Origin of the sequence: Rhizobium sp. NLR16a (genome assembly GCF_017948245.1) — a bacterium.
Taxonomy (GTDB): Bacteria; Pseudomonadota; Alphaproteobacteria; order Rhizobiales; family Rhizobiaceae; genus Rhizobium.
Window position 1 is genome coordinate 1,024,590 of the sequence record NZ_CP072865.1, and the last position, 57,671, is coordinate 1,082,260.

Genomic DNA, 57,671 nt, shown 5'->3' on the forward strand with positions numbered 1-57,671 from the left:
TCTCTTCCACCATGGCCGCGTTCTTCTGCGTGACCTGATCCATCTGGCTGATCGAAGTATTGATTTCGTTCAATCCAACCGATTGTTCGCGCGCAGAGGTTACGATTGATTTAACATGCTCATCGATGCGCAGAACATCCTCGCCGATCTGGCGAAGCGCTTCACCTGCGGCCGTCACCAGTTCGCCGCCGATCTTCACTTCCTCGCCGGATTTTCCGATCAAGGCCTTGATATCCTTGGCAGCACCCGCAGCACGGCCAGCGAGTTCGCGCACTTCCTGGGCGACAACGGCAAAACCCTTGCCGGCCTCGCCGGCACGCGCTGCCTCGACACCGGCGTTGAGCGCGAGGAGGTTCGTCTGGAACGCGATCTCGTCGATGACGTTGATGATCTTGCCGATCTCGCGGGAGGCGCCCTCGATTCGCTCCATCGCGGCCATCGCATCACCAACGACGATGTCCGACTTCGCTGTATTTTCGCGGGTGTGAGAGACCATGTGGCCCACTTCCTCGGCGCGGTTGGTGGCGTTACGGACGGTGGCGGTGATCTGGTCGAGGGCGGCGGAGGTCTCTTCCAGCGAGGCGGCCTGCTGCTCGGTGCGTTTGGCGAGGTCGTCGGCGGCGGCGCGCATCTGGCGGCTGTTCGCTTCGATCGAGCTGCTGTTGATGGCGATGTCGCTCATCGCTTTGCGCAGCGTCACGGTCGTCTGGTTGAAATCCAGGCGCAAGCGCTCCAGCTCGTCGCGGAACGGCTGGTCGATCGTTACGGTCACATCGCCGCCCGACAGACGGGTGAGGCCGGCGCCGAGAGCGCTGACGGCGGCGTTCAGAGCTTCAGCATCGGCAAGCTTGGCGGCTTCGCGGGCACGGTGCTCGGCATCGCTGCGTTGCCTTTCGGTCTGAGTCTGGGCTTCAAGGTCGCGTTTTTCGATGGCGGCGAGGCGGAAGCTGTCGGCGGCGCGGGCCATTTCGCCGATCTCGTCGCCGCGGTTCTTTTCCTGAACGTCGCTGGCTAGGTCGCCGCTCATGATGCGCTGCATGCTCTGGCGCACGGCGCCGATGCCGCGCCGGATCGAGCCGCCATGGACATATTGCAGGACGCCCATTGTGAGGATGGCCAGGACACCGAGGCCGATCTGCAGGATGAGGGCCTCCCGCGATACGGCATTGGCGAGCTCGACATGTTGTTGGGCGAAAATGGTGCCGTCAGCGGCCAGCTTGTCGAGGGTCGCGGTCAGCTCGTCGCCGGCGCTATCGATCGCGTCGTCGATCTTGTCGAAGTCCGCATCGGGCGCGCCCTGCTGAACCAGCGCGACTAGATCGGTCTGGATGGCCTTACCCATTGCGGCGACGTCGGCGTCGTAACTCTTTAGCAGATTGCCGTCATTCATCTCGTCGGCGAGCAGACGCATTTCCTTCGAGCCGCTGGTAAGGGCGGCGAGGGAGTCGCCGATCAGCTTAAGGCGTGCCGGCTCCACCACCTTGTCATCCTTGTCGACGATGATGTCCATGGCGGCCAGGACCATCGTCAAGTTCGCAACCCGCATGTCATCGATATGATTGACGCTCGTCTGTATTTCGCCGGCGCGACGCAAGCTGGCCTCGACCCGCACATTTTCGTACCAGCCGATGCCGAGCATCGTGCCGAAACCAATGAAGGCCGCGCCGCCGAGCGTCCAGAGCCGCTGGCTGACCGACAGGCTCTTGCGCACTGCTGATTTCGTCATGAAAAGACCTCCCATAAACCGCGCGGGGTTTATCTTTTTCCTACCCTCATGCGGACGTCCGGAGGTTTCGCCACTCGGCAGACTTCATGTCAGAACGGCTCGATCACGCCGCACGCACCGCTAAATATAGACATGACGGTTTAAGCCTTTCCTAATGGTGTTGATCGTGAGATCGTCGGTTCGGGCAGAAGGGAAGTCGTTCAAGCGCAATGCTTTTTTGATGAACGCCAAGTCTGGCAGGCTGACTTTCGGGTGATCGACGGCTGCGGTTCGTGAGACAATTAATCACGGGTCAAAAAACATATTCTTGAATTGCGCGCCTTCGGCCGAGACGATAATCACGCCGACAGGGGCGGGTGGCAAATCCGCCCGATCGAGGATCACGCCATGAAGACATTCCGCATCGCCGTCTGGATCGGTGTTCTGATACTTGCCGGAGTTCTCGGCGCGGTGAGTTATTCCATGAAGTCGCGGGATGTCGTGGCGGAAGCTCCCTTCGGCGTGCCTTTCACGCTGGTTTCTCAAAGCGGCCAGCCGATCACCGAACAGGCGTTGCGCGGCAAGCCGACGGCATTGTTCTTCGGCTTTACCCATTGCCCGGAAGTCTGCCCGACGACGCTTTTCGAGCTGAACGGTTGGATGGAGAAGGTCGATCCCCATGGTGACAAACTGCAGGCCTATTTCGTGACCGTCGATCCGGAACGCGATACGCCCGAGATCATGAACGAGTACGTCTCCAACGTTTCCAAACGCATTACCGGCATTTCAGGCCCGCCCGACAAGATCGCCGAAGTCATCAAGGGGTTCCGCGTCTATGCCAAAAAGGTGCCGGTCGACGAGAAGGATCCAAACGGCGACTATACGATGGATCATACTGCCTCGGTATTCCTGCTCGATTCAGCCGGGCGGTTTGCCGGAACGATCGCCTATGGCGAAAATCCGGACACGGCGGTAAAGAAACTGGAGAATCTCGTCAGTAAGGGATGACGGCTTCAGCGTGATAGGGCGTTGGCTCGACCGGTGGCGGGCAACGGAAACGGGAAAGACCGCCTATCGTGAGTGAAATCCGCCTTTACGTGTCGACCACCGAAAGCGAGGCAGAAGCGATCCTCGACCTCCTGACCCAAGTCCTCGGCGAAGAAGACTTTGCCATCGGCACCACCGAAATCGATGAAAGGAAGGATGTCTGGGAAGCCTCGGTCTATATGATGACCGAGGACGAGTCAGATGTGCGCTCCCGCATCGAGGCGGCGCTGAAGGTTGCTTTTCCCGATGCTCAGCTGTTGCGAGAAGTCATCCCGGATGTCGATTGGGTGGCGAAATCGCTCGAAGGGCTGAAGCCGGTCAGGGCAGGGCGCTTCCTGGTGCATGGCTCGCATGACCGCGACAAGGTCCTCTCCGGCGACATCGCCATCGAGATCGATGCCGGCCAAGCCTTCGGCACCGGCCATCACGGCACAACGGCCGGTTGCTTGGAGATGATCGATGCCGTGGTGCGTTCGCGCCGGGTTCGCAACGCGCTCGATCTCGGCACCGGCAGTGGCGTTCTGGCGATCGCGGTGCGCAAGCTCAAAAATATACCGGTGCTTGCGACCGATATCGATCCGATCGCGACGCGGGTCGCGGCTGAGAACGTACAACGCAACGGCATCGCGTCGGGCATCGTCACGAAGACCGCGCCGGGCTTTCATTCGACGGCTTTCTTGGAGCATGGCCCATTCGACCTTATCATCGCCAATATTCTCGCCCGGCCGTTGATCCGAATGGCGCCAAAGCTCGCTACGTATCTTGCGCCCGGCGGTTCGGTGATTCTTTCGGGCATTCTCGCGTCACAACGGTGGAAGGTGATCGCCGCCTATAGTGGCGCTCGGCTCCGCCATGTCAGGACGATCTGGCGGAACGGTTGGGTGACAATTCATTTCGATCGGCCTTGAGTTTTCGCTACGAAGCTCAAACTCGCCCTGAAACATTTACCGTTGCCAAGGCGCGGCTGCTCGTCACAGGAATCCAGCCACCGCGCGTCTGCGCGGTGAATAGCTTTATGAGCGATTGAAGAGAGTCTCTTGTGCCCAAGGACTTGGGCACGCTGGATTCCTGTGACGAGCACAGGAATGAGGGAGGTGGAGGTTTGCGCGCGCCATGGGAGACAAACTGCTTTTGGCGCTGTCTAAAAACAATAGCTCCCTTCAGACAAAAGAAAAAGGCGGCGCCAGTGGCACCGCCTTAGACCGGCCTATCCGGCCAACGCCCGCGAGCTCGAAGGAGGAGGAGTGCTCAAGCGGGCTCTACTGCATTCCAATGGGCCTGTCCGGGAGGGAGGAGACGAACAGGCTTTAAGCTTAGAACGCGTAGCTGGGTGCGCCCTGGTGGCGCGTGACGCGCTGACCGGCACCGAGCAGCTTGAGGCTGTCCTCGTTCTGCGGGCGGCGGGCGCCGATCACGTGACGCACGGTCTGGCGTTCGCCAGCCTGTACCGGGCTGCTATATGCGAAGCGCGAGAGAGAGGCGGTCATTTCAAAAACCTTTGTTTGCTGTTCATCCGAACTGTTCGATGGCGCCTATATAGCTATTCTGAAATGCGGAGGCAGAGGGTTTTCCTCATGGGAGCCATGCGGCCAATGCATAAAGCGTGCCAAATAAACTCTTGGCGTCATCGTTCTGTCAAAATGACGAGCGTCGGCAGTGACTTCGACTCGTTTCGTCGCTTTTTCTCCCCATCGATTGAAATTTCGCTAACATGGCGCGCATCCCATTAACCGGATTCGTTTCAACCATTCGGATTTCCCAGCATGTTCCAGTCTTTCGAGGTCACCTCCACGCCGCAGTTCGGCAAGGATCGGGTTTCGGCGTTGCGTGCCGGATTCGATGCGCTCGGCATAGATGCCTTCCTCGTGCCGCGCGCCGACGAATTCAACGGCGAATATGTTCCGGCCTGCTCCGAGCGCCTGGCATGGCTGACGGGCTTCACCGGCTCGGCGGGCATTGCGCTGATCCTGCGGACCCAAGCGATCGTCTTCGTCGACGGGCGCTATGTGACGCAACTGGCCGAACAGGTCGACGGCTCGGTGTTCTCGGGTGGTGATCTCGTCAACGAGCCGCCGCATGTCTGGCTTGCCGCAAACGGAAGCAAGGGGCTGAGGCTCGGCATCGATCCCTGGCTGCACGCGGGCGCGGAGGTACGGCGCCTGGAAAAAGCACTGGCGCAGATCGGCGGGACGTTGGTCTTCCTGCCGTACAATCCGCTCGACAGGCTCTGGCACGACCGGCCCGCCGAGCCGCTCGGCGCCGTCACCATCCAGAATGTTGCCCAGGCCGGCGTGCTGGCGAGCGACAAGATTGCGACGATAGCTGCCGATCTTTCGAAGAAAAACCTTGCTGCGGTGCTGATCGCCGATCCCTCGTCGGTTGCCTGGATCTTCAATATCCGCGGCGCCGACGTGCCGCACACGCCGCATCCGCTGGCGCGCGCTATCATTCATGCCGACGGACGGGCCGAACTCTTCCTCGACAAGCGCAAGACAGGCATCGAGCCCGAAGCCTATCTCGGGCAGATCTGCACGCAGCTGCCGCCTTCGGCGCTCGAAGAGAGGCTCGCTGCCGTTTCCAGGGACGGCGGCCGCGTGCTGATCGACGCTGATATCGCCTCTCATGCGCTGGCGGAGATCATCCGCCGGGCTGGCGGTGAAGTGGTGGAGGGCGCCGATCCCGCCAAGCTGCCGCGTGCTGTGAAAAACGACGTCGAAATCAACGGCTCGGCCGCTGCACATCTGCAGGATGGAGCAGCGATGGTGGAATTCCTTTATTGGCTGTCGCAGGAGAAACCAGGCAGCGTAAGCGAGATCGCCGCCGCCGAACATCTGGAGGCGGTGCGCGCCCGTGTCGGCCAAAGCATGCAGAACCCGCTGAAGGACATTTCCTTCGATACGATCTCGGGCGCCGGCGAACATGCAGCGATCATGCATTATCGCGTCACCACCGAGACCAACCGGATGATCGAGGCAGGCGAACTCTTCCTCATCGATTCCGGTGCGCAATATATCAACGGCACGACCGATATTACCCGCACGGTCGGAATCGGCACGGTTTCAGAGGAGCATCGCCGTTTCTTCACGATGGTGCTCAAGGGAATGATCCAGATCAGCACGGCACGTTTCCCGAAGGGTACACGCGGCTGCGACCTCGATCCGCTGGCGCGCATCGCACTGTGGCGGGCAGGCGCCGATTTTGCCCATGGCACAGGCCACGGAGTCGGCTCCTATCTCTCGGTGCATGAGGGACCGCAGCGCATCTCCAGGCTCTCGACGCAGGAGCTGCTGCCCGGCATGATCCTTTCGAACGAACCCGGTTATTATCGGCCGGGCAGCTTCGGCATCCGCATCGAGAACCTGATCTATGTGCGCGGCGCCGAGGAGATTGACGGCGGCGACATGCCGATGCTCGGCTTCGAGACGCTGACCTTCTGCCCGATCGACCGCAGCCTCGTCATTCCCGAGCTTCTGACCCATGATGAGCTGCATTGGTTCAACGACTATCACCGCCGCACATGCGAGGCGCTGATGCCGCTGATCCACGATCACGACGTCAGGGCTTGGCTCGAAAACGCGACGCTGCCGCTCGAATATTAGGCAAGAGGTGGCGGACACTGCTTTCGGGCTGCAAGGTCGCGCATCTTTCAGGCGCAAGGCAGGGCTAGGCGCCGATCGTGTAGCGCCATGCCATCACGACAACCCAGGCGGCAACCAGCATCCATGTATGAGCAATGCGCAGACCGACGATAAGGGCAACGATCAGCGCCAGTTTCGATTCCCAGCCGCCGATGAAGAAGGCAGGTGCGACAAGAGTCGTCAGCACGGCGGCCGGCACGGCATTCAGCGCCGCTTCCACCCGCGGGGGAATGCTCTTCATTCGGGTGATGAGGATATAGCCGCCGATCCGGGTGGCGAAGGTGGCGACTGCAGCGGCGAGGATGACGAGCGCCATGTGGAGATCGAATTCCATGGCTCAGACCTCGTGCACTTCGGATTGAAGGGCGTCGGCTTCGAGATCCGGCACCTCGCGCGGCAGCGGCAGCAGGGCAGCCAGCACGATGCCGGCGGCCGCACCCAGGCTGACATGCCAGGGCGAGCCGACGTAACGGTAGGCGAGCACTGATGCCACCGCGCTGACGAGCGCCACCGGCAGGAAATTGTCGCGCTTGCGGAAACCAACGACAATGCCGAGAAAATAGGCTGGCAACAGGATATCGAGGCCGATCGCCTTGGGATCGCCGATGAAGCCGCCGAGCATGCCGCCGGCGATGCTGATCAGCACCCAGGGGATGTAGATGATGATGCCGAAGCCGAGATACCAGGCGAAGGTGAGCGGCTTGCCGGCTTCGCCGCGCTTGACCGCCGCCGCAAATTGCGGATCGACGAGCAGGAAGAAGGTGAAGAATTTCTGCACCGAGCTGAAATGGCCGATGTAGCGCGCTAAGGCCGCGGAATAGAGCACGTGGCGGAAATTGACGGCAAGGATCGACAGCACGATCAGCCAGGCATGGACATTGTGGCCGAAGAGTTCGATGCCGACCATCTGGCTGGCGCCTGCATAGACCGTGGCGCTCATGAAGGCGGCCTCGGAAAGCGACATGCCGTTTTCAACCGCCAGCGCTCCGAACAGCGCGCCAAAGGGCGCCGATGCCAGTGCAACGGCCGAGCCGCCCCGCAAACCTTCAACAAAGTCGGCGCGATTCATGTGAGTGTCCTGTTGGAAATTCAGGTTTCCCTTATGAGCTATGGTCTTCCGCGACAATTGAATTTCGTTGATTGACCAATCGATTTCGCTGAAGCATCAACGTGGTGATTGCATTTGTCGGAGAGGCAGACGTGCAGAAGATCGAATTTTCCAGGGAAGAAAAGACTGAGATCGTTGCACGCATCCGCGCTTATTTCGACCGCGAACTTGATCCCATCGGCATGCTGCCGGCCGAATTCCTGCTCGATTTTTTTACCGAGGAGATTGGCCCGTACTTCTACAATCGAGGGCTGAGAGATGCCCAGGCTGCCCTACTGAAGAGAATGGAAGACGTGGCCGAAGATATTCATCTTCTTGAGAGAGAGCAGAAATCCAGCGCCTGAAAATCGGGCGGCGGGCCCGCTTAACGCCAAATTATGGCTGCGGCGATACGGTCGGCGCTTTCCTTCACCAGGTTGGTGTCATTTGGCCCTGATTGTCTCTGTTATTGATGAACCTCGATCCGCCAGGCTCGCCAAGGCGATGCTCTTTCTCGCCTGGCTTGCGCTGGCGTCTGCGCTTTGCTGGTCCGAAACGGTATGGCGTGACGAAGTTCGCGCATTGTCACTGGCCCTTCAGGGAGACAATTTCGCCGCCATGCTTCGCCAACTGCGTGGCGAGGGGCATCCTGCCCTGTGGTATATCCTGCTGCGCGCCGCCCATGTCATGATCGGCTCGCCCGTCGTCTTGAAAATCGTCGCACTGACGATTGCGGCCGCCGCCGCCTACCTTCTTGTTTTCCGGTTGAAACTGCCCCTTCCCATCATGCTGCTGTCGCTGTTCAGCAGCTTTTCGATCTTCGATTACGCGGCGATGTCGCGAAATTACGGCATCAGCATGCTGGTGGTCTTCCTTATCGTCCTGAACTGGGGGAAAGGCCGACGCAACGGAATATTGCTCGGCCTGCTGTTCGCCTTGCTGGCCAATACCAACGTCCATTCGGTGGTCCTCGTCGGCGGTTTCCTCGCCCATTGGTTTTTCGATCTGGTTCTGGCGCGGCCAAGACCCCCTTTGAGCGCATATCGGGCCTTTTTGACAGCCGCTGCCATTGCCGCCGTCGGCATTGTTCTCTGCGTCATGACGGTCTATCCGACCTTCAACGATGCGGGGCAGAACGATCTTGCGGGCAAGAATTTCGCTTTGCTTGTCCTTTCGGCGCTTGTCGCCCCCAGTTCCTATTTCATGGCGTTCTACCCCGACCGGATCCTTGCACTGGTCTTGGCTGATCCATTGTTCGCCCGGATATTCGCGTCGCTCATGGCTGTGCTCATCTATGGCAGTCTGTTGGGGCTGGCGAACCGGCGACCGGCGATGTTCGCAGCAGCACTGGTTCTCCTCGGGCTTTCTCTGCTTTTTACGCTGGTTTACCCAGGTAGCTACAGGCATCAGGCGCTGTGGCTGGTCTTCATGATCGCAATCACCGCTTTGACCCTGCCGCCTCGGGCCGGCCTCGCCGATGTTGCCGGCACCGAAGCTGCCGGCGGCATCGTGAAGATCGGGCGCCTGTGCTTCATGATATTGCTCGCGCTGCAGGTCGCTTCCGGCATCGAGAGGGTCCATCAATTCCTTTTCACCGACATGCCGCTCAGCCGAGCCCAGGATCTCGGCTCGTTCATTCAATCCCGTCCTGATCTCAAGGATGCGATCATCATGGCGGATCCCGACTATCTCGTGGAAGCCTTGCCCTATTATGTTTCCAATCGCACCTATCTCCTAAGAGAGGAGCGGTTCGGTGCCATTGTGCACTATACCCGCAATGCGCGGCTTTCTCTCAGCCTTGCCGACATTCTGCAGACGGCGCGGCAGTTGCAGCAGAGCGAGCATGCTCCTGTCGTCGTTCTTCTCTCACAACGGCTTGATCGAATTGCCGCGCCGGTGTCATTGCGCGAAAGTTACAATTGGCTGCTGTCCCTGACGCCAGAGGACATTTCCGCACTCCGGAGCGAGATGACCCTGGTCAAGCGCTTCGGCCCCGTTGCCGGCAGCGATGAGACATTCGATGCCTATTTGTTGAAATAGCCGGCGATCGCAAGCTCATTGGCGCAAGGCATCTGCGCTTTTTATCACAGTGATGCCGTGCGCCCGCATTTCGTCGATGGCGGCGGCAACACCTTCGGGGGTGATGCCGCGGCTTGCGTCCTCGATGAAGCGGACGCGCACCCCAGGCATCATCTCGAGCGCGTCGAGCGCCGAGAACTTGACACAGTAATCGGTCGCCAGCCCGCAGACGTCGAGATCGGTGACACCCTGTTCCTGGAGAAAATTGGAAAGACCGGTCGAAGCATCGCGGTCATTGTCGCGGAATGCCGAATAGCTGTCGATCCTGGGATCCTCGCCCTTCTGCTGGATCAGGTCGATCTCTTCGGATCTCAGTTCCGGATGTAATTCGGCGTCGAGCGTACCCTGGATACAGTGGTCGGGCCACATCATTTGTGGCTTGCCGGACAATTCGCCCATCTCGAAGGGGGTGGCACCCGGATGGGCAGAGGCGAAGCTGCCGTGGCCGGGCGGATGCCAATCCTGGGAGGCGACGATTAGATCATATCTGCCACTGTCGATCAGCCGGTTTGCGACGGGGACCACCTTGTCGCCGTCTGGCACCGGCAGATTGCCGCCCGGACAGAAGCCGTTCTGGATATCGACGAGCAGCAGCGCTTTCATCAAGGCCAATCCCTTCGCGTTATTGCAATGCAAACGCCAAATGCACCGAACACACCAACACACCAGTAGTGGATTTCCCAGCGCGGGCGCGCAAGTGTTAATTCTGGTACCTCCGGTAGTGGCTAGTCGAAAAAGCACACGCTAATGCAACCATTGATATGTGATCGCAGTAACTCTCCTCTCGAAACGGCGGGAAGGCGAAGGTTTTACACTGCGGATCTCCCCGGCCGAGCCTCATTTTCCGGTGTCAGCCTTCATCGGTCTGCCGGCTGAGGTGCTGCAGCGCCTTCTTCGACGGCGACGTCCGCTCGATCTTGCCGGCCGCCGCGATTTCTGTCTTTCTGAGCTCATCAGCAAGTCAAGATTGAAGCCATGTCCGAGCCTCAAGCAGATGAAAAGATCGACGCCACCTTCCGCAACGGGTCGCTGACGGCGACCGGGATCATTCTTGGTTTCTCCCTCAATTTCATCAGTCTTTGGGTGTCCAATCCCAATGACTGGAGCCGCGTCGATCTGCTGCCGATGTCATTTCTGACCGTCGGTATCGCCATTCAGGTGAAGGTGTTTGCGGATCTGCTCGCGCGCGACTCCCTGCTCGCCGCAAAATATGACCGGGCTCGGCGACTGTTCCTGATCGGGCTGTCGATCGTCGCCGTCGGAATGGGCATCGCCCTGCTGAACGATATTCTCGGGCTCAGCAGTATGCGGATGTTCGGATAACGGTTTCCACGCGGTATAACCGCAAAATCACACGCGCTCGACGAACCCGTCCAGCACCCGCTTCTGTCCGGCGCGATCGAAATCGATCGTCAGCTTGTTGCCTTCGATGCCAGTGATGTTGCCATTGCCGAATTTCAGGTGGAAGACGCGGTCGCCGAGGGTGAAGCGCGATGATTCAGAGGACGTGGACTTCGCCACCAGTTCCCCGTCGATCGTGCGTCCCTTCGGGCCGTTTTCGCCATAACCGATGCGTTCGACGGCGTGGCCGGAGCGGGTGCCCCAATTGTCGCGGGTGGCGTCGGTCCTGTTGGCCTGGGCGCGCTTCCAGCCGGGGGTCGAATAGGAGTTGGCGAAGGGTTCGGCTTTGTCGAAGCGGGACTGGCCGTAACCGCCGCGGCCGTAACCGCCGTAGCTCTGTTCCATCTCGGCGACCTCGACATGGGTCTCCGGCAATTCGTCCAGGAAACGCGAGGGCAGGGTCGATTGCCAGAGACCGTGGATGCGGCGGTTGGAGACGAACCAGATGTGGCAGCGACGTTTGGCGCGGGTGATGCCGACATAGGCGAGGCGGCGTTCCTCCTCCAGGCCGGCACGGCCGCTTTCATCGAGCGAGCGCTGGTGCGGAAAAAGGCCTTCCTCCCAGCCGGGCAGGAAAACGGTGTCGAATTCCAGGCCCTTGGCCGAATGCAGCGTCATGATCGAGACGGCGTCGAGGTTCTCGTTGGTGTCGGCATCCATCACAAGGGAGACGTGTTCGAGAAAGCCGCGCATTGACTCGAAGCTTTCCATCGAGCGGATCAGTTCCTTCAGGTTTTCCAAGCGGCCCGGGGCTTCCGCGCTCTTGTCGTTCTTCCACATGTCGGTATAGCCGGACTCTTCGAGGATCTGCTCGGCAAGTTCGGTATGTGGCGTGTTTTCAAGCAGTTCCTGCCATCGGCGGAAAGATTGAATCACGTCGAAGAGGGCTTTTCGCGCCTTCGGCTTCAGCTCGTCCGTCTCGATGATGTCGGCGGCGGCCGCCAGCATCGGGATGTCGCGGGCGCGTGCATAATCGTGCAGCGCGCGCACCGTCGTATCGCCGAGGCCGCGCTTCGGCGTGTTGATGATACGTTCGAAGGCGAGGTCGTCGGCCGGCTGCGCCACCAGGCGGAAATAGGCCAGGGCATCGCGGATTTCGAGGCGCTCATAGAAGCGCGGGCCACCAATGACGCGGTAGTTGAGGCCAAGGGTGACGAAGCGATCTTCGAATTCGCGCATCTGGAAGGAGGCGCGCACGAGGATCGCCATGTCGTTCAGCAGATGCTTGTTGCGCTGGAGTTGCTCGATCTCCTCGCCAATGGCGCGGGCTTCCTCCTCCGAGTCCCAGGAGGCGTGAACCTGGACCTTGACGTCATCTGGGTCGGCGCGATCGGTGAACAACGTCTTGCCCAAGCGGCCTTCATTATGGGCGATCAGATGGGCGGCGGCGCCAAGGATATGTTCGGTCGATCGGTAATTGCGCTCGAGCTTGATCACCTTGGCGCCGGGGAAATCCTTCTCGAAGCGCAGGATATTGTCGACCTCCGCGCCGCGCCAGCCATAGATCGACTGGTCGTCGTCACCGACGCAGCAGACATTCTGCGGCTCACCCTTGGCGCGCTGGGCAAGAAGCCTCAGCCACATGTACTGAGCAGTGTTGGTGTCCTGGTACTCGTCGACAAGGATATAGCGGAAGCGGCCGTGATATTCCTTCAAAAGATCCGGATTCTTGCGGAAGATCGCGATCGGATGCATCAGCAGGTCGCCGAAATCGCAGGCGTTGAGCGTCGACAGGCGCGCCTGATAGGCGAAATAGAGATCGCGGCCGCGGCCATTGGCAAAGGCGCGGGCGTCGCCTTCGGGAATATCGGCCGGTCCGAGGCCCTTGTTCTTCCAGGTGTCGATCATGCCGGCGAACTGCTTTGCCGGCCAGCGCTTGTCGTCGAGGCCTTCGGCCTGGATCAGCTGCTTGATCAGGCGCACGACGTCGTCGGTGTCGAGAATGGTGAAACCGGAGCTCAGGCCGACGAGCTCGCCATGGCGGCGCAGGAGCTTGACGCCGATCGAGTGGAAGGTGCCGAGCCACGGCATGCCTTCGACGGCGCCGCCGACGAGCAGGGCGATGCGCTCCTTCATCTCGCGCGCGGCCTTGTTGGTAAAGGTGACGGCGAGGATCTGTGACGGGAAGGCGCGGCCGGTATTGAGGATATGGGCGATGCGGGTCGTCAGCACGCGCGTCTTTCCCGTGCCGGCGCCGGCGAGCACGAGGACGGGGCCTTCCAGCGTTTCGACGGCTTCGGTCTGTTCCGGGTTCAATCCGGCGAGATAGTCCGGCCGTTTGCCGCCGTCACGGGCCGCCATGGCGCGGGCGGCGATGCCGCCGCCGGCGGCCGGCCTTCCGGCGGTTGCGACAGACGGCTGCGGCTTACGCGCCACATCGCCCGGCTCCTCGTCGAAGAAGGGAATATCGTCGAAACTATTGCTCATGGCGCGTAATGTAGTGATTCGGGAAGGAAAGACCAGAAAAGATGTTCTGCTTTCATTCCCGAGCCACCGCTATTGGGGGGGGTGGGCGGCCAAAAAATCCGATCGCGGCCTGTCGGAACCGGTGCCGACCAGACGTCCTCGAAGCATCGGACAGAAGTCCGGGATACTCGCCAACAAGGAGGCTGTCCATGCCCAAGGTCATTTCAAATCTCTGGTTCGCGGAGCAGGCACGCGAAGCCGTAGAATTCTACGTGTCGATCATTCCGGATTCCAGGATCGGCCGAACCACCATACTTCCGGCGGAAACCCCGAGCGGCCCTCCCGGCAGCGTCGAGCTGATCGAGTTCACGCTTGGCGACCAAGCCTTCCTGGCGATGAAGGCCGGTCCGCTCGACAGCTTCAACCATTCCTTTTCGATAGCGATCCTTCTGGAAAGCCAGGCGGAGATCGATCGGATATGGGATGCCTTCCTCGCCAATGGCGGCACGCCGGAGGCCTGCGGCTGGCTGAAGGACCGCTGGGGCCTTTCCTGGCAGATCGTCCCGCGCGCGCTCTCCGAGATGATCGCCGACGAAGATCGCGAGCGGGCAAGGCGCGTCACCGAAGTCATGCTCGGCATGGTCAAGATCGATGTGGCTGCGCTGGAAAAGGCGTTCAACGGCTGAGAGCCAGGAGGCGCATGAGTAGGATATGCCGGTCGGATGTGACGTTCGCCCGGTTTCATTCTGCGGGCGGCGAACTCGCTGCCCGCTGTCGGAGCCGACTGGCTCTCACCGGCGGGCAATCGCCGATTATTTACGGCTCGAATCACGGGCGCTATTGCATACCTTTTTTACTTCCATGTCACGTCGCTAAATGTGCTGATATCGCGACAAGCCTTTTCTCAACTACAATAAGAAACAGTTTCGTGGAGTAAAAAAATACCGGTGCATGCACGATTTTGTGCATTGCCACAAACGGCCGGTCAGCGTGGAATATACCTACGAAACTATTGATTCTTAGGAACGCCGTGGCCATCTCGATGGTTATACGGCTTAGAGCCTGCGGCATTACCTTAATGGAGGTCCCATGCTGAGTGAATCCGTATTCGATGCGTTCACACGCAGTTATGAATCGCGCCGCGAAAGCGACATGTCGGTGTCGGAATATCTCGATCTCTGCAAAACCGACCCGATCGCCTATGCCAACGCGACCGAGCGTCTGCTCGCTGCCATAGGCGAACCACAGATGGTGGACACCGCCAAGGACGCGCGCCTCGGCAGGATCTTCATGAACAGGACCATCCGGGTTTATCCGGCCTTTGCCGGCTTTCACGGCATGGAAGAGACAATCGAACGCATCGTCTCCTTTTTTCGGCATGCGGCGCAGGGGCTCGAGGAGCGCAAGCAGATTCTTTATCTGCTCGGTCCGGTCGGCGGCGGCAAGTCGTCGCTGGCGGAGCGGCTGAAGCAGTTGATGGAGGTGTATCCGATCTACGTGCTGAAGGCCGGTGACGAGATCAGCCCTGTGTTCGAAAGCCCGCTCAATCTCTTCGATCCCGAGACGATGGGCTCGCTCCTGCAGGAGCAGTACGGGATCCCGCAGCGGCGCCTGAACGGATTGATGAGCCCGTGGTGCCTGAAGCGGCTCGACGATTTCGGCGGCGATATCTCCCGATTCCGCGTCGTCAGGATACAACCCTCGCGATTGCGCCAGATCGCGATTGCCAAGACCGAGCCTGGAGACGAGAACAACCAGGACATCTCCTCTTTGGTCGGCAAGGTGGATATCCGCAAACTGGAAACCTATTCTCAGAACGATCCGGACGCCTACAGCTATTCGGGCGGACTGAACCGTGCCAATCAGGGCGTGCTCGAATTCGTCGAGATGTTCAAGGCGCCGATCAAGATGCTGCACCCGCTGCTGACGGCAACGCAGGAGGGCAATTATATCGGCTCCGAGAATATCGGCGCCATACCTTTCTCCGGCATCGTCCTTGCGCATTCGAACGAGGCGGAATGGCAGACCTTCAAGGCCAACAAGAACAATGAGGCCTTCATCGACCGCATCTGCGTGATCAAAGTGCCCTATTGTCTCAGGGTGACAGAGGAACAGAAGATCTACGAAAAGCTGATCGAGGGATCGGAACTGGTGGATGCACCATGCGCCCCGGCAACGCTCGAAATGCTGGCGCGGTTCTCCGTCCTTTCGCGCCTGCGCAAGCACGAGAATTCGACCTTCTTCTCGAAGATGCGCACCTATGACGGGGAGAGCCTGAAGGAAAGCGATCCACGCGCCCGCAGCGTCCAGGAATACCGGGATGCTGCCGGGATCGACGAAGGCATGGACGGGATATCGACCCGTTTCGCCTTCAAAGTGCTCGCCTCCACCTTCAATCACGACACCACGGATATCGGCGCCGATCCCGTCCATCTGATGTATGTGCTGGAACAGGCGATCCGTCGCGAGCAGTTTCCCGACGATGTCGAGAAGCGTTATCTGGAATTCATCAAGGCCGATCTTGCGCCACGCTACGCAGAGTTCATTGGCAACGAGATTCAGAAGGCTTATCTTGAATCCTATGCGGACTACGGACAGAATCTGTTCGACCGCTATGTAGATTATGCCGATGCCTGGATCGAAGATGTGGACTTCAAGGATCCCGATACCGGTCAGCTTCTCGACCGCGAGCTCCTCAACCAGGAGCTAACGAAGATCGAAAAGCCGGCGGGGATCGCCAATCCAAAGGACTTCCGCAACGAAATTGTCAAGTTCTCTCTGAGATCGCGGGCAGCCAACGGCGGAAAAAATCCGTCATGGACGAGCTACGAGAAAATCCGGGAAGTCATCGAGAAGCGTATGTTCTCGCAGGTCGAAGATCTCTTGCCGGTCATTTCCTTCGGATCGAAGAAGGATTCGGAAACAGAAAAGAAGCATAGCGAATTCGTCTCGCGCATGGCCGCGCGAGGTTACACGGAACGGCAGGTTCGGCGCCTCGTCGAATGGTACATGCGCGTCAAACAGGCAAGTTAATGCGGAGCCATTATGCACATTGTCGACCGGCGGCTAAATCCGCGCGGTAAAAGTCTGGAAAATCGTCAGCGGTTCCTTCGACGCATGAAGGGAGCCGTGCAGCAGGCGGTGAAACGTTCGCTGCAAAATCGAAACATTCGAGACGTGCTCGACGGTGGGGAGATCAGCCTGCCGATCGATGGAATGGCCGAACCAAGCTTTCGACGGGGCGAAGGCGGCATCGCCGATCACATCCTGCCCGGGAACCGGGCTTTCGTCGAAGGGGACATCATTCCGCGGCCGCCGGGTGGAAAGGGCGGAAAACCAAAAGATGCAGGCGAAGGCGACGGTGAGGACGGCTTCCGCTTCGTGCTGACGCGGGAGGAATTCCTCGATGTGTTCCTCGATGATCTTGAATTGCCAGACCTTGCCAAGCGGCGTCTAGCCGAAACGGAGGAAGAAACTCCGTTTCGGGCCGGTTATTCCGTATCGGGATCCCCCGCCAACATTGCCGTCGGTCGCACCACGAAGCTGGCGATGATGCGCCGCGTTGCGCTTGGCCGCCCGCGCCGCGAAGAAATCGAAGCCCTGCAGCGGCAGATCGAGGAATGCGAGGACGACGAGACCCGCGTGACGCTTGAGGCAAAACTCAAATCCCTGACGGAAAAAAGCCGGCGCATTCCCTATATCGATCCGCTCGACGTGCGTTATCGCCGCTTCGAAAACGAGCCGAAGCCTGTCGCCAAAGCGGTGATGTTCTGCCTGATGGACGTCTCGGGCTCCATGTCGGAGCACATGAAGGACCTTGCCAAGCGGTTCTACCTGCTGCTCTACCTTTTCCTGTCGAAACGCTACAAGAAAGTGGAAATCGTCTTCATCCGCCATACTGACAGGGCAGAGGAGGTCGACGAAGAAACCTTCTTCTACGGTCCTGCGACGGGCGGCACGCTGGTGTCGAGCGCGCTTGCCGCCATGCGGGCGATCATCGCGGCGCGTTTCGATCCGGCGGAGTGGAATATCTATGGCGCCCAAGCCTCGGACGGCGACAACGCCCATTCGGACGGAAATCTGACCGGGCAGCTGCTGCGCGAGATTTTGCCGCTGTGCCAGTATTTCGCCTATATCGAAGTCGGCGAGGAAGGCGGCGATTCTTCAGTCTCGCGGTCGCCCCTCTGGATGCTCTATGACGGGATCCGTTCCGAACCGCTGCCGCTTTCGATGCGCAAGGTCTGCCGGCGAAGCGAAATATTCCCTGTTTTCCACGATCTCTTCCAGAAACGTGAGGCACAGTCGAAGGTGACGCCATGACCATGACGGTGAGGCCAAGAGAGCGGCTCTTATTCGAGGGAGCCGACTGGGACTTTGCAACGCTGCAGCGCATCCATGATGCGTGCGAGGAGATCGCGCTCGGCGAGCTCGGTCTCGATGTCTATCCGAACCAGATCGAAGTCATCACCTCGGAGCAGATGCTGGATGCCTATTCCTCGACCGGCATGCCGCTGTTTTACCGCCATTGGTCCTTCGGAAAACACTTTGCGCATCATGAAACCTTCTACCGCCGCGGGATGCGCGACCTTGCCTATGAGATCGTCATCAACAGTTCTCCCTGCATCTCCTATCTGATGGAGGAAAACACGGCGACGATGCAGACGCTCGTCATCGCCCATGCGGCCTTCGGCCACAATCACTTCTTCAAGAACAATTATCTCTTCAAGCTCTGGACCGATGCCGAGGGAATTCTCGATTACCTTGATTTCGCCAAGGGTTATATCACCCGCTGCGAAGAGCGTTACGGCGAGACGGCCGTCGAAAGAACGCTCGATGCGGCGCATGCGCTGATGTCGCATGGGGTGCATCGATATGCCGGCAAGACCACAATCGACCTTCGCCAGGAGGAGAAGCGGCAGCAGGAGCGTCGCGCCCACGAAGAGCAGATGTTCAACGACCTGTGGCGCACGGTTCCCGTCGGCAAGGCGAAGAAGGCGGGTGACATCGGCTTGGAGAAGCGCCGTGCCGCGCTCGGTCTCCCGCAGGATAACATCCTCTATTTTCTTGAGAAATCCGCGCCCCGGCTGCAGCCGTGGCAGCGCGAGATCCTTCGCATCGTCCGCCACGTCGCGCAATATTTCCACCCCCAGCGGCAGACTAAGGTGATGAATGAGGGAACCGCCACCTTTGTCCATTACCAGATCATGAACCGGCTTCACGAGCGGGGGCAGATCAGCGACGGGAACTTCCTCGAATTCCTGAAGTCCCACGCCAATGTCGTCTTCCAGCCAAACTACGACGATCGGCGGTTCTCGGGCTTCAATCCCTATGCGCTTGGTTTTGCGATGATGCAGGACATCGAGAGGGTCGTCACGAAGCCGACGGAAGAGGACCGGGCATGGTTTCCCGATATTGCGGGACGAGGCGACGCGATGGGGGTCCTGCGCGACGTTTGGGCAAATTATCGGGACGAAAGTTTCATCAGTCAGTTCCTGAGCCCGAACCTGATCCGGCGGTTGCGGCTGTTCCATCTCTACGACGACCCGGAACAGACCGAAGGTGTGCTGGTCTCGGCAATTCACAATGAGCGTGGCTATCTGCGCATCCGCCGCCAGCTCTCCCGCGAATACGATATCGGCTGGACCGATCCGGCAATCGATATCGTCGATGTCGATCTCGCCGGCGACCGGCGACTGCTGCTGCAGCATATCGTCATGAACGGCTGCTATCTGCAGGAAGGTGACACGAAGCTCGTTCTTCAACATCTCGCCGATCTCTGGGGCTACGATGTGTTGCTTCAGGAAATCGACGGTTCGAGCACCGTGGCGAAAGAACATACGGCGAGTCCGCGCAAGATCGTTCAATGATCTGGGTTTCTTGCGGCGCGCCGGGCTAACGCGCGTCGTGCGCGTCCATCCATTCGTCCGCATCCGGCGGCGATCTGCAATTATCGATGGCAACAAACACAAAGGCTGCGTAATTTACCGCCGCTGCAATCGTTCATATTGGTCTCCACTCAACCCAATTCCACCTTGCAGCGACCTTTCGGGGCCGATAGCGCAAAGGCGAGTGACCATGAGCGAAACCCGGCGGAAGCTGACGACGATCTTCTGTGCTGACGTGCAGGACTATACGCGGCTGATGGGAGCCGACGAGGAGGGGACGCTCGCGACGCTGAAGCGCTGCCGCGAGGCGATGGCACACCTCATCGAAAGCCATGGCGGCCGTGTCGTCAACACCTGGGGCGACGGGTTGATCGCCGAGTTTCCGAGCGTGGTCGAGGCGGTGCGCGCCGCCGTCGATACGCAGAACGAACTTGCCGGCTTCAATGCCCGCCGCCCAAGCGACGGGCGCATGCTCTTCCGCATCGGCATCAATCTCGGCGACGTGATCGTCGAGGGCGATGACATCTATGGCGACGGTGTCAATATCGCCGCGCGGCTGCAGGCCTCGGCCGCCCCCGGCGGCATCGTGATATCGAGCACCGTCTACGACCAGGTGCGCAACAAGGTGGCGGTCGGTTTCGAGTTTCTCGGGCCGCTGATGGTGAAGAACGTCGAAGAGGGCGTGCCGAGCTATGCGGTGAGAATCGGCGACGGAAGCGACGAGGCCCCGCCTGCCGAACGACCCGTCGCCGCCCGGCCGCAGCCAGCGGCCGCCGCCCGGCCGCAGCCAGCGGCCGCCGTCATGACCGAGGCAAGGCCGGCGCCTGGCGGACGGAAGCTGTTTGCCGTGCTCGGCGTCATCGCCGTCATGCTGATCGCCATCAATCTCCTGTCGTGGAAGGGCGTTTTCTGGGCGCGGTTTCCCGTGCTGGCGCTTGCCGTGGTGGCGGCGCTTGCCTGGAATCGCGGCCAGACCTGGTTCGATCGCAAGTTTGCCACGCTCGCGATCGTCGCGCTCGGCATCATCGGCATCAACCTCTTCACCTGGAGCGGGACCTTCTGGGCGGTGTGGCCGATACTGGGGATCGCAGCGACGATCGGCCTGCGGTGGTCGATGCGCCGATAGACATTGCTCTTCACTGGTTTTGCTGGATATCCCGTACCGACAGAGACGGCGAGAAGACGTTTGCGAGCTTCGTTCAAGCAAAAGTGAGCGGCCGGATAATTTCCAATCTTTGCTGATATTACAAATCGGTAATGCCGGGTGCTTATGCTTGCCGTTAAGCTGCAAAAGCGCGATATTGTCGCACCAGCCGGGAATCTCGATCCCTGGGGATTAGATCTCCGGGATGCCGATCGCGCAGCGCCTCTTTCGACCGACCCTGGTCCAACCTCGAGTCCCTCCGGAGACGTGAATGGCCTTTTGGAAGCAGTTTGTACTTTCGCTCATCGTCATCATTGCCGGTTTTGCCGCGTGGGTTTTCCTTGCGCCCGGCGCCGGCGATAAGATGCGCGATGCAGGCATTCCGGATAGCCTCGTTTCCATGATCGCGCCTAAAGCTCCTGAAACAGCTGATGCCGGTGCTTCCGCCGGGGGTCAGGGGCAACGGGGCCAAGGGCCGGGACAGGGACAGAACCACCGCAGCGGCGGCGGGCGCAACAGCGCCATTCTCGTCGCGACGCAGGCCGTCGTTCAAGGCGTCGTCAACGACCGGCTGAACGCCATCGGCACGGGGGATGCGATCCGCTCGGTCGCGGTTACGCCGCAGGCCACGGGCACGATCCGCGAAATCCTCATCAAGTCGGGCGACAGGGTGAAGGCGGGGCAGGTTCTCGCCAAGCTGGACAGCGAGGAGCAGGTGATCGCCCGTGGCCAGGCGGATGTGGCGGTGAAAGCCGCCGTCGAGAAGTCCAATCTCTACCACAACATCAAATCCAGCGTGTCGCGCATGGACGTCTTCGATTCCGAGATCGCCGAGCAGGGCGCGCGGCTGCAGCTGCAGGCCGCCGAGCTCAATCTCGCCCGGCGCAACATCACGGCGCCGATTGACGGCATCGTCGGCATCGTGCCGGTCAATATCGGCGATAATGTCACGACATCAACGCCGATCGTCACATTGGACGACCGATCGGAAATCCTCGTCGACTTTTGGGTGCCGGAGCGTTTTTCCAATACGGTTGCAGTCGGCCAGCCGGTGGAGGCGATGTCGGTGGCAAAGCCTGGGCAGGTGTTTTCGGGCGTGATAGAGGCGATCGACAACCGTATCGACGCGGCAAGCCGCACGCTGCGCCTGCGCGCCCGGATCGACAACTCTTCCGACGAGCTGCGCGCCGGCATGTCCTTCAGCGTCAGCATGAAATTTCCCGGCGACAAATACCCGGCGGTCGATCCGCAATCCGTGCAGTGGGATTCGCAAGGATCTTTCGTGTGGCAGGTGACGGACGACAAGTCGCACAAGGTGCGGGTGAGAATCGTGCAGCGCAATCCCGACTTCATTCTCGTCAAGGCCGATCTCAAGGACGGCGATAAGATCGTGACGCAGGGCCTGCAGCGCGTGCGTGAGGGCGGCGCGGTCCGTGTTTCCGCCGATATCGCCGCGAGCGGGGAGGTCGCGACCCAATGAGCGTGACCGAGATGCCTCAGGACCGAGCGTCGGGCAAGCAGAGCTTCACCGCGCTTTTCGTTCGCCGGCCGATCCTGGCGCTGGTGTTCAACACGCTAATGGTCGTCGCCGGCCTTGCAGCCTATGTCGGCGTCGAAGTGCGAGAGCTGCCGGATGTCGACCGTCCCGTCGTCACGGTACGCACCACCTTCGACGGCGCTTCGCCGCAGACGATTGACCAGGAACTGACCAAGGTGATCGAAGGCGCCGCCGCCCGCGTCAGCGGCCTGAAATCGATCTCGTCTACTTCTTCGTTCGGCCAGAGCCGGGTAACGCTCGAATTCTCCGATGCGATTGATCTCGCGGTCGCCGCCAACGACGTGCGCGATGCAATCGGCCGCATCACCCAGAACCTGCCCGACGAGGCGGATGCGCCGCAGATCGTCAAAGCGGATTCAGATTCCTCGGCGATCATGCGCCTTGCCGTCACCTCGACCAAGCTCAACATGGACGACCTGACGCAACTGGTCGAGAACGAGGTGATCGATCGCCTCGCCTCCGTCGACGGCGTCGCCGATGTCGAGGAATATGGCGAACAGGAAAAGGTCTTCCGCGTCGATGTCGATCAGGGAGCGCTTGCCAGCCGCGGGCTGACGATCGGCGACATGACGAAGGCGCTGGACAATGCCGCGCTCGACGTTCCCGCCGGCTCGCTGAAGAGCACGACGCAGGATATCGTCGTGCGCGCTACCGCCAACCTGCAGACGCCGGCGGATTTTTCCAATGTTATGCTGCAGGACCGCGTCCGGTTGGGCGACGTGGCGACCGTGACGCTCGGGCCCCGCGACGGCGATACGGCGCTGCGTTCGAACGGCAAGCCGGGCATCGGCCTTGGCATCATCCGCCAGGCGCAGTCGAATACGCTGAATATCTCGACCGGCATCAAGGCTGCCGTCGAGCAGCTGTCGAAGACGCTGCCTGAGGGAACGACGATCGCTATCACCAGCGACGACGCCGTCTTCATCCAGGGCGCAATCCATGAGGTGGTGCTGGCACTGGTGCTCGCCGCCGTCATCGTCACCGCCGTCATCTATCTCTTCCTGCGCGACTGGCGGGCGACGCTGATCCCGGCCGTCAGCATGCCGGTGGCGCTGATCGGGACTCTGGCCGCGATCTACATCGTCGGATTCTCGATCAACATCCTGACGCTGCTCGCCATCGTGCTCGCCACCGGCCTCGTCGTCGACGACGCGATCGTGGTGCTCGAAAACATCGTGCGCCGGCGCGCCGAGGGCATGGGGCCGCGTGCGGCCGCCGTGCTCGGCACGCGCGAGGTATTCTTCGCCGTTATCGCCACGACGGCGACGCTCGCGGCCGTCTTCATCCCGCTCTCCTTCCTGCCAGGGCAGGTCGGCGGTCTCTTCCGCGAATTCGGCTTCGTGCTCGCCTTCTCGGTCGGACTGTCGTCGATCGTGGCGCTGACATTGTGCCCGATGCTTGCCTCGCGCATGTTGACGAAGCCGATGATTGAAGATCACGGCGCCCTCGGCCGTTTCGGCGGCGCGCTCGCCCGTTGCTATAAATGGGCGCTGCACGGATGCCTCAATGCGCCCTTCGTCGTTATCCTGGTCTCGATGATTTTTGCCGGCGCGGCACTCATCGCCTTCTCGACGGTCAAGAGTGAACTGACCCCGGAAGAGGACCGGTCGCTGGTGATGATGCGGCTGACGACGCCGCAGGGATCGAGCCTGGAGTATACCCGAGACAAGATGCAGCTCGTCGAGGAATATCTGCAGCCGCTGGTCGACAGCGGTGACATCCGCAATGTCTTCTCGATCTCCGGTCAGGGCGGCTCGCTGAACAGCGGCTTCATGGTGCTGACGCTTGCCCCTTGGGGAGAGCGGCAGAGGACGCAGGCGGAGATCGTCGGCGACATCAACCAGGCGGCGGCGAAGGTGCCGGCGCTGCGCGGCAACGCCATTTCCTCCAACAGCCTGCGCATCCGCGGCGCCGGCAGCGGCGTGCAAATGGCGCTTGTTGGTAACGATCACGAGGCGCTGACGGCGGCGGCCGCCAAGCTGGTGCAGGCGCTCGATGCCACCGGCCAATACGATACGCCGCGGCTGACCAACGAGCCCAGCCAGGCGCAGGTATCGGTGGCGATCGACCGCGAGCGCGCGTCCGATCTCGGCATCGACATATCAGGGCTTTCGACGGCGATCCAGTCGCTGCTCGAAGGGCGCTCGGTGGTCGACGTCTTCGTCGACGGCGAATCCTATCCCGTGCTTTTGACTTCGACGACGCGGCCGATCGATGATCCCACGGATCTCGAAAACGTGTTCATGAAAACCAGCGACGGCAAGATCGTGCCGATGTCCGTCATTGCCACGATGAAGGAAGGTTCGGTCGCGCCGCAGCTGAACCGCGAGCAGCAGCTCGCCTCGGTCGCGATCACCGCCGGCCTCAGGAACGGCATGTCGCTCGGCGATGCAGTCAGACAGGTGACGGAACTTGCGGAACCCCTGCTGCCGCCCGGCGCGCGTCTACTGCCGCTTGCGGAAGCCGCGACGCTGGAAGAGAATTCGAGCGGCATGGCGCTGACCTTCGGCTTTGCCATCGTCATCATCTTCCTGGTTCTCGCCGCCCAGTTCGAAAGCGTGCTCTCCTCGGTGATCATCATGTCGACCGTGCCGCTCGGCCTTGCCTGCGCCGTCTTCGCTTTGATCATCACCGGCTCCAGCCTGAATATCTACAGCCAGATCGGCCTGGTGCTGCTCGTCGGCGTGATGGCGAAGAACGGCATCCTGATCGTCGAATTCGCCAATCAGCTGCGCGACAGGGGCGAGGACGTGCGCTCCTCGATCGAAAAGGCCTGCGCGCTGCGCCTTCGCCCGGTGATGATGACGATGATCGCCACCATTCTCGGCGGCGTGCCGCTGGTCTTTGCCCATGGCGCGGGTGCGGAAGCGCGCGTGGCGCTCGGCTGGGTGATCGTCGGCGGCCTCGGTTTCGCCACGTTGGTGACGCTGTTCATCACACCGGTCGCCTATCTCCTGCTTGCCCGCTTCGCCAAGCCGCATGCGCATGAGGAGGCGCGCCTGCACGAGGAGATGTCGGTCGCGACAAGGCCGCTTGCGGCACCCGGCGAGGAGCAGCTGCAGGCCGCCGAATAAGCCTTCCATCCGCATTGAACACGCCGCCGGATTGCCTTCGGCGGCGTTTCTTATGGTGTATGAAGTCTTGCGGAACAAGATAAATTTCCTCTGAAGATTAGCCGTTTTTTAAGCATAAGCGGCAATGATCGTGGCCAGGAACCGTGGCCTTCTTCGTTTCTTGAAGGCAATGCGCTGGAGACCCAGCGACCCCGGACATGAGTGTCTGCGTGGAAGGTTCATCCCTGTTCAGTTGCGTTCTGTTGTGTTTTTGGAGTCTAGTTCCGTGAGTATTTATCAGCGCGTTTCCGTTGATGCGGCGCTCTCTGTGCTGCGTGATATCAATCGCAGTATGACGGTCACGCAGAACCACATCACGACAGGCATGCGTGTCGCCAAAGCGGCCGACAACGCCGTCTACTGGTCGATCGCCACCACCGCACGCACCGACAACAAGGCCGTTTCGGCGATCCAGGACGCGCTCGGTATGGCGGCTGCGACGATGGGCACGGCCTATACCGGTGTGCAGAATGTCATCGACGTCGTCTCCGAGATCAAGGCCAAGCTTGTCGCCGCCACCGAGAACGGGGTCGACAAGAACAAGATCAACGAAGAACTCAAACAGTTGCAGGAGCAGCTGCGCAGCGTTTCGGAATCGGCGACCTTCAACAGCGATAACTGGGTGATCCTCAATAATGATGCGACGCCCACGCAGCCGCGCCAGATTCCGGCGTCCTTCATTCGCAATGCCGACGGCACGGTCTCTGTGGGCATGCTGAGCTACCATATCGACAATACGCCTGTCGGGGCCACAACCTCAAAGGATGCGCGCTACCTGATCGACGACCGGGCCACCGGTTCGGGCGAATACGGCGTGCTGACCTCGGCCTATTTCGCCACCGAGCTCGGGACCGCGCAGAACTACGTGCTGATAACCAGCAAAAACGGGACCACAGCAGGGCAGGTCGTCATTTCGCTATCGGCAAACACGACGAAAGGGCAGGTCGACGAAATGATCAGCGTCGTCGATGCCGCGCTGACGCAGCTGACGACGGTCGGATCTGCCTTCGGCGCGCTGGAAAAACGCATTGAGCTGCAGAACGACTTCGCCACGCAGCTGCACGACAACGTCACCGCCGGAATCGGCCGGCTCGTCGATGCCGATATGGAGGAGGAGTCGAGCAGGCTCAGGGCGCTGCAGACGCAGCAGCAGCTCGGTCTGCAATCGCTGAACATCGCTAATGCGACCTACGATACGGTCAGGCAGCTGTTCCAGAATTTCTAAAGGTTGATCATCCAGCTAACCGCTCTCGTGGTTCGAGGCGGCCCCTTGGGCCTCCGCACCATGAGGGCTGATTGTTGTGCTCTTCACTGCGTCTTGCGTTGGCAAGCCGCGACTCCGACCTCATCCTGAGGTGCCTCACAGGGGCCTCGAAGGGCGGGGCCGGCCACTGGCGTTCCGCGCGATATCAGATGCAGCCTAGCGCCCCACCTATTGATAAAAACTGGTGATATCAGCGCATTGCTGCAACATGGCTGCTGTTTCGGCGCCTGAAATTCCCCTATCAAGGGAACATCTTCATTTTCTTGCCGTAATCCTTGCCATTTGCTCGCATCAGTTTTGAACGGAGACCGTCCTGTCCATGATCAAGAAATTCATACTTCTGGCTGTCGCAGCAAGCTATCTCAGCGCCTGCACGACGACCGATCCCTATACTGGTGAGCAGAAAGTTTCCAATACCGCGGGCGGTGCTGCGCTCGGCGCGCTCGGTGGCGCTCTCGTCGGTGTGGCCGTCGGCGGCGGCGGACATGGCAAGCGCAACGCAGCGCTGATCGGCGCCGGTATCGGCGCGCTGGCCGGCGGCGCGATCGGCAACTACATGGACCAGCAGGAAGCCGAGCTTCGCGCCCAGCTCGAAGGTACCGGCATCTCCGTCACCCGCCAGGGCGACAACATCATCCTCAACATGCCCTCGAACATCACTTTCGACGTCGACCAGGATGCCGTGAAACCGGGCTTCTATCCGACGCTGAATTCGGTGGCGATCGTGCTGCGCAAGTTCAACCGCACGCTGATTGACGTCAACGGCCATACGGATTCGACCGGCAGCTTGCAGCATAACCAGGACCTGTCGCAGCGCCGCGCGCTTTCGGTTGCCGATTATCTCGGCGGCCAAGGTATCGACCAGCGCCGCGTCTCCGCCGTCGGTTTCGGCCCGTCCCAACCCGTCGCCTCCAACGCGAGCGAAGCTGGACGTGCCCAGAACCGCCGCGTCGAAATCCAGATCGCGCCGATCACGCAGGGCTGAGCAGGCGCTCTTTCAGACAACAGAGGCCGAGCTCGCGCTCGGCCTCTTTCGTTTCCGCTGATCGCATCAATGCTGCATCGTCGCGCCTTTGGTGATCTTGTCGACGATCTTCTTGTCGGCTCTGATCGCGATGCCGACGACATTGGCGTCGTCAGGGGCAAACTCGGCAAAGACGGCGCGGTTGGCGGCGTCGTGGCCGGTGGCAAACATCTCCTCGATGAAGATGGAGGAGGTTACCTCACGTTCCAGCGCGCGGCGGTGGATGGTCGATATCGTCGCTTCGTCGGCGGAAAGCACGATGATTGGCTGGATCGATAGCGGATTGTAGAGATTGCCGGCGCGGTCCTTGTAGGGCTCGCCGATGATCTCAGGATATTGTCCGACGATGCCTGTCGACAAGAAGGCTGTGACGTTCAGCTTCTGCCAGCCAGCAAGATTGTTTCGCAGGACGATCGCAATTTTGGTATCAAACATTCCAGTCTCTCTCATCAGGGTATCGAAACGCGTTGAGCCAGGATCTAACGCCGCAGGTCTTCGAGGGTCTTGAACGTTTGTGCGAGCCGCAGGTGGGCAGCGGCATGCTGGCCGTGCCCGCCGGCAGCGGCATCCTGACTGCGCCCGCCTTTCCCGGCATCGAGCGTATCGAGGCGCAGTTTTCCGGCAACGTCTTCGAGCCGCATCGGCACGATACCTATGCGCTTGGTGTCACGCTGCACGGCGTTCAGACTTTCACATATCGCGGCGAGCGGCGCTTCAGCCTGCCGGGGCAGGTGATCGTGCTGCATCCCGACGAGGAGCATGACGGCGGCGCGGCGACCGAGGCCGGGCTGCATTACCGCATGCTCTACCTGGAGCCTTCGCTGCTGATGGAATGCCTTGAGGTGGAGAAGGTCGGGCTTCCCTTCGTCGAGCAGCCCGTGACTGCCGATAGTGCGCTGGCGAAGGTGCTTCTGGGAGCGCTCGGCGCACTCGATCGGGAGCTGGACGAGCTTTTCGTCGACGATTTCGTCAGCCGCGTCGCCGGTGGCTTGTTACGGCATTCGCAGGTGCGCCGCCGGCCACTGGGCACGGTCGCCTGGCGGCAGGTGCGGGCAGCACGCGATTATCTGGAGGCACATGCGCTCAGGCCGGTGCGCTCGGACGAACTGGAGAAGATTACCGGCCTCGACCGCTTCACGCTGTCACGGCATTTCCGCACGGCCTTTGCCACCAGCCCGCACCGTTACTTGCTGATGCGGCGCCTGCAGCAGGCGAGGGCGCTGATGGGTGCCGGCGAGGGTTTTGCCGATGTGGCGGCCGCGACGGGTTTTGCCGACCAGGCGCATTTCAATCGCCATTTCAAGAAGGCGTACGGCGTCACTCCCGGCCAGTGGGTCAGTCTCAGACGGGATTTTCCGCAAGGCCGGAACGGCGCGCGATGAAGCGGGCGAGCGCCGGCCCGATCAGCAGAATGACCAAGAAACGGCCGGTCTGCATCGCCATCACGAAGGGCACGTCGACATCGCTTGATGCGGCGATAATGGCGACGGAATCGGCTCCGCCGGGGCTGGTGGCGAGATAGGCGGTCAGCGGATCGATGCCGGCGAAGACGTGCAGTGCCGCTGCCATGCAGCCGCAGAGCGCCATCAGCAGCACGATGCAGGCGGCGACCCGCGGCAGGGCGCGCGCCACGTGGCTGATGATCGAGCGGGTGAAACGCAGGCCGATGCTCCAGCCGACGAGCGCATAGGCCGTGGCGAGCAGCCACATCGGCAGCTCGATCTTCAGCAGGCCGATGCCTTGCAGGAAGGCGCCGAGAAAGAGCGGAACGATGATCATGCCGCCCTGGATGCGCAGGCGGCGTACGGCATAGGTGCAAAAGCCGGCAAAGGCGAGCGTCGCCGCAAGGGCCGGCCAGTCGACTGCGGGAAAGAGGACGAGCGGCGGCGGCTCGCCACCGTCGGCCGCCACCCAGAGGCGCGAAATCGCCGAAGCGCCGACGGCGACGAAGACGACGCGCAGATACTGCATGAAGGCGACGAGGCGGGCATCGGCGCCATAGGCTTCCGACATGATGACCATGGCGGAGGCAGCGCCCGGCGACGAGCCCCAGACGGCCGTTGTGCCCGGCAGCACCTGCCAGCGCGTCAACAGCCAGCCGAGACCGGTGGCGATGGCGATCACCGAGAAGACGAACAGCAGGAAGAGCGGCGCTTCCTTCGCCATGGCGCCGAGAATATCAGGGGTGATGGTGCGCGCCATCATCAGACCGACAAGGACCTGACCGAACTGCAGCGGCTGAAGCGGCACGCGAAGCTTTCCCTTGCCGACGGTCAGCGCCAGCACGATGGCGGCAACCATCGGTCCGATCAGCAGCGAGGCGGGCAGGGCGAAGAGTTCGAGAAAGACGGTGAAGGCCGTGGAAAGCGTGAGCAGCAGCGCCCATTTCGGCAGGCCGGCATCCCGCATCAGGCGGCGTGCGTGGCTGAGTGGCATGAATCCCCGTATGTTTCCCGGCCGGTGCCAAGTCCTGAGGGCTGAAGATGGGAGGAAGCTCCGGCATGACGAAGAGAGGCCGGCTGAAGGGCCGGTCGGCGCGGCCTCGGTATAGGCGGCTGCCTCGAGTGCGGTCAATTACGAAATCTGGCTTCCGGCCGATCTGCCATGCGAACTTGACTCAAGCCGCCGCATCAAGTCCTTGTTATCTCATCAGAGACGCACATGTTCGACGAGGAAATCGAGCAGCGCGCGCACGCGCGCCGGCAGCGGCCCGCCCTGGCCCATATAGACGGCATAGAATTCCTCGATATCGCCGGGATTGGCCGCTTCCAGCACCGGCACCAGCCGGCCGGCTTCGATATCGGCGCGCACCGTGAACGCGGCCAGTCGTGCAAGGCCTGCGCCGGCAAGTGCCAGATGGCGCATGGCTTCGCCGTCGGCGACCTGCACGCCGGGCGTGATCGGCACCGACACGGTTTCGCTGTCCTCGCGCAGCGGCCAGCCCTCTACGGCGCGGGCGTAGGAAAATCCGATCCGGCAATGACGGCTGAGATCGGCGACGCTGCGCGGTTCGCCATGCCGCCTGAGATAATCGGGTGAAGCGACGATGAGCTTGCCGGTGGCGCCGAGCTTGCGGGCGATCAGGCTGGAGTTCTTCAAGGGGCCGGTGCGGATCGCAACATCGGCGCGTTCTTCCATCAGATCGACCACCTTATCGGTGTGGGCGATATCGAGCGTCACGACGGGATGAAGCGCCAGGAAGGCGGGCACGAGCGGGGCCAGCACATGATTGCCGAAGGAGCCGCTGGTGTTGATGCGGATGCGGCCCGAGGCCTGTTCGCCTGAGGAAGCCTGGCGTTCGGCCTCGGCGATATCGGCAAGAATGGCGATGCTGCGCTCATAGAAGGCGCAGCCCTCAGGCGTCAGTTGCAGCTTGCGGGTCGAGCGGTTAACGAGGCGGGCGCCGAGGCGCGCCTCCAGCCGGGCGACGAGCTTGCTCACGGCCGACGGCGTCATGCGCCGCGCGGTGGCGGCTGCTGAAAAGCCGCCGCGCTCGACAACGCTGACGAAGACTTCCATCTCGCCGGAGCGGTTGATGTCCTGACGGCTCATGATGAATTCAAGTCACAGATGATGTTCTATCAGGCAATCTATATCAATGGAGAGGCTGGGTCTATCTCAGAGGAAACAAAGGAGACAGATGGATGGAGTACAGAAAACTCGGGGCCTCCGGGCTCAGGGTGCCGGTTTTGAGCTTCGGCGCGGGTACGTTCGGCGGCAGCGGCCCACTGTTCGGCGCCTGGGGCAATACCGGTGCCGAAGAGGCCCGGCGGCTCGTCGACATCTGCCTCGAAGCCGGCGTCAATCTTTTCGACACGGCTGACGTCTATTCGGTCGGCGCTTCCGAGGAAGTGCTCGGCCAGGCGATCCGCGGCTGGCGGGACGCCGTGCTGATCTCGACCAAGACCGCGCTGCCGATGGGCGAGGGGCGGCAGGACTGGGGCACCTCGCGGGCACGGCTGATCCGGGCGACCGAGGATGCGCTGCGCCGGCTTGGCACCGACTATATCGACCTCTTGCAGCTTCACGCCTTCGATGCCTCGACGCCGATCGAGGAGGTGCTGTCGACGCTCGACGGCCTCGTCGCCGCAGGCAAGATCCGTTATGTCGGCGTCTCGAACTTTTCCGGCTGGGAGTTGATGAAGTCGCTGGCCGCGGCCGAGCGTCAAGGCTATCCGCGTTATATCGCCCATCAGGTCTATTATTCGTTGGCGGGCCGCGACTATGAATGGGAACTGATGCCGCTCGGCGCGGACCAGGGCGTCGGCGCTCTCGTCTGGAGCCCGCTCGCCTGGGGGCGGCTTACCGGCAAGATCCGCCGTGGCGAGCCGCTGCCGGCCGCAAGCCGCCTGCACGAGACGGCTCAATACGGCCCACCTGTCGATGATGAGAGGCTGTTCGACATCATCGCGGTGCTCGATTCGATCGCAGCGGAGACCGGCAAGACAGTACCGCAGATCGCGATAAACTGGCTGCTCGGCCGGCCGACAGTATCGAGCGTCATCATTGGCGCCCGGAACGAAGATCAGCTCAGGCAGAACCTTGCCGCGGCCGGCTGGAGCCTGTCGAAGAATCAGATTGAAAGACTCGACGAGGTCAGCGCGGTGACTGCACCTTATCCTTATTTCCCCTATCGACGGCAGCAGGGCTTTGCGCTCCTCAATCCACCGATCGTCTGAGGCGGCCGGGGCCTGTCCATAGCCCCTGGTCTCCAACAAAAGAGGAGTGAAATCTTTTCCCAATCAGAACTGGACAGCCGCGTTGACTTGCCCCATACCCAGCCTGCTGCATATCTCCTTAAACTCGGAATCGATGTGAGGCGAATTACGCAGCAATTTTAAAGTTGTACAGCGTCCTTGTGCGTCTGAGCAGGCGCACGGCGCTGTAGTTTCCGGGACGCGGTCTCGTCTACGCGGAATGGCAGGGAGATCAAAGGGATGGCGCTGAAGGACGCAAGGGCTGGAACACGCAATGAGGCGGGGATATCCGCCGTCCTCGGTATTCTCAAACAGAGCTTCGGCGAGCGCTTCCAGACCGGCCAGTCCTTCCGTGAACAACACGCCCATACGACCACCTATATCCCGCCGCAACTGCCCGACGGCGTTCTGTTTGCCGAAAGCGCCGACGATGTGAAGATGGCGGTCAGGGCCTGTGCGGCGCACAAGGCTCCAGTGATCGGCTTCGGCACCGGCTCCTCGCTGGAAGGTCAGGTCAATGCCGTCAGCGGCGGTATTTCAATCGATTTCAGCCGCATGAACCGGGTCCTTGAGGTCAATCCGGAGGATCTCGACTGCACGGTCGAACCCGGTATCACCCGCGAGGCCCTGAACATCCATCTGCGTGATACCGGCCTGTTCTTCCCGATCGATCCCGGAGCCAATGCCTCGATCGGCGGCATGGCGTCGACGCGGGCTTCCGGCACCAATGCCGTGCGCTACGGCACGATGAAGGACAATGTCCTTGCCGTTACGGCAGTCACCGCCAATGGTGAGGAGATCCGCACGGCGCGGCGTGCCCGCAAGTCGTCGGCCGGCTATGACCTGACGCGGCTCTTTGTCGGCGCCGAAGGCACGCTTGGCATATTGACCTCGGTGACGCTGCGCCTGCAGGCTATCCCGCAGAAGATAGCCGGCGGCGTCTGCGCCTTTCCGAGCATCAAGGCAGCTTGCGATGCCGTCGTCATGACGATCCAGATGGGCATTCCGGTGGCGCGCATCGAGCTGCTCGATGCTGTGCAGATGCGGGCGTGCAACGCCTATTCCGGCCTGTCTTATGCCGAAAGCCCGACACTTTTCCTCGAATTCCACGGCACCGACGAGACCGTGCCGCTGCAATCGGCAGCCTTCGCTGAGATCGCGGCTGAATGCGGCGGGGGCGAGTTTTTTTGGACCGCCAATGCCGAGGAGCGGACAAAGCTCTGGAAGGCGCGTCATGACGCCTATTGGTCCGCGAGGGCGCTGGCGCCGGGGTTTGCCGCACTTTCGACCGATGTTTGTGTTCCGATATCGAGGCTTGCCGACTGCGTTTCCGAAACGCAGGCGGATATCGAGGAACATGGGCTGCTCGGCCCTATCGTCGGCCATGCCGGCGACGGGAACTTCCATGTGCTGCTGCTGTTCGACGACAAAAGCGCCGGAGACATCGCCAGGGCCGAGAGCTTCGTTGAGCGGCTCAACCGCCGGGCACTCGATATGGACGGAACATGCACCGGCGAGCACGGGATCGGACAAGGCAAGATGGCCTTTCTAGAGCAGGAGCTCGGAGGCTCGGTGGATCTGATGCGACAGGTGAAGCAGGCGCTCGATCCGGATGGTATCTTCAACCCCGGCAAGATTTTTCACCAAGGCTGAAAACGGAATATTCTCATGAACTTGGGCCTTGCCCATCCCATGAATAGCGCTAGTGTCGACAACAGAACCCTGAACAGTGTCGGCAACACAATCCCGAATGGAGAATCCTCGCATTGGTAGGCCGATTCCTCGTCTTTCTGGGGGGAGTGATCGTCGTAGTGCTGTTTGTGGCGCTGCTTGCGCCGCTGTTCATCGACTGGACCGATTTCCGCAAGAACTTCGAGGATCAGGCAAGCCGCATCATTGGCAAGAAAGTCACCGTCCATGGCACGGTGGATGCCCGTCTGCTGCCGTTTCCGTCGGTCACGCTGCATGACGTGCGTGTCGGTCAGGAGGCCGACGGCACGCCGATCGTCAAGGTCGAACAATTTTCCATGGATGCCGAGCTTGCGCCATTCCTGTCGGGCGAGGCGCTGATCTTCGATATGCGCGTCGTCAATCCGAAGGTGCGCCTCAGATTGCTCAAGGACGGCACACTCGACTGGATGCGCGGCAGCCGCGCCGAAATACCGGCCAAAACAGTCGTTCTCGAAAATGTGCATGTCAGCGGTGGCGAAGTCGACTTCCTCGACGACCAGTCGGGCCGGGCGCGCCGCATCACCGGCCTGAATGCGGAGATGTCGGCCAAATCGCTCGCCGGCCCCTGGCGCGTCGAGGGCGATGCGGTCCTCGACGGCGAACATGGCAATTTCTCGATTTCGAGCAGCCAGCCGGACGAGAGGGGCGTGCTGCGCATGCGCACGAAGCTGTCGCCGGACAAACATCCGGTCAGTATCGATCTCGACGGCGAACTGAAGCTGGTCGACCGCAAGCCGAACTATCAGGGCCAGCTTTCGGCGGCGATCGAAAGCGGCAACAGCGCCAAGTCGGCCAACAAGAACGAGCAGCCGCCGAGGCTCAAGGGGCGCTTCGAGCTTACCAACGAACGTATCCGCATTCCCGAATACCGGATGGAGATCGGTCCGACGGACGATCCCTATGTGATAACCGGGGAGGCGACGCTCGATACCGGCAACGCGCCGGAATTCCTGTTGACCGCCGACGGGCAGCAGATAGACGTGAACCGCATCGGCAATCAGGGCGCGGCTGGCAAGACGACGCGGGATGCCGCGGTTTCGGCGCGCCAGCGGTTGAATTCTCTGATCGATATTGTTGCGCAGGTGCCGATCCCGCAGGTGCCGGGGAAGGCAAGCGTCAAGCTGCCGGCGATCGTCGCCGGCGACACGACGCTACGCGATGTTCAACTGGAGCTGGAGCCGGCCGGTACGGGCTGGATGATCGATAGCGCCGTCGGCACGCTGCCGGGGCGGACCCAGGTCGAGGGCAAGGGCAAGCTCCTGCTTCAGGGAGACCCGTCTTTCAACGGCCAGATCGTGGTGGCCTCTAACCAGCCAACGGGCCTAGCCTCCTGGCTGGCCGGCTCGGTCGACCCGGCCATCCGTCAATTGCGGCAGGCGGGGTTTTCCGCCAATGTCAGCCTGACTCATGAATTGCAGCGTTTCGAGAACCTCGAAATCGCCGTCGGATCGGCGACGCTGAAGGGCCGCCTGGAGCGGCAGGCGATCTCCGGCCAGACGCCGACCCTGTCGGTGGCTCTGAATGGCGATACGCTCGATCTTGACGCGCTGCAGGCGCTGGCCGGGCTTGCGACCGGGCAGGAGAGCGGCGACAATGTCCTCGACCATAAGATCGCCGCACAGCTCAAGGCCGACAGGTTCACCGCCTTCGGGGTCGACGCCGAGAATGTCGAGACCACCTTCACGATCGCGGACGGGGCGCTTGCGGTCGACCGGCTGTCGGTCAAGAATCTCGCAGGCGCCGAGTTGACGGCGACCGGCCGCGCCGAAGGCTCGCTGCTCGACTACAAGGGTGCGGGCGAAATCACCTTCAAATCGGCCGATCCCGGCGGCTTCTTCACCATGCTGCGCGAGCATCTTCCACACCACCCCGTGCTCGACCGGCTGGTGCGCAATGCCGGCTGGTACGGCAATACGGCGTTGCGCGGCGCGCTGACGCTCGGTGGCGATGAGGGTGATGCGCTGACAGTGACACTGGCCGGCGTCTCGAACGGCAGCCGGGTCAACCTCGATTACCGCATGTCCGATCTTCTGGCGCTGACCGGCAACGGCACGACGAGCCTCGAGGGGACGCTCGAAAACGCCGTGCCGTCAATCTTGTTCGGCCAGGCCGGACTCGACCCGCTGCCGGTCGATGTCGGCGCGAATGGCCGCCTGACGCTCAAGGTGAAGGCGTCTGGCAACGATCCTGCCGATGCGGCGCTGACCTTTGCGACCGACCGGACCTCGTTTACCGCGAAGGGCAAGGTTGACGTGCGGCCGGAGAGCTTCATGAACGGTCAGATCGTCGTCTCGCTCGACAGCGCCGATATCGACCCCTATCTCATCATGAACGGCATAGCCCTGCCGCAGACCGGAACGGGGTTGCCGTTCGGCCTGCAGGTCAACGCCGCCGTCGATCGTGACAAGATCGTTTTGTCCGATCTCAAGGGACATGCGGCCGACAATGCGTTTTCCGGTGCGCTGACCTTCGACCGCAAGGCTGCGAAGACGACGGCGAGCGGCGAGCTGACGCTCGCCAAGGCAGATGCCGGCTGGCTCGGCGAGGCGGTGTTCGGCCAGATCGTTGATCCCGCCAGCGGCACGCTGTCGAAGGCGCCGCTGGGCTTGCCCACCTTCAAGGATCTGGACGTCAGGGTGAAGCTGTCGGCCAAGGAATTCTGGCCTGGCCTGCCGGAAACGCCAGTGTCCGATTTCATCAGCAACGTCGCCTATAAGGGCGACGAGTTGCAGCTCAACGACATGGCCGGCAACTGGGATGGCGGCAAGCTCTCCGGTAATCTTCTCTTCACCAATGCCGACGGCACCGGTTTCCTGCAGACGAAGCTGGCGCTTGCCGATTCCGATCTTGCGGGCGTCATCTGGCTGCGCGATGGCGCACCGATCGCCAACGGCAAGTTCGGCCTGTCGCTGTCGATGGAGGCCTCGGGAAAGACGATTGGCGAGATCGCCAGCTCGCTCAATGGTTCGGGGGAGCTGAGACTCGGCGACACGAGCATACGCGGACTGAACCTTGCCATCCTTCCGCCGCTGCTTGCCGCCACCGACCCGATGCAGGAACAGATCAATGCCGGCAAGGTGCATCCGATCGTCGAGACGTTGCTCAACAACGGCGAGGCGAAGCTGCCGCCGCTCGGAATTCCCTTCAACGTCACCGACGGAACGCTCAGGGTGCAGAATGTGACCGTGGCCAACGATCTGGCCCGGGTTACCGCTGACGCACAGATCGCCTTGCCGGAGAAGCGGATCAGCGCGACGGTCGGCATCGGCCTCAATCCAGGCGCGGAGGCGCTTCCGGGTGTCGAGCCGGCGCTGAGGCTGAACTTTTCCGGCATGCTGCCGTCACCCGGCAAGACGATGGACGTGACCGATATCACCAGCTATCTGTCGCTGCGCGCCTTCGAGCGCGAGCGGCGGCGCGTCGAGCGGCTGCAGGCGATCGTGCTCGAAAAGCAGCGGCTGCGCCGCGAAGTGGCGCTCTATCGGTTCAACGACGCCGAGCGCGTCAGAGCGGCCGAAATCGAACGGCAACGGCAGGCGGAAGAAGAGCGGCTGCGCAGACTGGCGCAGGAGGCGGCTGCGCAGAAGGCCGTCGCGGAGGCGGAGGCCGCACGTGCAGCGGAGGCAAAAGCCAAGGCCGATGCGCAGGCGAGGGCGGCCGCCGAGGCGGAAGCGGCCCGGCGCTCTGGGCAGACGCAGCCGGGTCAGCTCGATTTCGACCAGCTGCCTGGCATTCAGGCTCAATGAAGACACTTGGGGTTTGCCTCCCCTGAGATCTTAGGTTTTTATTTGAATTCCCGGCGTCACGGCTGGCGGCCACAGCCGGCCTTCGCCCACGAAAGCACATGGAGCCGCAGCGCCGAGGACAAGTTACTGTCCGGCGGGCGGTGGTCGTCGATCTCGGAAATCAGGGCGGCAAGCGACATCGAACGGCTTGCCGCAATCGTCTTCAGCTCGGCCCAGAATTCATCTTCCAGCGAAAAGCTGGTGCGATGGCCATGCAGTGTCGCCGAGTGTTTGCGGATCATCAGCCGGTTCACATCGCAATCGGCTTGGAGGATCGATTCAAAGAAATCGCGCAAGTGGCTGATCGCAGAGTCGTTTCCTGCTCTTCAGGCTTTGCGTGAAGCTTCATGCGCCGTCGTCATCCGTCTCGATCCGGCCGTCGCGGTGAGCCTTGTCGGCCTTCTCATTCAGGCTGCGGGTAAGCTGCTTTTCGGCCTTGGTGCGGCCGAAGGAAATGCGGTTCTGCTCGGCCTGCTTCTCCTTTTCGGAGCGGGCCTGCTTCTTGCGGAACTGACGCAGATTGATGATTTCGGCGCTCATGCGCGAGACTTGATCCTTATGAAAAAGGGAGGCTGAGCCTCCCTTTGAAATCACTGCTTCTTGCGGAAGGAGTCGAGCGAGACGACGGAGCCCGGTTTCTTCTCTTCGCCGTCGGCCGGTTTTGCGCCGGCGGCTTCGTCAGGCTTTCCTGCCGCGTCGACGGGATAGGCGGTGATCTCACCGGACGGCAGCTCCTCGCCGTCAGCGAGCGGCACGTCGAATTCGAGCTCGAAATTGACGGAGGGATCATAGAAGCCGCGGATCGCATTGAACGGAATGACCAGTTTTTCAGGAACGTCGGAGAAGGAGAGGCCTATTTCGAAATGCGTCTCGGTGATCTTGAGATCCCAGAACTGATGCTGGATGACGATGGTCATCTGCTCGGGATATTTGGACTTCAGGTGCTGCGAGATGCGCACGCCGGCGGCGCCCGTGAGGAAGGTGATGAAGAAGTGATGGTCGCCGGGCAGGCGGCCCGTCGTTGCCACCTCCGCCAAAACCTTGCGGATGACGCCGCGAAGTGCATCCTGCGCCAGAATGTCGTAGCGGATATGATCCTGCCCCATGCTTTTCCTGTCTTTCGTCGGTTCTGAAGTCTTTTCACAAGGTATATGGCACGTTCAGGCGCCTTGGGAAAGTCCGGAGCCGAGTCACGCTAGAGATCAGCATACATGATTTCGTCAGCAGGGAGAAGGTGAAGGCTTCTGTTGCCAGGTGCCTTCGGACCCCGCCTAGAGGTGCGAACCACTAGGACTTTGATTGAAGTGTCACACCGCGATTAAGCAGCGAGACGAGCTTCCGCATAGTTGTCGTTTGCAACTACAATTTTAGCCCGATAACGGCGGTACAATGCCGAGCAAAAAGTCGATCTTTACACCCTTGTCGATCCTGTTTCGCCCCCATCAAAAGCCGGCCTTTGATGCCGCCGGTTTTTGGTGGAGGCGCCGGGTACCGCCCCCGGGTCCAATAGGTTTATTACACCGCTCATTTATTGCCATAGCCGGCCCGAAAGCCGGCAGGTTTCATATAGTGATTTCCTTTGCCCAAGGAAAGGGCAAACGTCATAAAAGCTTTATCTCCGGCGGCAGAAAGAACGGGAAAATGCCTGCCGGCGATTGGTTTCGTGAAGGCGAAGGCTTAAACTGGGGAAAACGGAATCAGCGCGCCATGCAGCAATATCTTGATCTTCTGAAGCATGTGATGGAAAAGGGCTCCGACCGGGGCGACCGCACGGGCACCGGCACCCGCTCGGTTTTCGGCTATCAGATGCGATTCGACCTAGAAGAAGGCTTTCCCGTGCTGACCACGAAGAAGCTGCATCTGCGCTCGATTATCCACGAGCTTTTGTGGTTCCTGAAGGGCGAAACGAATATCCGCTATCTCAGGGAGAACGGCGTCTCGATCTGGGATGAGTGGGCCGATGAAAACGGCGACCTCGGGCCGGTCTATGGCGCCCAATGGCGCTCCTGGCCGGCACCGGACGGCGGCCATATCGACCAGATCGCCAATCTGGTCAAAGGCATCGTCAACAATCGGAATTCGCGCCGTCACATCGTCTCGGCGTGGAATCCGGCCGAAGTGGACAACATGGCGCTGCCGCCCTGTCATTGCCTGTTCCAGTTCTATGTTGCCGACGGCAGGCTCTCCTGCCAGCTTTACCAGCGCTCCGCCGACATCTTTCTCGGCGTGCCCTTCAATATCGCTTCCTATGCGCTGCTGACGATGATGGTGGCTCAGGTGACCGGGCTCAAACCCGGCGATTTCGTCCACACGCTCGGCGATGCGCATCTCTATCATAACCATTTCGACCAGGCGAAGCTGCAGATGACACGCCGGCCGAAGCCGCTGCCCTTCATGCGCATCAACCCCGATGTGAAAGACATCTTCGGCTTCACCTTCGATGATTTCGAGCTGATCGGCTACGAGGCCGATGCCAGCATCAAGGCGCCGATCGCCGTCTGATCCGGGACATTTCATGGCCGACTTTCGCAGGACCATCATCGCCGCCGTTGCCCACAACGGTACAATCGGCCGCGACGGCGACATGCCGTGGCGCCTGTCGAGCGATCTCAAGCGCTTCAAGGCGCTGACGCTGGGCAAGCCTGTGGTGATGGGCCGCAAGACCTATGATTCGATCGGCAAGCCGCTGCCGGGACGGCCGAACGTGGTGATCTCGCGGCAAGCGGCGATCGATCATCCCGATGTCAGTATGGCGCATTCACTGCCTGAGGCAATGGACGCGGCTGGAAGGCTGGCGCGCGAAACCGGCGCCGACGAGATCTGCATCATCGGCGGCGGCCAGATCTACGCGCAGGCGATCAATCTTGCCGACCGAATGTGCATCACCCATGTCGAGGCCGACCTCGACGGCGACGCGTCGTTTCCGGCGATCGATCCCGATCTCTGGCAGGCGGCGGAGACGATCGTGGTGCCGGCCGGCGAAAGGGACAGCTATCCCACTCGCTACGTCGTCTATGAACGCCGTCACGCCTGAAAACGAACTATTTTCCAATTAAATTGACCAAGTTTCTCACGCTGCGTTGAAAGCCGGTGCGGCGATACTTATAACGGTCACCAACGCATCGGCCGGTCAGCCCCCACGGTCCCGGATGCGGGGAAGACTTAACGAACAACGAGGTTTTGATGCCCTGGAGCAATCAGAATGGCGGCGGCGGCCCTTGGGGCGGCGGCGGTAACAATCAGGGACCATGGGGCCAGGGGCCGAACCGCCCGCGTGGCGGCAAGGGCGGACCGCCCGATCTGGAAGACATCATCCGGCGCGGCCAGGATCAGTTGCGCAATATCGTTCCCGGCGGTTTCAATGGTGGGGTGGCGGCGATCGTCGTGGCGATCGTCGCCGTTTTCTGGCTGATCCAGTGCGTCTACACCGTCCAGCCGGACGAACGCGGCGTCGAACTGCGCTTCGGCAAGCCGCGAGAGGAAATTTCCATGCCCGGCCTGCATTTCCGCATCTGGCCGATGGACGCGGTCGAGATCGTGAAGGTGACCGAGCAGCAACAGAATATTGGCGGACGCAACAACAGCAATTCGACGGCTGGACTGATGCTCTCCGGCGACCAGAACATCGTCAACGTGCAGTTCTCCGTGCTCTACACAATCAACGACCCGAAATCCTATCTTTTCCGTCTCGAAAATCCGGCTGAAACGCTGCAGCAGGTTTCCGAAAGCGCCATGCGCGAAATCGTCGGCCGGCGCCCGGCACAGGATGCCTTCCGCGATAATCGCGGGCCGATCGAAACCGAAGTGCGCAACATCATCCAGGATACGATGGATCGCTACGGCGCCGGCATTGCGATCAACCGCGTGACGATCGAGGACGTCGCACCGCCGCGTGACGTGGCCGATGCCTTCGAGGAAGTGCAGCGTGCCGATCAGGACAAGCAGCGTCTCGTGGAGGAGGCGAACCAATACGCCAACCAGAAGCTCGGCCAGGCCCGCGGTGACGCGGCCCGCATCCGCGAAGCCGCAGCCGCCTACAAGGACCGGATCGTCAAGGAGGCTGAAGGTGAAGCGCAACGCTTCGTTTCGATCTACGACGAATATTCCAAGGCTCCTGACGTGACGCGGGAGCGGCTGTTCCTGGAGACGATGGAACAGGTCCTGAAGGGTTCCAAGAAAGTGATCATAGACCAAAAGGCGGGCGCCGTGCCCTATCTGCCTCTCAATGAGGTCGGCAAGCCGACGCAGCAACAACAGCAGCAGGGAGGCTGAGACCCATGTCGAACAGACTTCCCGTAGTTCTGGTCCTTCTGGCGGTCATGCTGGTCGGGATCTATTCCTCGGTCTTCGTCGTGACCGCCCGCGAACAGGCTATCGTCGTTCGCTTTGGTGAAATCCAGTCGGTCAAGACTGACCCAGGCATCTATTTCAAACTGCCTTTCGCCTTTGCCGATGCCGACAGGGTGCAATACGTGCCGAAGCAGGAACTGCGCTTCGATCTTGACAACATACGTGTCCAGGTTTCCGGCGGAGCCTTCTATGAGGTGAACGCCTTCCTCATCTACCGCATCAACGACGCGCGCCGTTTCCGCGAAACGGTCTCGGGCGACAGGGAGGCGGCGGAAGCGCGGCTTCGCACGCGTCTCGATTCCGCCTTGCGCAGGGTCTACGGCGTGCGCAGCATCGAAGCCGCGCTCTCCCGGGAGCGCGTGGCGATGATGCTCGAGGTTCGCAACGAGCTGCAAGCCGATGCGGAGACGCTCGGAATCACGCTCGACGACGTGCGCATCAGCCGGACCGACCTGACACAGGATGTTTCCGAGCGCACCTATAACCGCATGCGGGCTGAGCGACTGGCAGAAGCTGAGCTTCTGCGCGCGCAGGGCAACGAGGAAGGTCAGCGCCGCCGCGCCATTGCCGACCGCCAGGTCGTTGAGCTGACTGCCGGCGCACAGCGCGACTCCGAGATCCTGCGTGGCCAGGGCGACGCCGAACGCAACCGCGTCTTCGCCGATGCATTCTCAAGAGACCCGGGCTTCTTCGAGTTCTATCGCTCGATGGCAGCCTATTCAGCAGCGCTTTCGTCGCAGGACACAACGCTGGTCCTGTCGCCGGATTCGGAATTCTTCCGCTATTTCAACAAGGCCGCCGGCCCCGCGGCGGCCAGCCCGGGCGCGCCGGCTCCCGCAACACCCGGAGCAACCGCTCCGGCGGCGCCAGCCCCGCCGGCAAACTGAAAACACGGGATCTGCTTCCCGCCAACATCGAGAAAGGGTCGGCCCAGCGCCGACCCTTTTCGGTTTCAAGAGCCAAGGCCGGACTTTTGTGATGGTCCGTCAGATTGCACGGGGATTTCGCGAAAAGGTGATTTCACCCTCCATCATTCCGCCTTATGCTGGTGCTCAATGTGCGCATTTACCGCTTATGAGGAAGCTTGATGGCCACCACGATTCGCTCGCCCTTCAGACGAACGCTCGCGCTTCTGGCCAGCGCCGCCATCTTGGCGCAAGCCGGCATGAGCGGGATTGCTTTTGCGCAAACCACGCCTGAAACAGCAGCGCCCGGGGTTGCCGCGCCCGTTCCGGCTGCACCCGCTCCGGCGCCGTCCGCACCGGCCGAACCGCAGCAGACCCCACCGGTTCAGACCACCGTGCCGTCCAACGGTCCCGCTTCCGTTGCCGATCTCGCCGAAGGGTTGCTCGATGCGGTGGTCAATATCTCGACCTCGCAGAATGTGAAGGATGACGAGGGGGTCGGCCCGGCGCCGCGTGCGCCTGACGGGTCGCCATTCCAGGAATTCTTCAACGATTTCTTCAACAAACAGCAGGGCAACAAAGGCCCCAACCATAATGTCAGCTCGCTTGGGTCCGGTTTCGTCATCGATCCGGCCGGTTATATCGTCACCAACAACCACGTGATCGAGGGGGCCGACGACATCGAGGTCAATTTCGCCGACGGCTCGAAGCTCAAGGCGAAGCTGATCGGAACGGATACGAAGACCGACCTCTCGGTGCTGAAGGTCGAGCCGAAGACGCCGCTGAAATCGGTGAAATTCGGCGATTCCAGCGAGATGCGCATCGGCGACTGGGTCATGGCGATCGGCAATCCGTTCGGCTTCGGCGGTTCGGTGACGGTCGGCATCATTTCCGGGCGCGGCCGCAACATCAATGCCGGCCCCTACGACAACTTCATCCAGACGGATGCGGCGATCAACAAGGGCAACTCCGGGGGGCCGCTCTTCAACATGAAGGGTGAAGTGATCGGCATCAACACGGCGATCATCTCGCCGAGCGGCGGCTCGATCGGCATCGGCTTCTCGGTACCGTCCGAACTTGCTTCCGGCGTCGTCGAGCAGTTGCGCCAGTATGGCGAGACGCGGCGCGGCTGGCTCGGCGTGCGCATCCAGCCGGTGACCGACGACATCGCCGACAGCCTCGGACTCGACACCGCCAAGGGCGCGCTGGTCGCCGGCGTCATCAAGGGCGGTCCCGTCGACGACGGCTCGATCAAGGCGGGCGACGTCATTTTGAAATTTGACGGCAAGACGGTCAATGAGATGCGCGACCTGCCGCGCGTCGTGGCCGAAAGCACGGTCGGAAAAGAGGTCGACGTCGTGGTGCTGCGCGACGGCAAGGAGCAGACCGTCAAGGTGAAGCTCGGACGGCTCGAAGACAGCGATCAGGCTGCATCCGGCGATGCGGCGCCCGATGGCTCGCAGGACGGCGTGATCACCCCTGATCCCGACGAGAACGACGATATGGACCAGCCGGATACCGGCGACCAGGCAGCGCCCGTACCGGGCGCACCGGCGCCGGATCAGCACCAACAGGGCCAGGTATCGCCGGATGCGGCCACGCCGAAGAACGTGCTCGGCTTGTCGCTGTCGCTCCTCAGTCCCGAAACACGCAAGGCTTTCGGCATCGCCGAGAGCGTCGACGGCGTCGTCGTGACGGAGGTGGAGCCCGGCTCCGCCTCGGCCGAAAAGGGGTTGAAGCCAGGGGACGTTATCGTCGAGGTGGCGCAGGAGTTCATGAAGTCCCCGGACGCGGTTGCCGCAAAGGTGAAATCGCTGAAACAGGAAGGCCGGCGCAACGCCCAGCTGATGATCGCATCGGCCAATGGCGATCTGCGGTTCGTGGCGGTGCCGATGGAGTGAGCGAGCTACGGCGGCGACTAGGCGCAGCTTTCCTGTTCTCGCCTTCAACCCGTCACAAAATCCGTCTTCCGGTAACCCTGGATGTAAAGAAGTGCCGTCAGGTCGGCGTGATTGATGCGCATTTGTGCCTGGGCGGCAACGGTGGGCTTAGCGTGAAGGGCGACGCCGGAGCCGGCGAGTTGCAGCATGCCGAGGTCGTTGGCGCCGTCGCCGACGGCAATTGCCTCTTGTGGCGAAATGCCGAGGCTTGTCGAAATTTCGTTCAGCGCATCCACCTTCGCCTGCTTGCCGAGGATCGGCTCGGCGACAAAGCCGGAAAGGATGCCGCCCTCTTCGAGCAACGTGTTGGCGCGGTTCTCATCAAAGCCGAGGCTGGCGGCGATGCGGCTAGTGAAGACGGTGAAGCCGCCGGAGACAAGGGCGGTGTAATGGCCTTTCGACTTCATCGTGGCAATCAGTTCCGGACCACCCGGAGTGAGCGTGATACGCCGGGCGATGACCTCGTCGACGACCGATAGTGGCAGGCCCTTCAACAGAGCGACCCGCTCACGCAGGGCGGGCTCAAAGGCGATCTCACCGTTCATGGCGCGCGCAGTGATCGCGGCGACTTTTTCCTTCAGCCCGACTTCGGCGGCAAGTTCGTCGATGCATTCCTGGCCGATCATAGTCGAGTCCATGTCGGCGATCAGCAGCTTCTTGCGGCGGCTGTCCTGCTCCTGGATGACGAGGTCGATTGGCGCACTGGCGATGACCGCCAGGATATTGGCCTCGGCGGCTTGCGCATCCGTGCCGTCGCGCAGCGCGATGTCACAGGCAATGCCGTCGGCCAGCCAGTAGAGGCCGGAAGCCGTGACGGCCTCAGCCGCCTGTTCGGCGACGTCGGCGGTCAGAACGGGATTTGACGGATTGGCAACAAGCGTGGCAACGAGGGCCATGATGGAAAACCTTCTGAGCGTAAAGAACGCGATCCTGATAACCGGGCCGACCGCCAGCGGCAAGTCCGCGCTCGCCGTCGAATTGGCCAAACGCCATGGCGGCGCCGTTATCAATGCCGACAGCATGCAGGTCTACGATACATTGCGGGTGCTGACCGCGCGTCCGTCGGCAGAGGAGATGCAAGGCGTGCCGCATCATCTTTACGGCCACGTGCCGGCGGGGGCCGGCTATTCCACAGGCGCGTGGCTGCGTAATGTCTCGGCGCTTTTGCCGGCGCTCAGGGCCGCCGGGCAGCTGCCGGTCTTCGTCGGCGGCACGGGGCTTTACTTCAAGGCGCTGACCGGTGGTCTCTCCGACATGCCGGATATCCCCGAGACACTGCGGGAAGAATTACGCACGCGACTCGTGGAAGAAGGGCCGGACGCGCTTTACGCCCAGCTGTCCGACGTCGATCCCGTCATGGCGGCAAGCCTCAACCGCCAGGACGGCCAGCGCATCGTCCGGGCGCTGGAGGTGATCAAGGCGACGGGACGCTCGATCGCCGATTTCCAGGGCCGGTCCGGGCCTGTGGTGATCGATGCCGACGAGGCCCTCAAGATCGTCGTTCTGCCGGACCGGGCGGTGCTGCATGCCCGCATCAACGGCCGTTTCGAAAAGATGCTGCAACAGGGTGCGGAAGACGAGGTGAAGGCGCTGCTTGCGCTCGGCCTGCCGGCCGAAGCGCCTGTCATGAAGGCCATTGGCGTGTCGCAGATCGCGGCGATGCTGAAGGGCGAGATGACGCGCGATGAGATGCTGGAGAAGGGGGCTGCGGCGACACGGCAATATGCCAAGCGGCAAATGACCTGGTTCCGCAACCAGATGGACGAGAGCTGGCAAAGGCTGACCGTCTAGTTGTCATCCCCGTTGCGGACCTCCCGCTCCAGTTTACGCGATAAGCGCTTGCAGAAGTCTGGAGAGCTCGCCTACCGCCGCCTCCAGTTGCGCCTGTGGGAAGCCGCCGAAACCCAGCATCAGGCCGGCGCGCGCAGGCTGCGCGGCATACATCGGAGAGATCGCCCGCACCGCGAGGCCGGCCGAGAGGGCGCGCGCCGCAAGTCGCACGTCATCCATCTCCTCTGGCAGCCACAGAAGAACGTGCATGCCCTGATCGCTCGGCTGAACCTGGCACCCCTGCGGCAAAGCCCGCTCGAGCGCCGCGAGCAGAATAGCGCGGCGTTCGGCATAGAGACTTCGGATGCGCCTGATATGCGCTTCGAAATAACCTTCCCTCATGTAGGCCGCCAGAACGTGCTGTTCGGCTATCGGAGAATGCCGGTCCAGAATGGCGCGTGCTCCGGCGAAGGCTTCTGCGAGCGGCGGCGGGACGATGGCGTAACCGAGGCGCAGCGAAGGAAAGAGGACCTTGCTGAAGGTGCCGAGATAGATGACACGCGACGGACGCAGCCCCTGCATCGAAGGAAAAGGGTGTCCGGCATAACGCAGTTCACTGTCGTAATCGTCCTCCACGATCCAGGCGCGGTTCCTGTCGGCCCACGCGATCAGGGCGTTGCGCCGCGTCATGCTGAGCGGCATGCCGATCGGATATTGGTGTGACGCCGTCACGAAGGCGGCCCGCGCTTCTGGACATAACTCGAGCCCGCGTTCGACGTTCATTCCCTGTGCATCGACCGGCAGGCGATGCGTCCGCAGGCCGAGATCGTCGAGCACGGCGGTGAGTCCGGGATAGGCGGGATCCTCGGCCCAGACGGGGTCGTGGCGCGACAGCAGGACCCGGCCGGCCATGTAGAGACCCTGCTGGGTGCCTGATGTGACGATCACCTGTTCCGGTTCGCAATGGACGGCTCGCGCACGGCGGACGTGTTCGGCAATGGCGAGGCGCAGCTCGAGCAGGCCCATCGGATCCTGATAGCCTGACGGGGCAGCCTGCTTCGAAGCACGCACCCGATTGCCGAGACGGCGCCAATTATCGTCAGGCGCAATACCGGCTGCCGGGACTGATATGGCGAAGGGAACGGGCGGGTGAGAGGTGAGCGCGCGGGCGATTGATATCAGCCGGGCCGCTGGGGCGGGCAGGTCGATCGCATCGTCGGCGGCCGGTTCGGCCGGTGCCGGCGGGATGGCTGGAGACGCGTCCGTCAGAGCCGCGGCAACACGGGTTCCGGCTCCCACTCTCGCTTCGAGATAACCCTCGGCGGTCAACTGATCGAAAACCTCGACGACGGTGCCGCGGGCGATCTTTAGGGATGCCGCAAGCGTGCGCGTCGAAGGCAGGCGCTCGCCCGGTCTCAACTCGCCGCGGGCGATCGCGCTCCTTAGCGCCTGGGCAAGCTGGCGGCCGATATTCGCCGTCCTGTCGAGCACATTGAGCGATGGGATTGCGATGCTGCTGCGCCGCTTCGACATTGAGAGTGGTCCATGAAGATTCTTGAAAATGGCGCTTCATGGTGAACCAATTTCCTGGGAGAAGGAAGCGCATCAACAGCTTCCGGAAAAGGGACATGCAAGATCTTCTCGTCGTCTATATCGCCTATGTCATCGCCGCAGGCAGCCCCGGGCCAAGCAACATGGCCATCATGAACGTGGCCATGAGCCAGGGGCGCCAGCCGGCGCTGGCGCTTGCCGCCGGGGTAATCACGATGTCGACCTGCTGGGGCCTGATCGCGGTCACCGGCATTTCCACATTGCTGGTCCGCTATGCTCATGCCCTCATCCTCCTCAAGCTCGCGGGCGGGCTCTACCTGCTCTGGCTCGCCTGGAAGGCCGCTCGCTCGGCCGTTGCCGTGGAGGCACCGACAGGCGAGGTCCCCCGGCCTGCCACCGCGCTCGGCGCGCTGTATCGGCGTGGAATCCTGATGCATCTTGGAAACCCGAAGGCGGTGTTGGCCTGGGTGGCGATCATGTCTCTCGGCCTCAAGCCCGGCGCTTCGCCTGAAATGGCCCTCCTGGCTTTCGGCGGCTGCGTGCTTCTCGGGGTCTCGATATTTTCCGGTTATGCCGTGCTCTTCTCGACGGCGCCACTGGTGCGCGGCTACGCGCGGGCGCGCCGCTGGATCGAAGCAAGCCTTGCCGTTTTCTTCGCCGGCGCGGGTTCGCGCCTGCTGTTCTTCCATTGACCGCTTTTTGAGGATTGCATCATGTCTTCTTCACCGTTTCATGGCCTCTCGGCCTTTCCGCCGACGCCTGCCGGTCCGGATGGCCGGGTCGACGCCGAGGCCATCGGCCGCTTGCTGGAACGCCTTTGCGAGGCAGGTGTGGCCTCCATCGGTCTTCTCGGCAGTACCGGGATTTACGTCTATCTCACCCGTGAGGAGCGGCTGCGGGCCGTCAAGGCGGCGGTCGAATGCGTCAAGGGCCGTGTTCCGCTGGTTGTCGGCGCCGGCGCACTGAGGACGGATCATGCCGTCGATCTTGCCAGGGATGCCGAGGCTGCCGGCGCCGATGCGCTTCTGCTTGCGCCTGTGTCGTATACGCCGCTGACCCAGGAAGAGGTCTATCAGCACTTCCTCGCTGTGGCGAAGGCGACCAAGTTGCCGCTTTGCATCTACAACAACCCCGGCACGACACACTTCACGTTCAGCCGCGAGCTTCTGCAGCGCCTCTCCGATATCGAGACGATCAAGGCGGTGAAAATGCCGCTGCCTGTTGACGGCGACTTGCGAGCGGAGCTTGCGACATTACGGAAAAAGACCGATCTCGCGATCGGCTACAGCGGTGACTGGGGTGCGGCGGAGGCGCTGCTTGCAAGTGCAGACGCGTGGTACAGCGTCATCGGCGGGCTGCTCCCGCGCACGGCGCTTGCTTTGACCAAGGCCGCCATGGTTGGCAATGACGGCGAGGCGCGTCGGCTCGATGGTCTTCTGCAGCCGCTCTGGGCGGTGTTCAAGGCGCATGGAAGCATCCGCGTGGTCTATATGCTGGCCGAGCATCTCCATGATGTCCGTACGGAGCTCCCGCGGCCGCTCCTGCCGCTTGGGTCGGCGGATCTCCAACATGTGCTCGATACTGCCCGGCCGTTGATCGCACTGGAGCATCAATCCTTGTTGTAAAGGCTGCTCAGCGGCTTTTTCAGGATGCTTTCGCGCAGTGACGTGCCGGGTTCCCGGCGGGTGATCGGCGACTGGTCTGTCGGCGGCACCGGCCGGGGAAAGACCGGCTCCTCGCGACGCAGTTCGCGGCGCAGCGCGTCCAGCCGCGGATCGGTCGGGGTCGGCTCCGCCGGGTCCAGCCGCGGCGCCTGCGGCAGCAATTCGCGCCGGTAGGATTCGAGTGGTGCCGAAGCCGGCGGGGGCGGGGGGACGGGTTTTGTGTCGAAAACCTCGGCGGCTTCCAGCGCCTCGTCGAAACCTGGCATGGATGCCGCAACGCTCTGCTGGAAATTCGAAATATCGGGCCCGACGGTCACCGCCCTCATGCGGGTGACGATCTTGCGCAGATCGACGGTGTCGGGATCTTCCTCGCTATGTTTGTTGTTGGCGCTGGCGGCCTTCGGCAGCAGGTTCTCGTCGACACGGGAGAAGCGCATGCGCATCGGCACGCTGATCGCCTCGCCGAAGGCAATCGCCTCGCCATTGCCGATCGAGGAGATGAAGCTTGTCGTCGAGATCGACGAATTCGGGATCGCCGAGCGGATGATTTCCTGGTCGCGGTCATTGGCAAGGCGCATCGCAAACAGCGTCGAGCACTGCGACAGGATGGTCTGGTCGAGCTCGCCCGGCCGCTGGGTGATGATGCCGAGCGAGACGCCGTATTTGCGGCCTTCCTTGGCGATGCGGGCGATCGCCTGGCGCGTCGGCACGAAGCCCAGTGTCGGATCGGAGGGGATGTAGCGGTGGGCTTCCTCGCAGACGACGAGCATGTGGATGGCGCCGTCGCTCCACAGCGCCACTTCGAAAGCCATGCGGCAGAGCACTGACGCAACCGAGTTGACGACCTCGGAGGGGATGCCTGCGAGCTGGAAGGTGCAGATCGGCCTGCTTTCGCCCGGGATGCGAAAGATCTGAGCGATGGTATCGGTGATCGTGTCGCTGATCGTGTTGTTGGAGAACATGAAGTGATAGCGCGGATCGTTTATCGCGGCGATGAGGCGCATCTTCAGCGAACGCAGGGAGGGCTTTTCCGCACGGCCTTCCAGACGGCCGATGCGTTCGTCGATCAGCGCCAGGAGATCGGCCATTCGGTAGGGAACGGGTGTGTCGGCGGTGATCGAACTTTTTTCCGTGGTGCGGCGCACCAGCGAATTGTCGCTGCCGCGGAAGGCGCGCTTGGCCTCCGGCATGATGTCGCGCAGCAGGTCGAGCTCTTCGGGCACCGGCGGGCGGCCGCGGAAGACGACTTCGGCAAACTCTTCGAGCCGCATCAGCCAGAAGGGCAGGTCGAGCGTATCGGTATCGATGGTGACAGCGTGCTGGGGAAAGGCGGCGGCGAATTCGTTGTGCGGATCGAGGATCAGCACGCGCAGCTTCGGATCGGCGGCGATCGCCTTGTGCAGCAGCAGCGATACGGCGGTCGATTTGCCGACGCCAGTCGAGCCGACGACGGCGAAATGCTTGGAGAGCATCGAGGGGATGTGGATTGCCGCATCGATGCTTTCGTCCTGGGTCAGTTTGCCGATGACGGCCGTCGTGCCCGTTCCGGCATCATAGATGCGCATCAGGTCGGCGGCGCGGATGCGATGAGCGATGGCGCCGAGATAGGGGTAACGCGAGATGCCGGTCGAGAATTCCTCGCGCCCGTCTTCGTCGACGCGGACTTCGCCGAGAAGCTCCGTCTCGATCTTGAAATAATTGTCCTCGCCTTCGCCCCAGGCATGGCTGCCGGTATTCATCGAATAGACGAGAGCGACGACGCGGTTGCGGCCGACGCTGATCGAAATCAGCCGGCCGACGGACCAGAGTTCGGTAAGATCGGTGCCGCCCTGTTCGGCGACCGCGGCAATCGTCGCCCTGGAGCCGCTGCATGCAACGACGCGGCCGAGAAAGCGATTTCCCGGCGCGTGGCCGTCTCGTCGATCGTGCTCGCCTGCCTTGCCAGACATGCGCAAGTCGTTGTTGAGCAAAGGCTACTCCCTACGGTAGCGTTAAAGGATAAAGTCGATCCTTTAACAAATCCTTCATCCTACCGATTTCGGGGGTGCGGAGGCGCGAGGCAGTTTTTGTTGCGGCATGCGTTGACGCTGCGAAATTTTCTGTCTATCACTTCCCGCCATGAAAATCGCAACGGCTCTTATCGTGGTGGGAAGGCGCATGGGCAGGATGGTGTAACCATCCGGCGATTGCCACCCATGCGCTAGATGACAGGTCCTCCGGGGCCTTTTTTTGTGCCCGAAATCGGGCTCCCGGCCACAAACGCAAATCCCAGCATCAAACGGAACAGACACAGATGAGCACGGACAATCAGGCGGCAGGCAATCGGATGACGGGGGCGGAGATCGTTCTCAAGGCGCTGAAGGATAATGGCGTCGAACATATCTTCGGCTATCCCGGCGGCGCGGTTCTGCCGATCTATGACGAGATCTTCCAGCAGGACGAGATCAAGCACATTCTCGTCCGCCACGAGCAGGGTGCCGGCCATGCGGCCGAAGGCTACGCCCGCTCCACCGGCAAGGTCGGCGTCATGCTGGTGACCTCGGGTCCGGGCGCTACCAATGCGGTCACGCCGCTGCAGGATGCACTGATGGATTCGGTCCCGCTCGTCTGCCTGACCGGTCAGGTTCCGACCCCACTGATCGGCTCCGACGCCTTCCAGGAATGCGACACGGTCGGCATCACCCGGCCCTGCACCAAGCACAACTGGCTGGTCAAGGACGTCAATCAGCTCGCCGCCATCATTCATGAGGCCTTCCGCATCGCCCAGTCCGGCCGTCCGGGCCCCGTCGTCGTCGACATTCCGAAAGACGTGCAGTTTGCGACCGGCACCTACACGCCGCCCGCCGATTACGCGATCCAGAAGAGCTACCAGCCGAAGATCCAGGGCGACCTCAACCAGATTCACGCTGCGATCGAGATGATGGCGAATGCGCGCCGTCCGATCATCTATTCCGGCGGCGGCGTCGTCAATTCCGGCCCCGAAGCCTCCAAGCTGCTGCGCGAGCTGGTCGACCTCACCGATTTCCCGATCACTTCGACGCTGATGGGCCTCGGCGCCTATCCGGCTTCAGGCAAGAACTGGCTGAAGATGCTCGGCATGCACGGCTCCTACGAAGCCAACATGGCGATGCATGATTGCGACGTCATGGTCTGCATCGGCGCCCGCTTCGACGACCGCATCACCGGCCGCCTCAACGCCTTCTCGCCGAACTCGAAGAAGATCCATATCGATATCGATCCGTCCTCGATCAACAAGAACGTCCGCGTCGACATCGGCATCCGCGGCGATGTCGGCCATGTCCTCGAAGACATGGTCCGCCTGTGGCGGGCGCTGCCGAAGAAGCCGGAGAAGAATCGCCTCGAAGGCTGGTGGAGCGATATCGCCCGCTGGCGCGCGCGAAACTCCTTCGCCTATACGAAGAACAGCGACGTCATCATGCCGCAATATGCGCTGGAGCGGCTCTTTGCGCATACCAAGGACCGCGACACCTACATCACGACCGAAGTCGGCCAGCATCAGATGTGGGCAGCACAGTTCTTCGGTTTCGAGCAGCCGAACCGCTGGATGACCTCGGGCGGCCTCGGCACGATGGGCTACGGCTTGCCGGCCGCCCTCGGCGTCCAGATAGCTCATCCCGGCAGCCTCGTCATCGACATTGCCGGCGACGCCTCGATCCAGATGTGCATCCAGGAAATGTCGACGGCGATTCAGTACGATGCGCCGATCAAGATCTTCATCATGAACAACCAGTATATGGGCATGGTGCGCCAGTGGCAGCAGCTGCTGCACGGCAACCGCCTGTCGCATTCCTATACGGAAGCGATGCCCGATTTCGTCAAACTGGCGGAAGCCTATGGCGCGGTCGGCCTGCGCTGCGACAAGCCGGACGAGCTCGACGATGCCATCGTCGAGATGATCGAGGTCAAGAAGCCGGTCATTTTCGATTGCCGCGTCGCCAATCTCGCCAACTGCTTCCCGATGATCCCCTCGGGCAAGGCGCATAACGAGATGCTGCTGCCCGACGAAGCTACCGACGAAGCGGTTGCCAACGCGATCGACGCCAAGGGCCGCCAGCTCGTCTAAGACTTAATAATTGCGCATAATCCTTTCCGAAAATCGTGGCCGATTTTTCGGGGTTATGCGGCGAGAGGAAACCCAGGACCATGAACGCACACCTTCAGCCCACGGGCTCTGCCTATTTCATCTCTCCGGAAACGACCGCGGTCGAGAGCCACACGCTCTCGGTTCTCGTCGACAACGAGCCCGGCGTCCTTGCCCGCGTCATCGGCCTGTTCTCCGGCCGCGGCTACAATATCGAGAGCCTCACCGTCTCCGAGACCGAACACCAGGCACATCTTTCCCGCATCACCATCGTCACCCGCGGGACGCCGCACGTGCTGGAGCAGATCAAGGCGCAGCTCGAGCGCATCGTGCCGGTGCACCGCGTCGTCGATCTCACGGTACGAGCCCGTGAACTCGGCCAGGATCGGCCGATCGAGCGTGAAGTGGCGCTGGTCAAGGTGATCGGCGAGGGCGACATGCGCGCCGAGACACTGCGCCTTGCCGATGCCTTCCATGCCAAGGTGGTGGATGCGACGATCGACCACTTTATCCTGGAGATAACGGGCAAGTCGTCGAAGATCGACCAGTTCATCGCGATCATGAAGCCGCTGGGCCTGATCGAGGTCTGCCGCACCGGCATCGCGGCAATGAACCGCGGCGCGCAGGGGATGTGAGCCTGCTACCGCTGTCAGGTCCGTGCCGATAAGCTGCCCCTCACCCTAACCCTTCCCCGTAAACGGGGCGAGGCGACGTGCCAAATACAACGTCGAGGTGGATGAAGCCGGTGCGGCATATCCCCTTCGCCCCGCAAGCGGGGAGAAGGTGGCGGCAGCCGGATGAGGGGCTCTTAGCTGGGTAGCCGCTGTCGATCACAGCATCTCCAGCGGCTTTTTCCTGGCCGGTGGCGGGAAGGCGGCGTCGAGCGCTTGCCAATCCTCGTCGGTGATATCAAGCGAGATACAGTCGCGGTTTTCGCGAACGCGTTCGGCATTCGAGGTCTTCGGGATGGCGATGACGCCGTCGCGTTTCAGGAGGAAGGCGAGCGCCAGTTGGGCTGGTGTCGCCTGGTAGGCCTTTGCGATGTGAATTAGTTCCGGATGATGGAGGACGTGCCCCTGCTCGATTGGCGAATAGGCCATAACGGGGATGCCGCGGCTCCGGCACCAGGGCAAAAGGTCGAACTCGACGCCGCGGCGGGTGAGGTTGTACAGCACCTGGTTAGCGGCGACATTGGCGCCGTCGGGCACGCCAAGCAGTTCCTCCATGTCGTCGGTATCAAAGTTGGAGACGCCCCAGGCGCCGATCTTGCCGGAGGCCTTCAGCATCTCGAAGGCGGCGACGGTCTCGGCAAGCGGATAGTTGCCGCGCCAGTGCAGGAGATAGAGATCGATGCGGTCGGTGCCGAGGCGTTCGAGACTGTGTTCGCAGGCTTCGATCGTGCCTTTCAGGCTGGCGTTCCAGGGATAGACCTTGCTGACGATGAAGACCTCGTCGCGCCGTCCCTTGATCGCCTCGCCAACGATCTCTTCGGCGCCGCCGTCGCCATACATTTCGGCGGTGTCGATCAGCGTCATGCCGAGATCGATGCCGGCTCTGAGGCTCTCGATCTCGGCGCTCGCATGGCCGGCATCCTCGCCCATGGCCCAGGTTCCCTGGCCGAGCGCCGGCACTTCCGTGCCGTTCGGGAATGTGATCGATGGGATAGGGTCGTCCTGCATGGTCTTGATCCTGGGGAAGAGATTGGGCTGCGCCGCTATCTTTCAAGTAATCCTGTCACCATGACAATGATGCGATGGCATCGGCGATGCCCTCGTTCTCTTCGCCTTCACCACTTCGATCACGCCGGGGCCGAACAATATGATGCTCTTCGCCTCGGGCGTGAATTTTCGGCCTCCGCCGAACGATCCCGCATATGTTCGGCATTGGCGCCGGTTTCTTCTCGCTGCTGATCGGCGTTGGTTTCGGGATCGGGGCGCTGCTGCACACGATGCCCGTGGTCTATACGGCGCTGAAGTTCGCCGGCGGCGCCTATCTCGTCTGGATTGCCTGGAAGATCGCCTCGTCGCGCTCGCTCAGCGAGGGTAAGAGTGGCGCTGCGCCAATGTCCTTTGTCCCGGCGGCAGCCTTCCAATTGGTCAATCCGAAAGCCTGGGTGATGGCGGTGACCGCGATGGCGACCTATACCAATCCCGAGCTCTACCTCTTGAGCGTGCTGATCGTCGGCCTGGCTTTCGCGGTGGTCAACGTGCCGAGTGTCTCGACCTGGGCAGGTTTCGGTTCGGCGCTCAGGGAATGGCTGTCCGATCCGGTGCGGCTGAAATGGTTCAATGTCAGCATGGCGGTGCTTCTGGTGACGAGCCTCTGGCCGATGCTAAATTAGAGCGATCGAGGGTTTCGTCAGCATCAGCCAGAATATGCTGAGGACGGCCGTGAAGGCCGGAAAGCCGAAGGCGAACCAGATGCGGTAGAGGCTGTCATAGCTCGGCGGCAGAGCGCTTCCCGAGCTTGCCGCGGCGCGGGCGAGGTCGCGCAGTTGGATCTGAATCCAGACGACCGGCAGCCAGAACAGGCCGGTCACGACATAAAGCAGCAGCGACAGCGCAATCCAGCCCTCCGACAGGTCCCAGCCGATCGACCGCGCCAGGAGATAGCCGCTCACCGGCTGGAGAAGGGCAGCGGTCGCCGTGAAGACGGTGTCGGCGATGACGACGGTTGCCGCGACATGGGCGATCAGCGCGGGATCGCGCGTGCGGTGCGCCATCACCATGAAAAAGGCGATGCCGGCGCCGGTGCCGAAGAGCACGGTCGCGCCGATGACATGGGCAAGCAGTAGCCATTGCTCGAGCATCAGCGTTCATCCAGGGTGGCAAGCGCCGTGAGCGTCAGCAGGATGGACGGCAGCACCTTGACGAGCGGGCCGAGCGGATCGAGCCAGAGGGCGGGTTCGAGAAGTGTGCCGCCTGTGAGATAGGCCAGTGAGACGGCGAGCATGCCGAGGAGGGCGCGTCCGGCGAGCGGGCGGACAAGGACGGCGGCGCCGAGCGCGATATCGATGAGGCAAGTGACAAGCGTCAGCACCGTCGCCGCCGCTTCGGGCATGAAGGGCAGGAAATGCGCGGAGGCCTTCTGCACCGCCAGCAGCGGAATCAGGCCGGAGAGCAGCCAGAAGACCGACAGGCCTGCTATGACCAGCGGCTTCAGGAGATAGAGCCTGGCGAACCAGAGATCCTGCACGCCGGAGGGATTGGCCGAAAGCGTTGCCACGGCTGATGTCGCGGCAAGGCCGCTCTCCGCCTTCGCGCTTTTGATGCCTTCGGACATGACTGTCGTCGCTGTCGAGCGCAGCGGCGAACGCCAGCCGAGCAGGCCCGCGGCATCGGCGAGCCAGGTCACGGGCCGCGCAAGCCAGGCGCCAAGGGAAATCACGCGGGCGGGCGGCAGGCCCAGCCATTGCCGGTGAAGGCGCACGAGATCGGCGAGCGTCAGCACCTCGTCGGCGGCAAGAACGATATCCCCGCGCAGATCGCCTGCGACCGCCCGCGACACGGCCTCCGCCACGTCATCCACGGAAAGCGTTTCGACCGGGCTTTGCGCATGGGTGAGCGGCAGCGCCAGGGGAAAGGCGGCAAGCGCCCGGATGAGCGACGAGCCGCCATGGGCGTTGCGGCCGAGAACGAGGGCAGGGCGCAGGATGAGGTGAGGCAGGCCGCTTGCCGCCAGCGCCTCGTCGGCCTGCCGCTTGGTGGCGAGGAAAGGCAGTTCGCCGGCCGCGCCGGCCGTCCTTGCCGATATCTGCACGATCAGAGGATGGGAGCCTTTCGCGGCGGCATAAAGCGCCAGCATCGCCTCTGCCTGAGTGGCCGC

At 61.9% G+C, this 57,671-nt stretch carries 47 protein-coding genes, 1 other RNA gene and 1 pseudogene (2 of these 49 cut by a window edge); 30 read left to right on the forward strand and 19 right to left on the reverse strand.

Going from position 1 to position 57,671, the window contains the following annotated elements:
* Positions 1-1,726 carry the 5' portion of a HAMP domain-containing methyl-accepting chemotaxis protein gene (locus J7U39_RS04740; RefSeq protein ID WP_210630630.1) on the reverse strand. The gene continues 239 nt to the left of window position 1, outside the view, so the window shows 1,726 of its 1,965 coding nt (coding positions 1-1,726); the start codon lies at positions 1,724-1,726; the stop codon falls past the left edge of the window.
* 387 nt (positions 1,727-2,113) lie between these two features.
* On the opposite strand from J7U39_RS04740, the gene J7U39_RS04745 reads away from it, so the two are divergent.
* Both J7U39_RS04745 and J7U39_RS04750 read left to right on the forward strand, forming a co-directional pair.
* Positions 2,114-2,713 (forward strand): SCO family protein, encoded by a 600-nt coding sequence (locus J7U39_RS04745; protein ID WP_210630631.1) that lies wholly within the window; start codon positions 2,114-2,116, stop codon positions 2,711-2,713.
* Between the two features lie 68 nt (positions 2,714-2,781).
* On the forward strand, positions 2,782-3,660 hold the full coding sequence (locus J7U39_RS04750) for a 50S ribosomal protein L11 methyltransferase (protein ID WP_210630632.1): 879 nt from the start codon (positions 2,782-2,784) through the stop codon (positions 3,658-3,660).
* Between the two features lie 405 nt (positions 3,661-4,065).
* Here the strand turns inward: J7U39_RS04750 and J7U39_RS04755 are convergent, their stop codons facing one another.
* Positions 4,066-4,239: a hypothetical protein gene (locus tag J7U39_RS04755; protein WP_004668779.1), complete on the reverse strand. Its 174-nt coding sequence runs from the start codon at positions 4,237-4,239 to the stop codon at positions 4,066-4,068.
* A 276-nt stretch (positions 4,240-4,515) separates the two neighbouring features.
* Here J7U39_RS04755 and J7U39_RS04760 point away from each other — a divergent pair, with 276 nt between their 5' ends.
* The gene (locus J7U39_RS04760; RefSeq protein WP_210630633.1) at positions 4,516-6,351 is read left to right on the forward strand and encodes an aminopeptidase P family protein; all 1,836 of its coding nucleotides are present in this window, start codon (positions 4,516-4,518) and stop codon (positions 6,349-6,351) included.
* Positions 6,352-6,415: 64 nt separating this feature from the next.
* Here J7U39_RS04760 and J7U39_RS04765 read toward each other — a convergent pair whose 3' ends face one another.
* The gene (locus J7U39_RS04765) at positions 6,416-6,724 is read right to left on the reverse strand and encodes an AzlD family protein (RefSeq protein WP_210630634.1); all 309 of its coding nucleotides are present in this window, start codon (positions 6,722-6,724) and stop codon (positions 6,416-6,418) included.
* Between the two features lie 3 nt (positions 6,725-6,727).
* The gene (locus J7U39_RS04770) at positions 6,728-7,459 is read right to left on the reverse strand and encodes an AzlC family ABC transporter permease (protein ID WP_210630635.1); all 732 of its coding nucleotides are present in this window, start codon (positions 7,457-7,459) and stop codon (positions 6,728-6,730) included.
* Between the two features lie 131 nt (positions 7,460-7,590).
* On the opposite strand from J7U39_RS04770, the gene J7U39_RS04775 reads away from it, so the two are divergent.
* Complete coding sequence (locus tag J7U39_RS04775) at positions 7,591-7,842, forward strand: DUF2164 domain-containing protein (protein WP_210630636.1); 252 nt, start codon at positions 7,591-7,593, stop codon at positions 7,840-7,842.
* 82 nt (positions 7,843-7,924) lie between these two features.
* Positions 7,925-9,517, forward strand: a complete 1,593-nt coding sequence (locus J7U39_RS04780) for a hypothetical protein (RefSeq protein WP_210630637.1) — start codon at positions 7,925-7,927, stop codon at positions 9,515-9,517.
* Between the two features lie 15 nt (positions 9,518-9,532).
* On the opposite strand, the gene pncA is transcribed toward J7U39_RS04780, so the two are convergent.
* Positions 9,533-10,159 (reverse strand): bifunctional nicotinamidase/pyrazinamidase, encoded by a 627-nt coding sequence (gene pncA / locus J7U39_RS04785; protein WP_210630638.1) that lies wholly within the window; start codon positions 10,157-10,159, stop codon positions 9,533-9,535.
* Positions 10,160-10,531: 372 nt separating this feature from the next.
* On the opposite strand from pncA, the gene J7U39_RS04790 reads away from it, so the two are divergent.
* The gene (locus J7U39_RS04790) at positions 10,532-10,879 is read left to right on the forward strand and encodes a hypothetical protein (RefSeq protein WP_097598119.1); all 348 of its coding nucleotides are present in this window, start codon (positions 10,532-10,534) and stop codon (positions 10,877-10,879) included.
* Between the two features lie 27 nt (positions 10,880-10,906).
* Here J7U39_RS04790 and J7U39_RS04795 read toward each other — a convergent pair whose 3' ends face one another.
* On the reverse strand, positions 10,907-13,384 hold the full coding sequence (locus J7U39_RS04795; RefSeq protein ID WP_210630639.1) for a UvrD-helicase domain-containing protein: 2,478 nt from the start codon (positions 13,382-13,384) through the stop codon (positions 10,907-10,909).
* A gap of 188 nt (positions 13,385-13,572) precedes the next feature.
* Here J7U39_RS04795 and J7U39_RS04800 point away from each other — a divergent pair, with 188 nt between their 5' ends.
* The 9 genes from J7U39_RS04800 to J7U39_RS04840 all read left to right on the forward strand — a co-directional run bounded on the left by J7U39_RS04800 (position 13,573) and on the right by J7U39_RS04840 (position 27,312).
* A complete protein-coding gene (locus tag J7U39_RS04800) occupies positions 13,573-14,049 on the forward strand; it encodes a VOC family protein (protein ID WP_088391641.1) in 477 nt (158 codons plus the stop codon).
* Positions 14,050-14,452: 403 nt separating this feature from the next.
* The gene (locus tag J7U39_RS04805) at positions 14,453-16,396 is read left to right on the forward strand and encodes a PrkA family serine protein kinase (RefSeq protein WP_210630640.1); all 1,944 of its coding nucleotides are present in this window, start codon (positions 14,453-14,455) and stop codon (positions 16,394-16,396) included.
* 12 nt (positions 16,397-16,408) lie between these two features.
* The gene (locus J7U39_RS04810; RefSeq protein ID WP_210630641.1) at positions 16,409-17,683 is read left to right on the forward strand and encodes a YeaH/YhbH family protein; all 1,275 of its coding nucleotides are present in this window, start codon (positions 16,409-16,411) and stop codon (positions 17,681-17,683) included.
* Positions 17,680-19,230, forward strand: a complete 1,551-nt coding sequence (locus J7U39_RS04815) for a SpoVR family protein (protein WP_210630642.1) — start codon at positions 17,680-17,682, stop codon at positions 19,228-19,230. Before J7U39_RS04810 ends, J7U39_RS04815 begins: the two co-directional genes overlap by 4 nt.
* A gap of 208 nt (positions 19,231-19,438) precedes the next feature.
* Positions 19,439-20,374 carry an adenylate/guanylate cyclase domain-containing protein gene (locus J7U39_RS04820; RefSeq protein ID WP_210630643.1) on the forward strand — a complete coding sequence of 312 codons (936 nt, stop codon included), beginning with the start codon at positions 19,439-19,441 and terminating at the stop codon, positions 20,372-20,374.
* Positions 20,375-20,663: 289 nt separating this feature from the next.
* The gene (locus J7U39_RS04825) at positions 20,664-21,872 is read left to right on the forward strand and encodes an efflux RND transporter periplasmic adaptor subunit (protein WP_210630644.1); all 1,209 of its coding nucleotides are present in this window, start codon (positions 20,664-20,666) and stop codon (positions 21,870-21,872) included.
* On the forward strand, positions 21,869-25,024 hold the full coding sequence (locus tag J7U39_RS04830) for an efflux RND transporter permease subunit (protein ID WP_210630645.1): 3,156 nt from the start codon (positions 21,869-21,871) through the stop codon (positions 25,022-25,024). The genes J7U39_RS04825 and J7U39_RS04830 overlap by 4 nt, the downstream gene beginning before the upstream one ends.
* Positions 25,025-25,289: 265 nt before the next feature.
* Positions 25,290-26,288, forward strand: a complete 999-nt coding sequence (locus J7U39_RS04835) for a flagellin (protein WP_210630646.1) — start codon at positions 25,290-25,292, stop codon at positions 26,286-26,288.
* A 358-nt stretch (positions 26,289-26,646) separates the two neighbouring features.
* Positions 26,647-27,312, forward strand: coding sequence for an OmpA family protein (locus J7U39_RS04840; protein WP_064694663.1), 666 nt, complete (start codon positions 26,647-26,649; stop codon positions 27,310-27,312).
* A gap of 66 nt (positions 27,313-27,378) precedes the next feature.
* On the opposite strand, the gene J7U39_RS04845 is transcribed toward J7U39_RS04840, so the two are convergent.
* Positions 27,379-27,786, reverse strand: a complete 408-nt coding sequence (locus J7U39_RS04845; RefSeq protein WP_210630647.1) for a DUF2000 family protein — start codon at positions 27,784-27,786, stop codon at positions 27,379-27,381.
* Positions 27,787-27,818: 32 nt separating this feature from the next.
* Here J7U39_RS04845 and J7U39_RS04850 point away from each other — a divergent pair, with 32 nt between their 5' ends.
* Positions 27,819-28,733, forward strand: a complete 915-nt coding sequence (locus J7U39_RS04850; RefSeq protein ID WP_210630648.1) for an AraC family transcriptional regulator — start codon at positions 27,819-27,821, stop codon at positions 28,731-28,733.
* Here J7U39_RS04850 and J7U39_RS04855 read toward each other — a convergent pair.
* Positions 28,693-29,787 carry an AbrB family transcriptional regulator gene (locus J7U39_RS04855; protein ID WP_210630649.1) on the reverse strand — a complete coding sequence of 365 codons (1,095 nt, stop codon included), beginning with the start codon at positions 29,785-29,787 and terminating at the stop codon, positions 28,693-28,695. The two genes, J7U39_RS04850 and J7U39_RS04855, sit on opposite strands and share 41 nt — an antisense overlap.
* A gap of 213 nt (positions 29,788-30,000) precedes the next feature.
* Positions 30,001-30,903, reverse strand: coding sequence for a LysR family transcriptional regulator (locus J7U39_RS04860; RefSeq protein ID WP_210630650.1), 903 nt, complete (start codon positions 30,901-30,903; stop codon positions 30,001-30,003).
* Between the two features lie 92 nt (positions 30,904-30,995).
* On the opposite strand from J7U39_RS04860, the gene J7U39_RS04865 reads away from it, so the two are divergent.
* The 3 genes from J7U39_RS04865 to J7U39_RS04875 all read left to right on the forward strand — a co-directional run bounded on the left by J7U39_RS04865 (position 30,996) and on the right by J7U39_RS04875 (position 37,525).
* Complete coding sequence (locus J7U39_RS04865) at positions 30,996-32,030, forward strand: aldo/keto reductase (RefSeq protein ID WP_210630651.1); 1,035 nt, start codon at positions 30,996-30,998, stop codon at positions 32,028-32,030.
* A gap of 258 nt (positions 32,031-32,288) precedes the next feature.
* Entirely contained in the window at positions 32,289-33,701 is a 1,413-nt protein-coding gene (locus J7U39_RS04870; RefSeq protein WP_210630652.1) for an FAD-linked oxidase C-terminal domain-containing protein, read from the forward strand.
* A 113-nt stretch (positions 33,702-33,814) separates the two neighbouring features.
* Positions 33,815-37,525, forward strand: a complete 3,711-nt coding sequence (locus J7U39_RS04875; RefSeq protein WP_210630653.1) for an AsmA-like C-terminal region-containing protein — start codon at positions 33,815-33,817, stop codon at positions 37,523-37,525.
* A gap of 56 nt (positions 37,526-37,581) precedes the next feature.
* On the opposite strand, the gene J7U39_RS04880 is transcribed toward J7U39_RS04875, so the two are convergent.
* The 4 genes from J7U39_RS04880 to ssrA form a co-directional block, all read right to left on the reverse strand.
* Complete coding sequence (locus tag J7U39_RS04880) at positions 37,582-37,806, reverse strand: ribbon-helix-helix domain-containing protein (protein WP_064706123.1); 225 nt, start codon at positions 37,804-37,806, stop codon at positions 37,582-37,584.
* A gap of 103 nt (positions 37,807-37,909) precedes the next feature.
* The gene (locus J7U39_RS04885) at positions 37,910-38,104 is read right to left on the reverse strand and encodes a DUF4169 family protein (RefSeq protein ID WP_011426047.1); all 195 of its coding nucleotides are present in this window, start codon (positions 38,102-38,104) and stop codon (positions 37,910-37,912) included.
* Between the two features lie 50 nt (positions 38,105-38,154).
* Positions 38,155-38,670, reverse strand: a complete 516-nt coding sequence (locus J7U39_RS04890; RefSeq protein WP_064803733.1) for an SspB family protein — start codon at positions 38,668-38,670, stop codon at positions 38,155-38,157.
* Between the two features lie 127 nt (positions 38,671-38,797).
* Positions 38,798-39,160: a transfer-messenger RNA gene (ssrA, locus tag J7U39_RS04895) on the reverse strand.
* 111 nt (positions 39,161-39,271) lie between these two features.
* Between ssrA and J7U39_RS04900 the strand changes: the two genes are divergently transcribed.
* The 5 genes from J7U39_RS04900 (at position 39,272) to J7U39_RS04920 (ending at position 44,720) form a co-directional block, all read left to right on the forward strand.
* Positions 39,272-40,066 carry a thymidylate synthase gene (locus tag J7U39_RS04900; RefSeq protein WP_210630654.1) on the forward strand — a complete coding sequence of 265 codons (795 nt, stop codon included), beginning with the start codon at positions 39,272-39,274 and terminating at the stop codon, positions 40,064-40,066.
* A 13-nt stretch (positions 40,067-40,079) separates the two neighbouring features.
* Positions 40,080-40,598, forward strand: coding sequence for a dihydrofolate reductase (locus J7U39_RS04905; RefSeq protein WP_210630655.1), 519 nt, complete (start codon positions 40,080-40,082; stop codon positions 40,596-40,598).
* A 149-nt stretch (positions 40,599-40,747) separates the two neighbouring features.
* Positions 40,748-41,836: an FtsH protease activity modulator HflK gene (gene hflK / locus J7U39_RS04910; RefSeq protein ID WP_210630657.1), complete on the forward strand. Its 1,089-nt coding sequence runs from the start codon at positions 40,748-40,750 to the stop codon at positions 41,834-41,836.
* Positions 41,837-41,841: 5 nt separating this feature from the next.
* On the forward strand, positions 41,842-42,801 hold the full coding sequence (locus tag J7U39_RS04915; RefSeq protein WP_210630658.1) for a protease modulator HflC: 960 nt from the start codon (positions 41,842-41,844) through the stop codon (positions 42,799-42,801).
* A gap of 200 nt (positions 42,802-43,001) precedes the next feature.
* Positions 43,002-44,720, forward strand: a complete 1,719-nt coding sequence (locus tag J7U39_RS04920; RefSeq protein ID WP_210630659.1) for a DegQ family serine endoprotease — start codon at positions 43,002-43,004, stop codon at positions 44,718-44,720.
* A gap of 44 nt (positions 44,721-44,764) precedes the next feature.
* Here the strand turns inward: J7U39_RS04920 and serB are convergent, their stop codons facing one another.
* Positions 44,765-45,655, reverse strand: coding sequence for a phosphoserine phosphatase SerB (gene serB / locus J7U39_RS04925; protein WP_210630661.1), 891 nt, complete (start codon positions 45,653-45,655; stop codon positions 44,765-44,767).
* On the opposite strand from serB, the gene miaA reads away from it, so the two are divergent.
* Positions 45,654-46,550, forward strand: coding sequence for a tRNA (adenosine(37)-N6)-dimethylallyltransferase MiaA (gene miaA, locus J7U39_RS04930; protein ID WP_210631591.1), 897 nt, complete (start codon positions 45,654-45,656; stop codon positions 46,548-46,550). The genes serB and miaA overlap by 2 nt on opposite strands.
* 33 nt (positions 46,551-46,583) lie before the next feature.
* On the opposite strand, the gene J7U39_RS04935 is transcribed toward miaA, so the two are convergent.
* Positions 46,584-48,062: a PLP-dependent aminotransferase family protein gene (locus J7U39_RS04935; RefSeq protein ID WP_210630662.1), complete on the reverse strand. Its 1,479-nt coding sequence runs from the start codon at positions 48,060-48,062 to the stop codon at positions 46,584-46,586.
* Positions 48,063-48,157: 95 nt separating this feature from the next.
* Here J7U39_RS04935 and J7U39_RS04940 point away from each other — a divergent pair, with 95 nt between their 5' ends.
* Together J7U39_RS04940 and J7U39_RS04945 are read left to right on the forward strand one after the other, a co-directional pair.
* Entirely contained in the window at positions 48,158-48,772 is a 615-nt protein-coding gene (locus J7U39_RS04940; RefSeq protein ID WP_210630663.1) for a LysE family translocator, read from the forward strand.
* Positions 48,773-48,790: 18 nt separating this feature from the next.
* Positions 48,791-49,705, forward strand: coding sequence for a dihydrodipicolinate synthase family protein (locus tag J7U39_RS04945; protein WP_210631592.1), 915 nt, complete (start codon positions 48,791-48,793; stop codon positions 49,703-49,705).
* Here the strand turns inward: J7U39_RS04945 and J7U39_RS04950 are convergent.
* The gene (locus tag J7U39_RS04950; protein WP_210630665.1) at positions 49,690-51,714 is read right to left on the reverse strand and encodes a DUF87 domain-containing protein; all 2,025 of its coding nucleotides are present in this window, start codon (positions 51,712-51,714) and stop codon (positions 49,690-49,692) included. The genes J7U39_RS04945 and J7U39_RS04950 overlap by 16 nt on opposite strands.
* A gap of 323 nt (positions 51,715-52,037) precedes the next feature.
* Between J7U39_RS04950 and J7U39_RS04955 the strand changes: the two genes are divergently transcribed.
* Together J7U39_RS04955 and ilvN are read left to right on the forward strand one after the other, a co-directional pair.
* On the forward strand, positions 52,038-53,828 hold the full coding sequence (locus J7U39_RS04955) for an acetolactate synthase 3 large subunit (protein WP_210630666.1): 1,791 nt from the start codon (positions 52,038-52,040) through the stop codon (positions 53,826-53,828).
* Positions 53,829-53,908: 80 nt separating this feature from the next.
* Positions 53,909-54,481, forward strand: coding sequence for an acetolactate synthase small subunit (gene ilvN, locus J7U39_RS04960; RefSeq protein ID WP_210630667.1), 573 nt, complete (start codon positions 53,909-53,911; stop codon positions 54,479-54,481).
* Between the two features lie 195 nt (positions 54,482-54,676).
* Here the strand turns inward: ilvN and J7U39_RS04965 are convergent, their stop codons facing one another.
* On the reverse strand, positions 54,677-55,525 hold the full coding sequence (locus J7U39_RS04965; RefSeq protein ID WP_210630669.1) for an aldo/keto reductase: 849 nt from the start codon (positions 55,523-55,525) through the stop codon (positions 54,677-54,679).
* A 79-nt stretch (positions 55,526-55,604) separates the two neighbouring features.
* Here J7U39_RS04965 and J7U39_RS04970 point away from each other — a divergent pair.
* Positions 55,605-56,187 (forward strand): annotated as a pseudogene (locus J7U39_RS04970) (LysE family translocator).
* Here the strand turns inward: J7U39_RS04970 and J7U39_RS04975 are convergent.
* Both J7U39_RS04975 and J7U39_RS04980 read right to left on the reverse strand, forming a co-directional pair.
* Positions 56,179-56,655, reverse strand: a complete 477-nt coding sequence (locus J7U39_RS04975; protein WP_210630670.1) for a DUF2269 domain-containing protein — start codon at positions 56,653-56,655, stop codon at positions 56,179-56,181. The pseudogene J7U39_RS04970 and the gene J7U39_RS04975 overlap by 9 nt on opposite strands.
* Positions 56,655-57,671 carry the 3' portion of an SDR family oxidoreductase gene (locus J7U39_RS04980; RefSeq protein WP_210630671.1) on the reverse strand. The gene runs 255 nt beyond the window's last position, so only the last 1,017 of its 1,272 coding nucleotides appear in the window; its start codon lies beyond the right edge, outside the window; the stop codon is at positions 56,655-56,657. The genes J7U39_RS04975 and J7U39_RS04980 overlap by 1 nt, the downstream gene beginning before the upstream one ends.

What these genes read in the sequence shown, in the direction of transcription:
- J7U39_RS04855 (WP_210630649.1), bottom strand. Translation starts at nt 29,787, where the DNA reads ATGCCACTCAGCCACGCACGCCGCCTGATGCGGGATGCCGGCCTGCCG.
- J7U39_RS04920 (WP_210630659.1), top strand. Translation starts at nt 43,002, where the DNA reads ATGGCCACCACGATTCGCTCGCCCTTCAGACGAACGCTCGCGCTTCTG.
- J7U39_RS04860 (WP_210630650.1), bottom strand. Translation starts at nt 30,903, where the DNA reads ATGAGCCGTCAGGACATCAACCGCTCCGGCGAGATGGAAGTCTTCGTC.
- J7U39_RS04900 (WP_210630654.1), top strand. Translation starts at nt 39,272, where the DNA reads ATGCAGCAATATCTTGATCTTCTGAAGCATGTGATGGAAAAGGGCTCC.
- J7U39_RS04975 (WP_210630670.1), bottom strand. Translation starts at nt 56,655, where the DNA reads ATGCTCGAGCAATGGCTACTGCTTGCCCATGTCATCGGCGCGACCGTG.
- miaA (WP_210631591.1), top strand. Translation starts at nt 45,654, where the DNA reads ATGATGGAAAACCTTCTGAGCGTAAAGAACGCGATCCTGATAACCGGG.
- J7U39_RS04935 (WP_210630662.1), bottom strand. Translation starts at nt 48,062, where the DNA reads ATGTCGAAGCGGCGCAGCAGCATCGCAATCCCATCGCTCAATGTGCTC.
- J7U39_RS04820 (WP_210630643.1), top strand. Translation starts at nt 19,439, where the DNA reads ATGAGCGAAACCCGGCGGAAGCTGACGACGATCTTCTGTGCTGACGTG.
- J7U39_RS04825 (WP_210630644.1), top strand. Translation starts at nt 20,664, where the DNA reads ATGGCCTTTTGGAAGCAGTTTGTACTTTCGCTCATCGTCATCATTGCC.
- J7U39_RS04810 (WP_210630641.1), top strand. Translation starts at nt 16,409, where the DNA reads ATGCACATTGTCGACCGGCGGCTAAATCCGCGCGGTAAAAGTCTGGAA.
- ilvN (WP_210630667.1), top strand. Translation starts at nt 53,909, where the DNA reads ATGAACGCACACCTTCAGCCCACGGGCTCTGCCTATTTCATCTCTCCG.
- J7U39_RS04940 (WP_210630663.1), top strand. Translation starts at nt 48,158, where the DNA reads ATGCAAGATCTTCTCGTCGTCTATATCGCCTATGTCATCGCCGCAGGC.
- J7U39_RS04760 (WP_210630633.1), top strand. Translation starts at nt 4,516, where the DNA reads ATGTTCCAGTCTTTCGAGGTCACCTCCACGCCGCAGTTCGGCAAGGAT.
- J7U39_RS04805 (WP_210630640.1), top strand. Translation starts at nt 14,453, where the DNA reads ATGCTGAGTGAATCCGTATTCGATGCGTTCACACGCAGTTATGAATCG.
- J7U39_RS04885 (WP_011426047.1), bottom strand. Translation starts at nt 38,104, where the DNA reads ATGAGCGCCGAAATCATCAATCTGCGTCAGTTCCGCAAGAAGCAGGCC.
- J7U39_RS04915 (WP_210630658.1), top strand. Translation starts at nt 41,842, where the DNA reads ATGTCGAACAGACTTCCCGTAGTTCTGGTCCTTCTGGCGGTCATGCTG.
- J7U39_RS04845 (WP_210630647.1), bottom strand. Translation starts at nt 27,786, where the DNA reads ATGTTTGATACCAAAATTGCGATCGTCCTGCGAAACAATCTTGCTGGC.
- J7U39_RS04765 (WP_210630634.1), bottom strand. Translation starts at nt 6,724, where the DNA reads ATGGAATTCGATCTCCACATGGCGCTCGTCATCCTCGCCGCTGCAGTC.
- J7U39_RS04905 (WP_210630655.1), top strand. Translation starts at nt 40,080, where the DNA reads ATGGCCGACTTTCGCAGGACCATCATCGCCGCCGTTGCCCACAACGGT.
- J7U39_RS04745 (WP_210630631.1), top strand. Translation starts at nt 2,114, where the DNA reads ATGAAGACATTCCGCATCGCCGTCTGGATCGGTGTTCTGATACTTGCC.
- pncA (WP_210630638.1), bottom strand. Translation starts at nt 10,159, where the DNA reads ATGAAAGCGCTGCTGCTCGTCGATATCCAGAACGGCTTCTGTCCGGGC.
- J7U39_RS04880 (WP_064706123.1), bottom strand. Translation starts at nt 37,806, where the DNA reads ATGATCCGCAAACACTCGGCGACACTGCATGGCCATCGCACCAGCTTT.
- J7U39_RS04955 (WP_210630666.1), top strand. Translation starts at nt 52,038, where the DNA reads ATGAGCACGGACAATCAGGCGGCAGGCAATCGGATGACGGGGGCGGAG.
- J7U39_RS04890 (WP_064803733.1), bottom strand. Translation starts at nt 38,670, where the DNA reads ATGGGGCAGGATCATATCCGCTACGACATTCTGGCGCAGGATGCACTT.
- J7U39_RS04830 (WP_210630645.1), top strand. Translation starts at nt 21,869, where the DNA reads ATGAGCGTGACCGAGATGCCTCAGGACCGAGCGTCGGGCAAGCAGAGC.
- J7U39_RS04870 (WP_210630652.1), top strand. Translation starts at nt 32,289, where the DNA reads ATGGCGCTGAAGGACGCAAGGGCTGGAACACGCAATGAGGCGGGGATA.
- J7U39_RS04755 (WP_004668779.1), bottom strand. Translation starts at nt 4,239, where the DNA reads ATGACCGCCTCTCTCTCGCGCTTCGCATATAGCAGCCCGGTACAGGCT.
- J7U39_RS04795 (WP_210630639.1), bottom strand. Translation starts at nt 13,384, where the DNA reads ATGAGCAATAGTTTCGACGATATTCCCTTCTTCGACGAGGAGCCGGGC.
- J7U39_RS04965 (WP_210630669.1), bottom strand. Translation starts at nt 55,525, where the DNA reads ATGCAGGACGACCCTATCCCATCGATCACATTCCCGAACGGCACGGAA.
- hflK (WP_210630657.1), top strand. Translation starts at nt 40,748, where the DNA reads ATGCCCTGGAGCAATCAGAATGGCGGCGGCGGCCCTTGGGGCGGCGGC.
- J7U39_RS04770 (WP_210630635.1), bottom strand. Translation starts at nt 7,459, where the DNA reads ATGAATCGCGCCGACTTTGTTGAAGGTTTGCGGGGCGGCTCGGCCGTT.
- J7U39_RS04815 (WP_210630642.1), top strand. Translation starts at nt 17,680, where the DNA reads ATGACCATGACGGTGAGGCCAAGAGAGCGGCTCTTATTCGAGGGAGCC.
- J7U39_RS04865 (WP_210630651.1), top strand. Translation starts at nt 30,996, where the DNA reads ATGGAGTACAGAAAACTCGGGGCCTCCGGGCTCAGGGTGCCGGTTTTG.
- J7U39_RS04800 (WP_088391641.1), top strand. Translation starts at nt 13,573, where the DNA reads ATGCCCAAGGTCATTTCAAATCTCTGGTTCGCGGAGCAGGCACGCGAA.
- serB (WP_210630661.1), bottom strand. Translation starts at nt 45,655, where the DNA reads ATGGCCCTCGTTGCCACGCTTGTTGCCAATCCGTCAAATCCCGTTCTG.
- J7U39_RS04790 (WP_097598119.1), top strand. Translation starts at nt 10,532, where the DNA reads ATGTCCGAGCCTCAAGCAGATGAAAAGATCGACGCCACCTTCCGCAAC.
- J7U39_RS04840 (WP_064694663.1), top strand. Translation starts at nt 26,647, where the DNA reads ATGATCAAGAAATTCATACTTCTGGCTGTCGCAGCAAGCTATCTCAGC.